Raw genomic sequence first — 57671 nt, 5'->3', positions numbered from 1 at the left:
AGGTCGCGGGCAACGCCGGCCACCAGCGGCTTGTCGTCGTCGCGCACGCTGATGAAAGCAGTACCGCCAGTCGGCAGCACTTCGCTTGCACCCATCTGGGCCTTGGCAAACGCTTCGCCGAAGGTATCGCCCACGCCCATCACTTCACCGGTGGACTTCATCTCAGGGCCGAGAATCGGGTCAACACCCGGGAATTTGGCGAACGGGAAGACCGCCTCTTTCACGCTGTAGAAGTTAGGAATGATTTCTTTGGTGAAACCGATTTCCTTCAGGGTTTTACCGGCCATTACGCGAGCTGCGATCATCGCCAGGGAAATACCGATGCACTTGGAGACGAAAGGAACGGTACGCGATGCACGCGGGTTCACTTCGATCACGTAGATATCTTCGCCCTGCAGAGCCAATTGCACGTTCATCAGGCCGACAACGCCCAACTCCAGAGCCATTTTCTTGACCTGCTCGCGCATCTCGTCCTGGATGTGCAGCGGCAGCGAGTACGGCGGCAGCGAGCAAGCGGAGTCACCGGAGTGAACGCCAGCCTGTTCGATGTGCTGCATGATTGCGCCGATCACTACATCAGTACCGTCGCAGACAGCATCCACGTCCATTTCGATGGCGCAGTTGAGGAAGTGGTCCAGCAGCACGGGGCTGTCGTTGGACACTTTCACTGCGTCACGCAGGTAGCGCTTGAGCTCGTCTTCTTCGTAAACGATTTCCATCGCACGGCCGCCCAACACGTAGGAAGGACGAACAACCAGCGGGTAACCGATCTTGCCAGCGGCACGAATGGCTTCGTCTTCGCTGCGCACAGTAGCGTTAGGCGGCTGACGCAGGTTCAGGCGCTCAACCATCTGCTGGAAGCGCTCACGGTCTTCTGCACGGTCGATCGCGTCAGGGCTGGTACCGATGATCGGCACGCCGGCTTCTTCCAGGGCACGCGCCAGTTTCAGCGGGGTTTGGCCGCCGTACTGGACAATCACGCCTTTTGGCTTCTCGACACGCACGATTTCCAGCACGTCTTCCAGGGTTACGGATTCGAAGTACAGACGATCCGAGGTGTCGTAGTCGGTGGAAACGGTTTCCGGGTTGCAGTTGACCATGATGGTCTCGTAACCGTCGGCACGCAGCGCCAGAGCGGCGTGAACGCAGCAATAGTCAAACTCGATACCCTGGCCGATACGGTTCGGGCCACCACCCAGAATCATGATCTTGTCACGATCCGAAGGGTTGGCTTCGCACTCTTCCTCATAGGTGGAGTACATGTAGGCGGTGTCGGTTGCGAACTCGGCTGCGCAGGTGTCAACGCGCTTGTAGACCGGGAACACTTCCAGCTTGTGGCGGTGGCGACGCAGGTTCTTCTCGGTCACACCCAGCAGAACGGCCAGACGCGCGTCGGAGAAGCCCTTGCGCTTGAAGCGGTACATGGCATCGCGATCGATCGACGACAGAGCCATGGTTTTGATTTTTTCTTCGTCCTTGATCAGATCTTCGATCTGTACCAGGAACCAAGGGTCAATCATGTTCATGCCGAAGATATCTTCAACAGTCATACCGGCGCGGAACGCGTCAGCCACGTACCAGATACGCTCGGCGCCCGGCACGGTCAGCTCGCGCTTGAGCACGGCCATGCTTTCCGGGTTGCTCAGGTCCAGCTTTGGATCAAGACCGCTGACACCTACTTCCAGACCGCGAAGGGCCTTTTGCAGGGATTCCTGGAAAGTCCGGCCGATGGCCATGACTTCGCCCACAGATTTCATCTGTGTGGTCAAACGGGCGTCAGCCTTGGCGAACTTCTCGAAAGCGAAGCGCGGCAGCTTGGTCACAACGTAGTCGATGGACGGCTCGAAGGACGCAGGCGTAGCGCCGCCGGTGATTTCGTTTTGCAGCTCGTCCAGGGTGTAACCGATCGCCAATTTGGCAGCGATACGAGCGATCGGGAAGCCGGTGGCTTTCGATGCCAGCGCCGACGAACGCGATACACGCGGGTTCATTTCGATCACGACCATACGGCCGGTGTCCGGGCAGATACCGAACTGAACGTTGGAACCGCCGGTTTCAACGCCGATCTCACGCAGTACCGCCAACGAGGCGTTACGCATGATCTGGTATTCCTTGTCCGTCAGGGTCTGTGCCGGAGCAACGGTGATCGAGTCACCGGTGTGCACGCCCATCGGGTCGAAGTTTTCGATCGAGCAAACGATGATGCAGTTGTCTTTTTTGTCGCGGACAACCTCCATCTCGTACTCTTTCCAGCCGATCAGGGATTCGTCGATCAGCAGCTCTTTGGTTGGCGACAGGTCCAGACCACGGGTGCAGATCTCTTCGAACTCTTCACGGTTGTAAGCAATACCGCCACCGGTGCCGCCCATGGTGAAGGACGGACGAATGATGCACGGGAAGCCCAGTCGCTCGAGGACCGCATTGGCCTCTTCCATGGTGTGGGCGATACCGGAGCGCGGGCAATCCAGGCCGATGGACTTCATGGCCTTGTCGAAACGCGAACGGTCTTCAGCTTTGTCGATGGTGTCAGCGTTGGCGCCGATCATTTCTACGCCGAACTTCTCGAGCACGCCTTCGCGCTCCAGGTCCAACGCGCAGTTCAGAGCTGTCTGGCCGCCCATGGTTGGCAGCAGTGCATCCGGACGCTCTTTTTCGATGATCTTGGCAACGGTCTGCCACTTGATCGGCTCGATGTACGTGGCGTCAGCCATGTCCGGGTCGGTCATGATAGTGGCAGGGTTGGAGTTCACCAGGATGACGCGGTAACCCTCCTCGCGCAGGGCTTTGCAGGCCTGGGCGCCGGAGTAGTCGAATTCACACGCCTGGCCGATAACAATCGGGCCAGCGCCGAGAATCAGGATGCTTTTTATGTCTGTACGTTTTGGCATGGGTTTGTCACTCAAATCCGCAGGTCAGTCGGCAAGCTGTCAATCAGGTTCCTGAAGCCCCCTGGGGGCCACCGAAATTCGGGGCCGCCACAGGGCGCTGCAAAAGGAGGCTGATTAACGGCGCTTGGCCATCTCATTGATGAAGCGATCGAACAGCGGTGCAACGTCGTTCGGGCCAGGGCTTGCTTCAGGGTGACCCTGGAAGCTGAAAGCGCTTTTGTCGGTCAGCTCGATACCTTGCAGGGTGCCGTCGAACAGCGACTTGTGGATGGCGCGCACATTGGCTGGCAAGCTCGCTTCGTCTACCGCAAAACCGTGGTTCTGGCTGGTGATCATTACAACACCGGTGTCCAGATCCTGAACCGGGTGGTTTGCACCGTGATGGCCATGACCCATTTTCACGGTCTTGGCGCCGGAGGCCAGGGCCAGCAGCTGGTGACCCAGGCAGATACCGAAAACCGGAATCTCGGTGGTCAGCACTTGCTTGATTGCTGTGATCGCGTAGTCACAAGGCTCAGGGTCACCCGGGCCGTTGGACAGGAACACGCCATCCGGGTTGAGTGCCAGAACGTCACTGGCCGGAGTCTGTGCCGGAACCACGGTCACGCGGCAGCCGCGCTCAACCAGCATGCGCAGGATGTTCCACTTTACGCCGTAGTCATAAGCGACCACGTGGTAAGGCAGCTCGCTGGCTTCGATGGTCGGGTGACTGTCGGTAGCCAGGTTCCAGACGCTGGAGCGCCACTCGTAGGCTTTTTCGGTGCTGACGACTTTCGCCAGATCCATGCCCTTCAGGCCCGGGAAGCCGCGGGCCGCTGCGATGGCAGCTTCTTCAGAAATGTTGTCGCCCGCCATGATGCAACCGTTCTGCGCGCCTTTCTCACGCAGGATGCGCGTCAGGCGGCGAGTGTCGATACCGGCGATAGCCACAACATTGTTGGTTTTCAGGTAGTCGGCCAGCGACATGGTGTTGCGCCAGTTGCTTGCAACCAGCGGCAGATCACGAATTACCAGACCTGCGGACCAGACACGATCAGACTCGGCGTCTTCCGGGGTAGTACCGGTGTTGCCAACATGCGGGTAAGTCAGGGTCACGATTTGCTGAGCGTAGGAAGGATCCGTCAGGATCTCCTGGTAGCCAGTCATTGCGGTGTTAAACACCACCTCACCAACGGTTTGACCGTCGGCCCCAATGGCTTCGCCGCGAAAAATGCTGCCATCAGCGAGGGCGAGTATGGCTTGCTTAGTCAAGAAGACCTCCCGTAAATAAAGCCTGAAAGGGCGATCGCAGGTTGTAAAAAAGCGGAGTGACGTATGGACACGTCACCCCGCTTCTTCATCGAATTATCTGCGCGCTTTTAGTGGACACACTAAAGCTGTAGCTTACAGAAAAAGGCTTTTTTGGTCTACCGCTAAAGAGTCTAAAAGACAGGGGAATGCGACAGAACATCGCTTAGCGGTTAAAAATCGGGCTACTGGCGCGCCAACAGCCCGATTTTACAGAGGTTACTCAGCGCAGGTCGAGCACATCCTGCATGTCATACAGGCCAGGCTCGCGCCCTTGCAGCCAGAGAGCAGCACGAACAGCACCCTTGGCAAAGGTCATGCGGCTGGATGCCTTGTGGGTAATTTCCAGGCGCTCGCCTTCAGTGGCGAACAAGACCGTGTGATCACCCACCACATCACCGCCGCGCACCGTGGCAAAACCGATGGTTTCGCGCTCACGGGCACCGGTATGGCCTTCACGACCATAGACCGCAACCTTTTGCAGGTCACGACCCAACGCATCGGCGATCACCTCACCCATGCGCATCGCGGTACCCGAAGGCGCGTCGACTTTGTGCCGATGATGAGCTTCGATGATTTCGATATCGGCATCCTCACCCATCACCCGCGCCGCCATATCCAGCAACTTGAACGACAGGTTGACGCCGACACTGAAGTTGGAAGCAAAGACAATCGCAATATCCTGGCCAGCCTCGACCAGCAACTGCTTCTGCTCGGCATTCAGCCCCGTCGTACCAATGACCATGGCCTTGCCCAATTTGCGACACACCGCCAGGTTGGCGAGCATCACTTCAGGCAAGGTGAAGTCGATCAGCACGTCGAAATCAGCCGCGACCGCTTGCAGGCTTTCGGACAACGGCACGCCGATGCGCCCGATAGAAGCCAGCTCACCGGCATCAGCCCCCACCAGGGAGCTGCCAGGACGCACGATGGCCGCCGTCAGCCCGCACAGCGGCGAACGCTGCTGCACCGCATCGATCAAGGTCTTGCCCATGCGCCCGGCAGCGCCCATCACAGCTATACGTCGCATCTACCGCTCCTTACAGGTCGCCGAAAAAACGCTTTACGCCTTCGAACCAGCCAGTGGCGTTCGGCGAGTGACTGCTGTCACCTTCCAGCGTGGTGCGGAACTCTTCCATCAGCTCACGCTGGCGGCGGCTCAGCTTGACCGGGGTTTCGATCACCACACGGCACATCAAGTCGCCAGCACCGCCACCCCGTACAGGGGCCACACCCTTGCCACGCAAACGGAACTGCTTGCCGCTTTGTGTGCCTTCCGGGATTTTCAGCTTGACCCGACCATCCAGCGTCGGCACTTCAATTTCAGCACCCAGCGCAGCGTCGGCAAAGTTGATTGGTACTTCACAGAACAGATGCTTGCCGTCGCGCTGGAAAATCGCGTGCTCGCGCACATCGATCACCACATACAGGTCACCCGTAGGCCCACCCTGCACGCCCGCCTCGCCTTCGCCCGACAGACGAATGCGGTCACCGGTATCAACACCAGCCGGCACTTTCACAGAAAGGGTTTTGTATTCTTCTACGCGGCCTTCACCACGGCAGCTCTCGCACGGATCAGAAATCACCTTGCCTTGACCGTGGCAGCGCGGGCAAGTCTGCTGAACCGCGAAGAAACCCTGCTGCATGCGCACCTGACCAATACCGCCACAGGTGGTACAGGTCACAGGCGAAGAACCTTTCTTGGCGCCCGAACCGTCACATGGTTTGCAATTGACCAGTGTAGGAACGCGGATATTGACCGTAGTACCGCGTACGGCTTCTTCCAGATCCAGCTCCAGCGTGTAGCGCAAATCGCTACCGCGCTGAGCGCCACCCCGGGAGCCGCCACGACCACCGCCAAAGAAGTCGCTGAACACATCACCGAAAATATCGGAGAAGTTCTGACCGCCGAAACCTGCACCGCCGCCGCCCATTTGTGGATCAACACCGGCATGACCGTATTGATCGTAAGCAGCACGTTTGCTGGAGTCCGACAGAACCTCGTAAGCCTCGTTGGCCTCTTTGAACAATTCTTCCGAAGCCTTGTCATCCGGATTACGGTCCGGGTGATGCTTCATCGCCAGGCGACGATAAGCCTTTTTCAGCTCTATCTCGGTAGAGGTGCGTTCAACACCCAAAATTTCGTAATAGTCGCGCTTTGCCATAATTCTTTGCACTCTCAAGGACGTTCGACAAAACCCTCCCGAGCCTCGCCAAACCCGCCAAGCCCGAAAAGGATCAGACCCGACTCACGTCTTTTCAACGATATAGGTTTGTGTTTAACAGCCAATGCATTGGCCGCCAGGAGCGGTTACTTCAGGCCGGAAAACAGAAAAGATCCAGACCAAACCGCCAGCATTCGACTTTGTCGCATGCTGTAAAAATTTCGGTACTCCAGACACGCCAACGCGGGAGCAAGCTCCCGCGCGGCGACATCCTACCAGTCACCGCGCAAGCGCGGTCAACCGGGCGACAAACAAGCTGATTACTTGTTGTCTTTTACTTCTTCGAACTCAGCGTCGACAACGTCGTCCGCTTTTTCAGCCGAATCAGCTGGCTTGGCCGCTGCGTCTGCCGGGTTCGCCTGCTCGGCGTACATTTTCTGTGCAACCGGAGCCGATACCTTGGACAGCTCTTCAACCTTGGCTTCGATAGCCGCCTTGTCGTCGCCTTTAACAGCGGTTTCAAGTGCAACTACAGCAGCTTCGATTGCAGCTTTCTCTTCCTCGGTCACTTTATCGCCAGCATCGACGATCATTTTGCGAGTCGAGTGAACCAGTGCATCGCCCTGGTTACGTGCAGCTGCCAGCTCTTCGAACTTGCGGTCTTCCTCAGCGTTGATCTCGGCATCGCGAACCATCTGAGCGATTTCTTCCTCGGACAGACCCGAGTTAGCCTTGATCACGATCGACTGAGACTTGCCAGTCGCCTTGTCTTTTGCACTTACGTGCAGGATGCCGTTGGCATCGATGTCGAAGGTCACTTCGATCTGAGGCACGCCACGTGGAGCAGGTGGAATGTCAGCCAGGTCGAACTTGCCCAACGACTTGTTCTGTGCAGCTTGCTTACGCTCGCCTTGCAGCACGTGAATGGTCACAGCGCCCTGGTTATCGTCTGCAGTCGAGAACACTTGCGATTTCTTGGTAGGAATCGTGGTGTTTTTCTCGATCAGGGCAGTCATTACGCCACCCATGGTTTCGATACCCAGAGTCAGCGGGCTCACGTCCAGCAACAGAACGTCTTTAACATCACCGGCCAATACCGCGCCCTGGATAGCAGCACCCATTGCAACAGCTTCGTCCGGGTTCACGTCTTTACGTGCTTCCTTGCCGAAGAACTCGGTTACCAGCTTCTGTACCAGCGGCATACGAGTCTGGCCACCGACCAGGATCACGTCGTTGATTGCGCCAACGTCGATACCGGCGTCTTTCAGCGCGATGCGGCAAGGCTCGATGGTGCGTTGAACCAGGTCTTCAACCAGCGATTCCAGCTTGGCGCGCGAAATTTTCACGTTCAAGTGCTTAGGACCGGTGGCATCTGCAGTGATGTAAGGCAGATTCACGTCAGTCGACTGGCTCGAAGACAGTTCGATCTTGGCTTTTTCCGCAGCTTCTTTCAGACGCTGCATCGCCAGCGGGTCACCTTTAAGGTTCATGCCGCTTTCTTTCTTGAACTCGTCAACCAGGTAGTCGATCAGACGGATGTCAAAGTCTTCACCACCCAGGAACGTGTCACCGTTGGTTGCCAGCACTTCAAACTGGTGCTCGCCATCCACTTCGGCAATTTCAATGACCGACACGTCGAAAGTACCGCCACCCAGGTCATAAACGATGACAGTGTGGTCGCCTTTCGCTTTATCCATACCGTAAGCCAGAGCAGCTGCGGTTGGTTCGTTGATGATGCGTTTTACGTCCAGACCCGCGATACGGCCGGCGTCTTTGGTCGCCTGACGCTGGCTGTCGTTGAAGTAGGCCGGAACGGTGATTACCGCTTCAGTCACTGGCTCGCCGAGGTAGTCTTCGGCGGTTTTCTTCATTTTCTTCAGAATTTCAGCCGAGATTTGTGGCGGAGCCATTTTCTGGCCGTTCACTTCAACCCAGGCGTCGCCGTTGTCAGCCTTGGCGATCTTGTACGGAACCATCTGAATGTCTTTCTGTACAACTTCTTCGTCAAAACGACGACCGATCAGACGCTTCACCGCGTACAGGGTGTTATGCGGATTGGTCACTGCCTGACGCTTGGCCGACTGGCCAACCAGAATTTCGCCATCATTGGCGTACGCAACGATCGACGGCGTAGTACGCGCGCCTTCTGCGTTTTCGATAACTTTTGCTTTACCGTTTTCCAGAACCGACACACACGAGTTGGTGGTCCCGAGGTCAATACCGATAATTCTGCCCATGTTTACTCTCCCTAAATTTGAATTTTGTTGCCGCAGCAGTAATGACCAACTGCGGCACTGCTTAACGCTTGACTTCTAAATGGGGGCCTTGTGGCCGATTTCAAGCCTGCTCGTCAATCGATGGCGAAACCGGCGCTGGCGCCTTGCTGACTACGACCATAGCCGGGCGCAGCAAGCGACCATTGAGCTGATAACCTTTTTGAAACACCTTGAGCACACTGTTTGGCTCCAGGTCTGCGCTTTCCTGCATTGCCATCGCCTGGTGATGCTCGGCATTGAAGGGTTCGCCGTGCGGGTCGATGGCTTCCAGCTGATAGCGCTTCAGGGTGTCCTGGAACATTTTCAGGGTCAGCTCGATCCCTTCACGCATCGGACGGATGTTTTCATCGTCCGGGCTGGACAGCTCAAGACCGCGCTCCAGGCTGTCGATCACCGGCAACAGGTCGCCAGCGAATTTTTCCAGTGCAAACTTGTGAGCCTTCTCAACGTCCTGCTCGGCGCGGCGGCGAACGTTCTGCAGATCGGCAGCTACGCGCAGAGCCTGATCGTTAGCGGCTGCCAGCTGCTCTTCAAGCACCTGCACGCGGGTTGCCAGATCTTCGCCAGCTACTTCGGCTTCCTGGTTCTGCGTATCCATAGTCTGTTCGTCTGCCATAGATTTCTCCTTTCAAACTTCGTCCGCGAGCTCGACTCGCGCTTGTGCCAAGGTATATGGGGTCGCAATTCTCAGGTTCAAGAGCCAAAAACCCATAAAAGGCATGTTTGGCGCACCACCCTCCCACTACCGAAAAAACCAAACGAGCTAAGAACCCGAATAAAACAAGCAAATCGAACTAAACACAGCCATTGTCAGCACGAAACAAAACACTGTATAAATAACCAGACATTACGTTTTGGAGCAGCTCCCATGCTGGTGCACCTGTCCGTACACAACTACGCCATCGTTGAACATCTCGATCTGGAACTGGATCGCGGGATGAGTGTAATCACTGGCGAGACCGGTGCCGGCAAATCGATCATGCTCGATGCATTGGGCCTCACCCTTGGCGACCGCGCCGACAGCGGCGTCGTGCGCCCCGGGGCCGACAAGGCCGATATCCTGGCCACGTTCGACCTGCAGGATATCCCCGAAGCCCGTGCCTGGCTGGCCGAGCGCGACCTTGAAGGCGACGGCCCGTGCATCCTGCGCCGGGTCATCACCGCCGAAGGCCGCTCGCGCAGCTATATCAACGGCACGCCCTGCCCCCAGGGCGACCTCAAGGTCCTGGGCGAGCTGCTGATCGATATCCACAGCCAGCACGAACACCAGTCGCTGCTCAAGCCCGATACCCATCGTCGCCTGCTCGACGAGTTCGCCGGTGCCACCGACCTGGCCCGCCAGGTCCAACTGGCGGCACAACGCTGGCGCCAGACCAAACAAGAGCTTGAACACCTGTCCAACTCCGGCGACGAACAGCGCGCGCGCCATCAGTTGCTCAGCTATCAGCTTGAAGAGCTGGAGACACTCTCGCTGGGAGAAAACGAACTGGAAGAGCTGGAGCAGGAACATAAAAACCTGACCAACGCCGAAACCCTGCTGACCATCTGCCGCCAGGTAGTCGAGCAATGCAGCGAAAGCGATTCCGGCAACGTGCTCAATGCGTTGACGGCCAGCCTCAACCGGCTTTCGAGCATCAACAGCAACTCCGGCTCACTGGGCGAAGCCACCGACCTGCTGGCCAGCGCACAGATCCAGGTCGAAGAGGCCGTCGGCGAGCTCAACCGCTTTATTGACCACTTCGACGCCGACCCGGGCCGCCTGCAGTATCTCGAGGAGCGCCTCGACACCATTTATACCCTGGCACGCAAACATCGGGTTCAACCCACCGAAGTGGCCGCCTTGCAGCAAAAACTGCTGGATGAGCTCGAAACACTCAACGCCAATGATGAAAATATCGAGCGTCTGGCCAATGAGCTGACCTCCTATGCCCGCCACTATCAAGAGTGTGCCCGCGAACTCAGCAACCTGCGCAACCTGGCCGCGACACGCCTGAGCAGTGCCGTCGAAGAAGAGATCCAGCGCCTGGGCATGCCTGGCGGGCGCTTTGTGATCGAACTGCGCCCGCAAGCCAGCAGCGACCCGGTGCCCTTCGGCCTCGAACACGTTGAACTGCTGGTGAGCGCCAACCCCGGCCAACCGCTCAAAGCCCTGGCCAAAGTGGCCTCGGGCGGCGAACTGTCGCGTATCAGCCTGGCCATTCAGGTCATCACCGCACAAACCTCCCGCGTACCGACCCTGGTGTTCGACGAAGTGGACGTGGGCATTGGCGGCCCCACTGCCGAGATCGTCGGGCAACTGCTGCGCCGCCTGGGCGAACGCGGCCAGGTGCTGACGGTCACTCACTTGCCGCAAGTGGCAGCGCAATGCCATCAACATCTGTTTGTCCATAAGGTTCGCGAGAGCGATACCACCCGCACGGCCGTGGCTAAACTGAGCAAAAAAGAGCGCGTAGAAGAAGTCGCCCGCATGCTTGGCGGTATCGACCTGACCAAGGAATCCCTGGCCCACGCCAAAAAGATGGTGATCACTGCAAAAAATCTTGCAGCTTAACGACGAACGGTCATGAAATAACCGATATCAGAAAGCACGAAGGCGGCCCTTGGGCCGCCTTCGATCGTTTCGCGAACCGTAATTCGCGTGACATGCTCTTACTTGGCCTTCTTGCGCACGTACAGCACCAAGTTGTGATCCACCAACTCAACACCGTGCTTGGCTGCAATGGCGTGCTGCAGTTTTTCGATGTCTTCGTCGAAAAACTCGATCACTTCACCGCTGTCCACGTTGACCATATGGTCGTGGTGGCCGCCGTCAGCATCAGCCAATTCAAAGACAGCATGACCGCCATCAAAATTATGGCGAATCACCAGCCCAGCTGACTCAAACTGGGTCAGAACACGGTAAACCGTGGCCAGACCTACGTCCTCGCCTGCTTGCATAAGTGCCTTGTAAACATCCTCGGCGCTCATGTGACGCTGCTCTGCAGAGTCAAGCATCTGTAGAATTTTGACTCGTGGCAGAGTCACCTTAAGTCCGGCCTTACGTAGTTCGCTATTTTCAACCATGGTTAGCTTTCTCGCGGAAGCCGCTTCGCAGCTTCTCTTAATACGGGTATGATCGGCGTTTACGTTGTCCCAGCCAAGATAGTGGAAGTCGCCCACCGATGCAAAACACCAAGCTCTTGCTAACCAGTTTCACCTTTGTGGGACTGCTCGCACTCGCCGGTTGTTCATTCCCCGGGGTTTACAAAATCGACATCCAACAGGGCAATGTCGTCACGCAGGACATGATAAACCAGTTACGCCCGGGAATGACCCGCCGGCAAGTGCGGTTTATCATGGGTAATGCCCTGCTGACCGATACATTCCACCCTGATCGCTGGGATTATCTGTATAGCCTGCAGCCCGGCGGCGGAGAACGCCAACAGGAACGCATCAGTGTGTTCTTCAACCAGAACGACCAGCTCGTGAGCCTGTCAGGTGACTTCAAGCCTGGCGTCAGCCGCGACGAAGCCATTCTCGGCAAAACCGGCGGCACAGACGTGACCGAACCGGCTGCTCAAGCTCCAGCCGAGAAGAGCGAAGTTCCAGCCAAGCCTGGTTCATTGCTTGATCAGATCCAGAAGGACGTAGACGGTGTTGAAACCGTACCGGTTCCTACGCCAGAACCTCTGGATACCACCGAGCAATAAGCGCCCGGTACAAAAAAGCCCGGCATGCCGGGCTTTTTGTTGCCTGCAAGAAAGCCGTCAGGGCTGACTGAGGCGCTTGGCCTCGGCAGCCTTGGCCGCACGTTGACGGCGAATCTCTTTGGGGTCGGCCAGCAGCGCTCGATACATCTCGATACGATCCCCTGCCTGCAGCACCCGGGTATCAGGATCAGCCACCTGCTTGCCGAAAATCCCCACCGGGCAATTAGCCAGGTCAACCTCGGGAAATTCGCGCCCCATGCCCGACACCAATACCGCTGCCCGCACCGTGGTGCCTTGCGGCACAACCACGGTCAGCAGGCACTGGCGATCGACCGCGGCATAAACCACCTCAACTTCAATCACCGGCTCAGCCATACAACTGCTTGGCGCGCTGGCAAAAAGCATCCACCAGCGTATTGGCCGCCTGATTGAACAAAGGCCCCAGGGTGGCCTTGACGATGGCCCCGGCGTAATCAAAGGTCATGTCCAGGCTGATTTTGCACGCTTTGTCACCCAAAGGTTTGAACACCCACAGGCCGTGCAGCTTGGTAAAAGGACCTTCTTCCAGGTTCATCTCGATGGACTGCCCGGGCACCAGGGTATTGCGGGTGACAAAGTGCTGGCTCAGGCCACCCTTGGCCACTCCCAGGCTGGCGCGCATCAGCACTTCAGTGCTTTCCAGGATTTCGGCAGACGAACACCACGGCAAAAACTGCGGGTAGCTCGCCACATCGTTTACCAGGTCATAAAGCGCCTGGGCTGGATAGGGCAACAAGGCAGAGCGTTGGATATGGGTAGTCATGTCAGCGTTACTTCCACAGCTGGGCGGCAAACACAATCAGAATGCCGAGTGGCGCCACATAGCGCATCAAAAAAAGAGTCAGGGCGAACATCACCGGGCTGCGCATCGACAATTCGTCACGAACCGCGCCGCGCCCCATGATCCAGCCTGCAAAGACCACAAAACACAGGCCGCCCAAGGGCAACATGATACGCGAGGTGAAGAAATCGACGACACCAAAGAAGTCCAGACCGCTGGCCGCGCCCCATTGATAGAGATGAAAACCGGAATCTTCGTTCACGAAAAACTTCGCCTGTTTCCAGATATTGAACGAAAACACCGTGCCCAGGCCAACAAACCAGCAACTGAAAGCCAGCCAGAAAGTGACCCACAAGCGCCGCACCCTGGTGCGCTCCACCAGGTACGCCACCATTGGCTCAAGCAACGAAATGGCCGAACTCCAGGCAGCGACTGCCACCAGCACAAAAAACACCACGCCCATCAACTGACCAAAGGCCACGTTACCGAAGGCAAACGGCAAGGTGACGAAGATCAGGCCCGGGCCTTCGCCAGGGTTGAGCCCCGACGCAAATACAATTGGAAACAATGCCAGCCCAGCGAGCAATGAGACAAAAGTGTCGATCAGCGCCACCCCGACTACGGTGCCCGAGATCGATGCATTCTTGGGCATGTATGCGCCATAAATCATGATCGACCCCACACCCACGCTCAGGGAAAAGAACGCATGGCCCATCGCGGCCAGCAACCCGTCGAGTACGCGATCGGGGTTGAAGTCGAACATGAAATGTACGCCCTGCATAAAGTGCCCGGTGGTCATGCTGTAACCCAGCAGTACCAGCAGCAGCACAAACAGCAGCGGCATCATGATCCGCAAACTGCGCTCAAGCCCCGCCACCACCCCCTTGGCGATCACATACGCAGACAGCAACATAAACCCGGTATGCCAAAAAGTGAGGCGCCAGGGATTGGAAATCACATCACCAAAGTACTGGCCGACCTGATCGGCCGTCGCCCCCTGAAAATCGCCCTTGCCCATATTGATGATGTAATCCAGCGACCAGCCGCCCACCACACTATAAAAAGACAAAATCAGCAGCGCCGTGATCATCCCGGCAAAAGCCCCCCACGACCAACGCCCCGAGTGCCCCGCCTCGACCGCCAACACCTTCAAGGCATTCGCCGGACTCAGCCGGGCACGCCGCCCGATCAGGGTTTCAGCCAGCATCACCGGCACACCGATCAGCGCGATACAGGCCAAAAACACCAACACAAACGCGCCGCCGCCATAGACGCCAACCATGTAAGGGAATTTCCAGATACTGCCCAAACCCACGGCAGAACCGGTCGCAGCGAAAATAAAGACCCAACGGCTTGCCCAACTGCCGTGGACAGAAACCTTGTCTGTCGACATCGTTACTACGCCCAACCACTAAAAAAAGAGGGCGCATTGTCCGGGAATCACCCTACGTGCTCAAGCACGCAGGTGCCCGTAGCCGACACGCTCGCAACTGCCTATAATGCTGCCCCTATGGCTAAACAGAAGAAACACCCAACAGGGACCATCGCGCAGAATAAAAAAGCGCGACACGATTACTTCATCGAACATCGGTTCGAGGCTGGTCTGGTCCTGGCCGGCTGGGAAGTAAAAAGTCTGCGTGCAGGCAAGGCACAGCTGGTCGACAGCTACGTGCTACTCAAGGATGGTGAAGCATGGTTGCTCGGCAGCCATATCGCGCCTCTGACGACAGCCAGCACGCACGTTATTGCCGACCCAACGCGCAGCCGCAAACTGCTGCTTAACCAGCGCGAGCTGGAAAAGCTGTTTGCCTCGGTGCAGCAGAAGGGTTACGCCTGCGTCTGCCTCTCGCTTTACTGGAGCAAGCACTTGATCAAGTGCGAAATTGCCCTGGGTAAAGGCAAGAAGGAATACGACAAGCGTCATACCGAGCGTGAGCGCGATTCCGATCGCGAGCTGCAACGTGCGGTGCGCAACAAGGGCAAGGAAGACTAGTTCTTCAGCCCTTGTACTCGTGGGAGCAACTGTCTTGATGCTGCCTCAGCTCTTGTGGGAGCGGGCTTGCTCGCGATGGAATCGACTTGGTATACCTGAATACCGAGTTGCATGAATCGCGAGCAAGCCCGCTCCCACAGGGTTTGCATCAACAATTACAAGCCATTGCGCCGCTCGGCCCGCCCCATGCGCTGAACTTCCTGACGCACTTCTTCCAGCACTTCCTGCACATACACCAGGTGACGGCTCGCCACTTCCCGGGCGTCTTCCGCCCTGCCCTCGATAATCGCCAGATATAACTCGCGATGCTGACTGATCAGCATGTCGCGCGTTTCACTGCGCTGCTTGTACATGCCACCAATATTGGTCACCACGTTGCGCTTGAGCAGGTCGAATAACCCGCGAATCGTATGCAGCAACACCGCGTTATGGCTCGCTTCGGCAATGGCCAGGTGGAAGTTGGCATCGGCCTCCCCCTCTTCTGCGCGACTGACTTCATCCACCCGTGCATAACAGTCCTGCAACCGTTCAAAAGCCAGCCGCAGCCGCTCACGGTCCATCTCGGTGGCACGCGATGCCGCGTAAAAAGCGCACGAAGCCTCAAGCGTGTGACGAAACTCAAGCAGATCGCGCTGCGCTTCAGGGTTGCTTTCCAACAGTTGCAACAAAGGATCACTAAAGGTCGAGCCCAGGGATGTTGCCACATAATTGCCGCCACCCTGGCGACTGACCAGCAGCCCCTTGGCCGACAATTTCTGGATCGCCTCCCGCAACGAAGGGCGCGACACCCCAAACTGCTCCGCCAGCGCACGTTCGGCAGGCAAGCGCTCACCTGACTTCAACGTGCCCTCGAGGATCATGCCCTCGAGCTGCTCGACAATATCGTCCGACAAACGGCGCTGCCGGATCTGATCAAACCCCATAACTGCTCTCCACCCTCCCGACCACGCGCCGGGGGCCGCTATTCTCGCCGATTGGCGCCACGCATACACCCATCAGAAACACCGCTAAAAACCCCATCAGATGCCCGGACAACGAACACCCCGACGAAAGTTTGTGAGGCGGCAAATTGACACATGCCTCATAAGGCTTTTAACCTAGCCAACAGTGATTGTAAATTGGTAATACCAATATACCAAACACAGTCTGCAGCATCGACCAATAACAATTAGGGGCCACCCCATATGCAAACCTGGCAACAGCTCTACAACCCGCTCGGCAGCCTCGGCCTGTCCGCTCTCGCGGCCGTCGTCCCGATCGTATTCTTCTTCCTCGCCTTGGCCGTGTTCCGTCTCAAAGGCCACGTCGCCGGCAGCATCACCCTTGCCCTGTCGATTCTGGTGGCCATCTTTGCCTTCCAGATGCCTGTCGATATGGCCTTCGCAGCAGCGGGCTACGGATTTGCCTATGGCCTGTGGCCAATTGCCTGGATCATCGTTGCCGCGGTGTTCCTCTACAAACTGACCGTCAAAAGCGGCCAGTTCGAAATCATCCGCAGCTCCGTGCTGTCGATCACCGACGACCAGCGCCTGCAAGTACTGCTGATTGGCTTCTGCTTCGGTGCTTTCCTTGAGGGTGCAGCCGGTTTCGGTGCGCCGGTAGCGATTACAGCAGCACTGCTTGTAGGCCTGGGTTTTAACCCGCTGTACGCCGCTGGCCTGTGCCTGATCGCCAACACGGCCCCGGTCGCGTTTGGCGCCCTGGGCATCCCGATCATCGTGGCGGGTCAGGTCACCGGAATCGACGCGTTCAAGATCGGCGCCATGGCCGGTCGCCAGCTACCACTGCTGTCGCTGTTCGTGCCGTTCTGGCTGGTATTCATGATGGACGGCCTGCGCGGCGTGCGTGAAACCTGGCCCGCAGCCCTGGTGGCCGGTTTGAGCTTCGCCATCACCCAGTACTACACCTCCAACTACATTGGCCCGGAACTGCCGGACATCACCTCGGCCTTGGCCAGCCTGGTCAGCCTGACCCTGTTTCTGAAAGTCTGGCAGCCAAAACGTAGCGCAGGTGCACGAATTGCTGGCGTTAGCTCTGACGTAATTGTTACCGCGAGCGCAGGTGGTTTCGGTAAACCGACCAATCTGATGGCTTCGCCTTACAGCCTGATGCAGATTCTGAAAGCCTGGTCACCGTTCCTGATCCTTACCGTGCTGGTCACCATCTGGACCCTCAAACCGTTCAAGGCGATGTTCTCTGCCGGTGGCTCGATGTACGGCTGGGTGTTCAACTTCGCGATCCCGCACCTTGATCAACTGGTGATCAAGACCGCCCCTATCGTCAACGCGCCGACCGCGATTGCCGCCGTGTTCAAACTTGATCCGATTTCGGCCACCGGCACGGCGATTTTCTTCTCGGCACTGATCTCGATGCTGATCCTGAAGATCGACATCAAGACTGGTCTGACCACTTTAAAAGAAACCTTCTACGAACTGCGCTGGCCGATTCTTTCCATCGGTATGGTGCTGGCCTTTGCCTTTGTCACCAACTACTCGGGCATGTCCTCGACCATGGCCCTGGTACTGGCAGGTACTGGCGCCGCGTTCCCGTTCTTCTCGCCGTTCCTCGGTTGGCTGGGCGTGTTCCTGACCGGTTCCGACACCTCGTCCAACGCCCTGTTCAGCTCGTTGCAGGCCACCACCGCGCACCAGATCGGCGTGAGCGACACCCTGATGGTGGCTGCCAATACCAGTGGCGGCGTGACCGGCAAGATGATTTCCCCGCAATCGATCGCTGTCGCCTGTGCGGCGACCGGCCTGGTGGGCAAAGAATCGGACCTGTTCCGCTTCACCCTCAAGCACAGTCTGTTTTTCGCCACCATCGTCGGCCTGATCACCCTGGCCCAGGCCTACTGGTTCACCGGCATGCTGGTTCACTGATAAGCGCTATGGTTACTGCACGTTAATGTCGCCGGGGCACAGCCCCGGCGTCAGTAATTCACGACCCGGTCCACCTCGGTGGACACATAACCGGGACCACCCGGAGACGCCTGATGAGCGAGCTTTTTTACAACGCCGTGCCGAATGCGACCCGTGTCGCCCCGCCCTTGCCTGTACCCCGCCAATACCCCGCGCAAAAACCGCGCAAGGTCTACCTGTTCGGCACCTGCGTGGTCGATCTGTTCTTCCCCGAAGCCGGGATGGATGCCATCCACCTGATCGAGCGCGAAGGTATCGACGTCGATTATCCCCAAGGCCAGAGCTGCTGTGGTCAACCGGCCTACACCTCGGGTTACACCGAGCAGGCCCGGGAAGTGGCCCGTGCGCAACTGGCCCTGTTCGCCGAAGACTACCCGGTCGTCGTGCCTTCCGGCTCCTGCGCCGGCATGCTGCGCGAACACTATGAAGACCTGTTCAAGGACGAGCCCGACACCCTGAAAAAGGTTCACGCCCTGGCTGAACGCACCTTTGAACTCACCGAATTTTTGCTGTTTGTGTGCAAGGTCCGCTTCAAGGACCACGGCGCCCCGGTCAAGGTCGCACTGCACACCTCCTGCTCGGCCCGCCGCGAAATGAACACCCACCTGCACGGCCGCGAAATGCTCGCGCAACTGGGCAATGTGGAGCGCATCGACCACAGCCACGAAAGTGAATGCTGCGGTTTTGGCGGGACCTTCAGCGTACGCATGCCGGATATTTCCGGCGCCATGGTCGCTGACAAAACCCGCTCCCTGATTGATACCGGCGCCCATCAAGTGCTCACCGCCGATTGCGGCTGCCTGATGAACATCAACGGCTCGCTGGAAAAACAGAAAGAATCACTGCGCGGCCAGCATCTGGCCAGTTTCCTGTGGCAGCGCACCGGAGGTGGCCAATGAGCGCCAGCACCCTGATCCCTACCGTCGCGGTCGAAGAAGACTTCCGCGAGCGCGCCCACGAAGCCCTGGGTGACAAGCAACTGCGAAACAACTTCCGCAGTGCAATGGATTCTCTGATGACCAAGCGCGCTGTTGCCTTCAGCGACGCCCATGAGCGCGAGCACTTGCGCGCTCTGGGTAACGCCATCCGCGCCCGCGCCCTGTCCAAGTTGCCTGACCTGCTGGAACGACTGGAAGCCAACCTGACCCGTAATGGCGTGCAGGTTCATTGGGCTGAAACCGTCGACGAAGCCAATCAAATCGTCATGTCCATCGCCCGCCGGCGCGCCGCCAAACAGGTGATCAAAGGCAAGTCGATGGTCAGCGAAGAGATGGAGATGAACCATGTACTCGGCGCCCAGGGCATTGAATGCCTTGAGTCCGACATGGGCGAATATATTGTTCAACTCGACAACGAAAAACCCTCCCACATCATCATGCCCGCGATCCATAAGAACGCCGGGCAAGTGGCCGACCTGTTTCACGAAAAACTCGGCGTGGAATACACCAAGGACGTGGATCAACTGATCCAGATCGGCCGCCGCGTACTGCGCCAGAAATTCTTTGAAGCGGACATCGGCGTGTCTGGCGTCAACTTTGCCGTTGCTGAAACCGGCACCCTGCTGCTGGTGGAAAACGAAGGCAACGGCCGCATGTCCACCACGGTGCCGCCGGTGCATATTGCCGTTACCGGCATCGAGAAAGTGGTCGAGAACCTGCGCGACGTTGTACCGCTGGTGTCCCTGCTGACCCGCTCGGCCCTTGGCCAGCCCATCACCACCTACGTCAATATGATTTCCGGCCCACGCAAACCCGGCGAGCTGGACGGCCCTGAAGAAGTGCACCTGGTGCTGCTCGATAACGGTCGCAGCCAGGCGTTTGCCGACAGCGAATTGCGCCAGACACTCAACTGCATTCGCTGCGGTGCCTGCATGAATCACTGCCCGGTTTACACCCGCATTGGCGGTCATGCCTACGGTGAGGTGTATCCCGGCCCGATTGGTGCAATCATCACGCCACATATGGTGGGCTTGAACAAAGTCCCGGATCACCCGAGCGCCTCGTCGCTGTGCGGTGCCTGTGGCGAAGTGTGCCCGGTAAAAATCCCGATCCCGGCCCTGCTGCGGCGCCTGCGTGAAGAAAACGTCAAAGCCCCCGATACCGTACCGCGCATCATGCGTGGTCAGGGCAGCAAGTATTCGCGTAAAGAGCGCCTGATCTGGAATATGTGGGCCAAGCTCAACAGCTCACCCGCGCTTTACCGCACCTTCCTGAAAGCCGCTACCCGTCTGCGCGCCCTGACGCCGAGCAAGGTAGGCCCGTGGACGCAAAACCACAGCGCGCCCAAACCCGCCGCCCGTTCGCTGCACGATATGGCCCGCGAGCATCTGGCGAAAAAGTCGGGAGAAACACGATGAGCGCCAAGCAAAACATCCTCAATAAACTGCGTAAAAGCCTGACGGGCACCACACCGGTGCCTGACAATTTTGACGAAGTGCTGGTCACAGAGCCCTGGACCTACACCCCGGAGCAACGTATCCCGCAACTGCGCAAGCTGATGGAAGCGGTCCACACTGAAATCCACCTCAGTACCGAGCAAGGCTGGCCTGCATTGCTCGCGCAATTGGTCACCGACCGTCAGTTGCCAAGCCTGCTAATCGCACCGACTACAGCGCACGGGCAAAAGGTCAGCGAACACTGGGCACAAAACCCCGGGTTGCCAGCACTTAAAGCCTACGACCGGCCGGTAGAAGCGTGGAAAGCCGAACTGTTCAACGATACACCGGCCAGCCTCACCACCACCTTGGGGGCAATTGCTGCCACCGGCAGCCTGATCATGTGGCCAACCCCGGAAGAACCACGGCTGATGAGCCTGGTGCCGCCGGTGCATTTCGCCCTGCTTAAGGCCAGCGAAATCCGCGACAACTTTTATCAGGTGCAGCGTGAAATGAACTGGACCGCCGGCATGCCGACCAATGCGTTACTGGTGTCCGGCCCGTCGAAAACCGCCGATATCGAGCAAGTACTGGCCTACGGCGCCCACGGCCCCAAAGACCTGATCGTGCTGATTCTGGAGGATGCATGAGCCTGCCCGCCGCCTTTGTGCGTGATGCCGAGCGACTGATCCCCCAGGACCGCCGTTTTACCGATGCGCTGTCGACCCTGGCGTTCGGCACCGATGCGAGCTTTTACCGACTGATCCCCAAGCTGGTGATTCGCGTCGAGTCCGAAGATGAAGTGGTGGAGCTGCTGCGCCTGGCCCGTCGCGACCAGGTATCGGTGACCTTTCGCGCAGCGGGCACCAGCCTCTCTGGCCAGGCCATCAGCGACTCGGTGCTGATCGTGCTCGGCGACAACTGGAACGGCAAGGAAATCCGCGGCCAGGGCAGGCAAATCCGCCTGCAACCGGGAGTGATCGGCGCCCAGGCCAACGCCTGGCTGGCCCCGTTCGGACGCAAGATCGGCCCAGACCCGGCATCGATCAACGCCTGCAAAATTGGCGGCATCGTCGCCAATAATGCCAGCGGCATGTGTTGCGGCACCGCGCAAAACACCTACCACACCCTGGCGGGCCTGCGCGTAGTGCTGGCCGACGGTACCCGGGTCGACACCGAAGATGCCGCCAACATCGCCGCCTTTCGCCAAAGCCACGGGCCATTGCTCGAGCAGTTGGGGACGTTGGCTCGCGAAACCCGCGCCAACGCTGAACTGGCTGCAAAAATCCGCCACAAATACCGTCTGAAAAACACCACAGGCCTGTCCCTTAATGCCCTGGTGGATTTCGACGACCCGCTGGATATCCTCAGCCACCTGCTGGTGGGCAGCGAAGGTACCCTGGGCTTTATCAGCGCGGTGACCTACGACACCGTGATCGACCACCCGAACAAGGCTTCGGCGCTGATCGTGTTCCCGGATGTCGAGACCTGCTGCAACGCCGTCACCGTGCTTAAAAGCCAGCCCGTGTCTGCCGTGGAACTGCTCGACCGTCGCAGCCTGCGTTCGGTGCAGGACAAACCCGGCATGCCGGCTTTCGTACAACAATTGTCGGCCAATGCCTGCGCGCTATTGATCGAGTCCCGCGCAGCATCCCAGACCTTGCTGCACGAACAACTGGCGCAAATCATGGCCTCGCTGGTCGACTTCCCGGTTGAAAAACAGGTCGACTTCACCGAAGACCCTAAAGAAAACGCCAAGCTGTGGGCGATCCGCAAAGACACCTTCCCGGCCGTCGGGGCGGTGCGCAAAACCGGCACCACGGTGATCATCGAAGACGTGACCTTCCCCGTTGAACAACTGGCCATCGGCGTCAACCGCCTGATCGAGCTGTTCGACAAGCACCACTACGACGAAGCGATCCTGTTTGGCCATGCGCTGGAGGGCAACCTGCACTTCGTCTTTACCCAGGGTTTCAACAACCCCGAGGAAGTGGCGCGCTACCAGGCCTTTATGGATGACGTGGCGCAACTGGTGGCCGTGGAGTTTGGCGGTTCGCTCAAGGCAGAACACGGCACCGGGCGCAATATGGCGCCCTTTGTCGAGCTGGAATGGGGCAGCGACGCCTACCAGTTGATGTGGACGCTCAAGCGTTTGCTCGACCCGCAGGGCATTCTCAACCCCGACGTGGTGCTCAGCGAAGACCCGCATATCCACCTCAAGCACCTCAAGCCAATGCCTGCGGCGGACGAAATTGTGGATAAGTGCATCGAGTGCGGTTTTTGCGAACCGGTGTGCCCGTCCAAGGGACTGACCCTGAGTCCACGCCAGCGGATTGTGATCTGGCGCGATATCCAGGCCAGGAAACGCGCCGGCATCGACACCACAGAGCTGGAAAAAGCCTACACCTATCAAGGCATTGATACCTGCGCAGCTACCGGTTTGTGCGCGCAACGCTGCCCGGTGGGCATCAATACCGGCGAACTGGTGAAAAAACTCCGGGCACGCAGCGCTGACAGTGTGAAAACGGCTGACTGGCTGGCCAGTCACTTCACCACAGCACTGCAGGGGGCACGTTTTACCCTGCACGTGGCCAATGGTGCGCGCATGCTGCTGGGGGCGCCGCGACTGGCAAAACTCTCATCGGCCCTGAGCAAGGCGAGTAAAGGCCGCGTGCCCTTGTGGACCAACGCCATGCCCCAGCCGGAGCGGGCGATTCGTTTTACCCCGCCGGTCAAGGATGCCCGCCCGCGGGTGGTGTACCTGGCGGCTTGCGTGTCGCGGGTCATGGGCCCGGCGGCAGGAGACAAAGAACAAATGTCGTTGCTGGACAAAACCCGCGGCCTGCTGGAAAAAGCCGGTTACCAGGTGGTGTTCCCCGACAATATGGACAGCCTGTGCTGCGGCCAGCCGTTTGCGTCGAAAGGTTACAACGAACAGGCCGAACACAAGCGCCAGGAACTGATCGGCGCACTGCTGCATGCCAGCCGTGGCGGGCTTGACCCGATCTACTGCGACACCAGCCCCTGCACCCTGCGCCTGGTGCAGGACCTGGGGGAAAGTCGCCTCGACCTGTACGACCCGGTACGCTTTATCCGCACCCACCTTGTGGACAAGTTGACCTTTACCCCGCAAACCGCACCGATTGCCGTGCATGTCACCTGCAGCACCCAGCACCTGGGCGAAAGCCAGGCCCTGATCGACATTGCGCGGCTGTGCAGCACCGACGTGGTGATCCCCGAGGGTATCCATTGCTGCGGCTTTGCCGGTGACAAAGGCTTTACCACCCCGGAGCTGAACGCCCACTCACTGCGCACCTTGAAAGACGCGGTGCAATATTGCAGCGAAGGGATCTCCACCAGCCGAACCTGTGAAATTGGCTTGAGCCAGCATGGCGGGATCGACTATCACGGCCTGGTGTACCTGGTAGACCGCGTCACCAGCGCCCAGGCCTGAAAATGTGGGAGCGGGCTTGCTCGCGACAGGATCGCTGCGGTGTGACCCATACACCGCGTCGATGCCATCGCGAGCAAGCCCGCTCCCACCAAATCAAATATTCGCTCTACTTTCGGGCACAAAAAAAACCAGAAATTAATGGCCTGACCCAGGCAGAACTCCCGAGCGTGGCTATAGTCAATTGGCTTAAGGCCCCAATGTTTGGGGCATAAAACCGAGCCTGGAAACACCGGGCCTACCCTGTGCACAAGGAGTTTTCCCCATGAAGCGTACCGCTCTTGCTGGTCTGTTTATATCCGCAGTGATGTTGGCCTCCCCGGTGTTTGCGGCAGACGACCTTTGCCAGATCAACCTGCAAAAGATCAACGACGCCGTAGCCAGCTCTGGCGAAATCAGCTCCGACTTACAAGACAACATCGACAGCACCGTCGCCCAGGCCAAGGAAGAACAATCCAAAGGCACCAAAGAAGGCACCCAGGCCTGCGTTTCACTGACCACCCAGGTGCTCCAGGACATTGCCAACAACAACAAAGGTGGTGAGTAACCCCTTTGGGTTGGCCTTCTGCGTCAGAAAGGCGTAGACTCCGCTAGCTTGCTGGTTATACACAGCAGGCATCGGGGCCGTTTAGGATTCGACGCCGGTTGCGAAACTCTAGGTGCATGCCGAGTTGGTAACAGAACTCGTAAATCCACTGTTGCAACTACTTATAGTTGCCAATGACGAAACCTACGAGGGTCAAGCTCTCGCAGCGTAAGCTGCCTTAGCCATCCTCCTGGTACCTTCGGGTCCAGCAATCACTAGGGGATGCCTGTAAACCTGAAGTGATTGTCATATAGAACAGGATCGCCGTGCAGTACGTTGTGGACGAATCGGCTAAAACTTACACAACTCGCCCAAAGCACCCTGCCCTTCGGGTCGCTGAGGGTTAACTTAATAGAAACGGCTAAGCATGTAGTACCGACAGCGGAGTACTGGCGGACGGGGGTTCAAATCCCCCCGGCTCCACCAAATGCTAGTTTCCACATGTTCCCACATGACTCGGAAACACCCCAAGAAGCCCGCCCCGTGCGGGCTTTCTTGTGTCTGGACATTCCCGAATGAACCCACACAGCATTGCACCCCGTGTATGCCTGCTTGTATGCTCGCCTTAAATTTGAAACTGGGGCATACACGCATGAAGCGTTCGGAGATTAAGCGCCGTCCGATGGCAGACACCACGCTGGCCAGCCTTGAGCCTGAAGCCAGCACCTACCGTGAACTGGATGGCGCCGGGCTCTATCTGCGAGTGAAGCCCACCGGCCAGAAATCCTGGGAGCTGCGTTACAAAAAAGCCGATGGCAAATGGTCCTGGCTAGGCTTGGGCGGCTACGGCAAAGGCAGCCACCAGTTGACCGGCGAACAAGCGCGTCAAAAGGCGGCAGAGCTACGCGACAGCACAACGAAAGATGGCAGCATGCTCGCCACCCAGCGCGCCCAAAAGGCAGCGGAGCGCGAAGCCGCCAATAACACTTTCGAACATCTGGCACGCGAGTGGTACGCCAACAAGCGCAAAGGCTGGAGTGCGGGTACTGCAACCCGAACCATCGGCGCCCTGGAACTGCATGTGTTTCCGGTCTTCGGCAAGCGGCCCTATCAGGGTGTTCTGCCAATGGAATGGATGGAATTCCTGCGCGGTATGGAACAAACCGGGATCGTCGAGCAGACCAGTCGAGTACGTGGCATGTGCCGGGAAATTTACGACCTGGCTCGCGTCACCGGCCGCGCCACTCACAATCCGCTGGAAGGACTGCACAAGTTCCTGCTGACCAAGCCAGCCGAGAACTATGCCCACGTTTCAATCGACGAATTGCCGCCTCTATTACGAGCTATCAGAGCCTACCCAAGCGCGATGGACGTTCGTATCGGCCTGCACCTACTGTCTATGCTCGCCTGTCGACCGTCTGAGCTGCGAGAGGCCCGGTGGTCTGAGTTCGATCTAGATGGTGGCCTGTGGACTGTTCCCGCCGAACGAATGAAGCGCCGTCGTGAGCACGTGGTTCCCTTGCCACGCCAAGCCGTCGAACTGCTGCGCAATCTGTACGACCTCACTGGAGCTTATTTGCTGCTGTTCCCTGGTCGTAGCGATACCACCAAGCCGCGCTCCAATACCGTTTTCCTGATGGCTCTGCGCCGCCTTGGCTACGAAGGTCGGCAGACCGGCCACGGATTCCGCCATATCGCCAGCACCATCCTCAATGAAAACGGCTTCGACGAAAACCACATTGAGGCCCAGCTATCGCACGTCAAAGACGGGATTGCCGGTGTCTACAACAAAGCCCAGTACCTGGCCCAGCGCACGACCATGATGCAGTGGTATGCCGATCACCTGGACATACTCGCCGCCAGTAACGTCGTGACTCTCAAGCGAGCTTGATGCCGAACTTATGGCGCCAACACCTCCTATAAAAAAGCAATAGGGAAACACATGGCAATCAAGCCTCTAAAGCTCAAGCGCTATATCACTGAGGACGAGGCTGCACAGCTTCTTTCAGCTTTGATAGATGAAAAAGCCACCCCCCAGGACATGCACGATTACGCGCTTACAGGGGTGGTGCCTGCTTATATAAAATTCTCCCCGAAAGATAGGGAGAAATATCCGACCGGAAATTTTGGGCTTGTGTCGATTGAGTACTTCCAGCCCCTAATTTGGAATCACTTTAGAGGAATTGATGATGGGGTAACTACTTCGATTGATATGGATCTAATTGGGGGACTAACCAATAGTGATTTAGAGCCATGTTTTCAGTTGCTACCGTATCCATTACTTGGTGGAAGCTATGTATCGGAAGCCAATGGCCGTTGGCGCGTATTCGTTGGTCGTGCGGATGGAGGTGTAGAAGTTGTTTCGGATGAGCACTATGTTCGGATGTATTCGCCACCAGAAATTTGCAATGTCGCCGCGATAATGAATGACCCGCTGTCATGCCCTGAGTGGCCAGCAGTATTGCACAGCCATGGAATGGTTGACGCGGATGAGTTTGATGAATATCGGCCTTTCGTTTGGGAGAGCCCGTTCGATCCGGGCCTGCATTTTTGGGTGCCGAGAACCAGTGAGCATCTACGTATGTCAGGTGATGATGGTCCGATTAATTGGCGCCTGATAGTCGCAGCGCTTCACCAGCTACTAGAGCCTCATTTGCCAAAGCAGCACCTTATTTCAGATGCAATCGCAGAATTTAAATGGCCAGGTGCAGGAAAACGCAATGTTGACGATGCGTTGAGTCAAGCCAACAAAGCAGTGCCAGGTGCTGGCGGTAACAAGCGTCAGCGAAAAGCTACGAACTGAATTTCTTTGCAATGCAAACGAATCTGTCCAAGTTGCAATGACTCCGCTAGACCGGGTGCATAACGTGGTAAGCCTCAACCACACAGAGGCCCATATGCATCCGAATAATCCCCCACTAAGTAAAGGGCTGATCCGTCAGCCCGCCCTCTGCCAATGGCTGGACGTGACCCGATCCGGCCTCGCCAAGCTCAGAATAAAAGACCGTTCGTTCCCTAAACCCATCAAAGACGGTGACTCCCGCCAAGCTGCCGCTTATTACGTAGTGGCTGAGGTGGAAGCATGGCTGCAATCCAGGATTGCAGCCCGAGACAAAGCCCAAGTCGACCACCCTGGGGATGCGAAACGGTGAGCGGTCCGAATTTTAAATGCTTCAGTCGTGCCCTTTTAATGCAGTCGTGCCCATGCCCAAGGGTGGGCACTACTGAGGGCACAAGGGCACGACTGCCGAAATCGGTTGCCAGTGACAAGAATCACGGTTATCGTTTTGCGGTCGCTGCAAATTCAGCGACCGGGCGTCGCGGCCCGATGAATCCAAGGCGCCACAGCGCCCACATTACGATTGCAGGCGCTTTTTTTGTGCCTGTATCTTCGCTTTATGGTGGCTGTGCGTGGGACACCTTCGGGTGTGCCGGTTTCCTTGATTCCCGGTCCGCGAACCCGCGCACAGCCGCCACCCTTCATTGCTTCGCGGCAATAGGTGGCGGCTCCTCAAATCAAGGAGCGTCACCCATGCTTAACCTTCTTTTTAGCCTCACTCCGCCCGAAATCCAAAACAAAATCGAGCGTCACCGTGCCCGCGCTGTCGCCCAGCTCAAGAGTGAATCAAGCCTCAAAGTCCGCCACCAGCGTTACAACGCCGAAATGGCTCGCGCCCGCTTCTTTGAAGCCATGTTGGCCGGGGGCGCACAATGAAACGCCTGACAACAACTACTGTTCACTTTTCCTCATTAGGCCAGCTTTCCAAAAAACAGGACCTATTTAGTGTTAATCCAGAAGTTGACGCCCAAGATGCTCTTAATAGTGCCTCAGAGCTGATTTTGGGTGTAACAGGACTACTTGAGGACGCAGCAATGGGGGAAAAACCCATTGAGGGGAGTAACGCCTTTATGTTGGCCCATGCACTTGAAAGTGCGAGAGCATCAGTCGTTGCGGTCCTGGGAAGACTTGAAAAGCTTAACGACCTGACCCCAGGGGCCTAACCATGAAACTTTCAAATCAGCGCCAAGTTGCGCTAGCGGGATCGGCTTGCCTGGATAATGTGCTTAGTTGCCTCGACAAAGTTAAAGCTGCTGGCGCTAACAAGTGGAAAGCGTGCTGCCCTGCACATGACGATAAGTCCCCAAGCTTGGCAATAACTGAAACATCAGACGGCACTGTTTTACTCAAGTGCTGGGCCGGATGTACGGCCCAGGACATTGTTTCTGCTATCGGACTGGAGTTGCGCGATCTATTCCCAGGTCAAAAGCGCGAACGCCGCGGCCCCAGTGCTGCCGCAATTAAGCATGAGCGCGCCGTATACCTAATCGGAAAGTCGCTGCTCGATGCCGGCAAGTTGTCCGGCGACGATCTACAGCGCTTCAACCTCGCCAAGCAACGCCTGGGGGTCAAATGAGCGCTCAAGATCGTTTTGCGGAACAGTGGGCGAAGGCGGACAGCCCCGCCGTATGGAAGGTAAACGCCGTGAGTGCCGCGAGCATCAAGCCGGTGGCCATTCGCTGGCTGTGGCCTGGTTGGCTGGCCAAAGGAAAGTTGCACATTTTGGCGGGCGCTGGCGGCACTGGGAAAACTACGCTGCTGCTTAGCCTGATCGCAACCATCACCACGGGCGGGCGTTGGCCGGACGGCAGTCGTTGCAGTGAACCCGGTAACGCCCTGATCTGGTCGAGTGAGGATGACCTAGGCGACACGTTGGTGCCTCGCCTGACCGCTGCTGGCGCTGACCTGAGTCGCGTTCACTTTATTAAGTGCCGTGTTAATGCCCAGGGAGACGCTGACCCGTTCGACCCCGCCAACGACATTGCCTTGTTGAGGGCCACCGTAAACGAAATCGGCGGTGTGTCGCTGCTGATGCTCGACCCCATCGTCAGCGCGGTGAAGGGCGATATGCACAAGGCCAATGACGTGCGCCGAGCCCTGCAAGGCGTGGTGGACTTTGCCGAACAGAATCTTTGTGCCGTGGTGGGAATATCGCACTTTGCCAAGGGCGGCGCGGGATCGTCACCGGCAGATCGAGTGATCGGCTCACAGGCCTTCTCGGCGCTGGCCAGGACGGTGCTCGTGGCCGCCAAGCAGGAAAGATCCGACATGCGCGTGCTGGCGCGGGCGAAGTCCAACATCGGCACCGATGAGGGCGGCGTTTCTTACACCATCGAGCCTTGTGACATCGAGGACGGAATCGAGACCACCCGCGTGCAATGGGGGGATGTTATCGAAGGGAGTGCCCGCGAGATTCTCGGCGATGTCGAAGCGTGCGACGAAGAACGCCTGGATGACAGCGACAATCCAGCGGAGGGCTTGCGGCGAATCCTGAGTAGCGGGCCGCTGCCGTCACGGGAGGCCCAGCGATTGATGGCCGTCAACGGGTATACACCAAAGCAGACCAGGAAGGCCCGGGAGAATCTGTCGATCACTACTGCCAGGACTGGATATGGTGCAGAGATGGTAAGCACCTGGTCACTGCCGCAAGCGACTGGTGAATACGCCGCCTTTCCTCACAAGGAAAAAATGTCGCCCATACATGGCGATGAAGAAGCCGAGGTGGGCGCGGATGAGGTGGCGATATGAGCACCGCCATCGACTATTTAGCGCAACACGGCTTGTCGGCACGCCAGAAGGGAAACCGGGTGGTGGTGTCACCCAGGTCGCTGGTCACAGATGACCTGCAAAAGTACATCCGCGCTCACCGTCTTGAGTTGCTGGCCGAGCTGGCCGCGAATGACGGGATTGAGCGCCGCTGTCACTGGAGAGTAATTCGGGGTGAACGACCAATTTGCACGATGGTGGGTGTACCCGTTACGCGTAACGAAGCGCTGGCCGAAGTTCGCTGGCGCTGGCCAGATGCGGAGGTGGCGCCATGAGTATTGACGACGAAATCCTAATCCACTTGCAGCGGCTGAACGTGGTCCCTTTGCTGGGCGGCCTGGTACCGGAAAACGCCACCGCCGAAATGCTGGGCTATGCACCGTCCTACTTTCGTCGTCTCGCTGCAGCCGGGAATCCCCCGCTCCCCTATGTGCGGCGGGGTAACCGAAGGTTCTACAAAATCGTTGATATCAGCCGCTTCGCGACGGAAACCGTCCAATAACGGCGAACTACTACGCTGACAAGGAAGCATCGCGCATCCAGTGTAAGGGTTCTTAGAAAGCTGATCTTTATTAGATCGGTTAGAGAACCCAAACACTCGGACGAACCATGAAAAAGATCGCACGCCCAAAACGCCCAAAACTTAAAAATCCGTTAGCAGCTGGAAAAGCAGGAATGAGCATCCACCTGGACGAGGATTGTGTCCGCGACCTGAAATTGCTCAAGCTCCGGCTCGACCTCGAAGCCGGGGACTACGCCCCGATGTTTTCCCTTCCAGCACTCGCCCGCCATGCGATCCGCAAATGGTGCAACCACGTAGCAGCCCCGCTCCCGCGCCCATGGGAAGATCAGACCGACACCGAGGTCTGATCATGGACATTCAAATCTATGACGTGATCGATGAGGTCACCGCTCAGAAAGTCAAGGCTATGGTGGTCGGTCAACTACCGATAACCGTCCATATCAATAGCCCCGGCGGCAGCGTAACCGACGCACTGGCGATCTATAGCATCCTGCGTAAACACAAGGGGCATATCACTGCCATCGTCGATGGTTTGTGCGCCAGCGCGGCCACCATCGTGGCGCTTGCGGCCAATGAAATTGTGATGGCCGAGCACAGCTTGATGATGGTTCACAACCCCTGGACCGTCGCCTCTGGCGATGCCGCCCAGATGCGAAAGACCGCAGACACTCTCGATGTGGCAAGCCGCGAAATGGTGGCGCTCTATACAGAGCGAACGGGCCTCAGTGGTGAGAGGGTGGCGGCAATCATGGGCGCTGAAACGTGGTTCAACGCTTATGAAGCCGTAGAGGCTGGATTCGCGCACCGTATCGACGATGCAGAGCGCAGTAAGCCGCGCTTGGCCGCTACAGCCATGTCATTCCTGGCAACTGTTGTTCAAACCCCTCAAGCCGCCACGCAATGCTTGCTGCGGCTTACTGGCAGCCGCGAATCCCATCATAAACGCCGTTTAGATATGTTCAGCGCTCTCACGGTGGGCTTTGAGAATTTCGAAGGCGTTCAGCGCATTAAAGCGAGTAAAGAATTTATGAAGTACACCTCTGAGCAAGTTAACGAAAAAATACTCGCCGCCCTGGGCGAAGGCACCACTCCAACCGGTAGCACGCTGATTTGCGCACATGGCCATATCGGTAACGGCAACATTGTGCGTGACGGCATGGTCGATGCATTGACCGCACGTCTCGGAATTGCTAAAGCGCAAGACAACAACAACCCCTTCCGCACCATGTCCCTGGCAGAGATGGCGCGCGCCGCACTGACTGAGCGCGGCGTAGGCGTCGCCAGTTACAGCTCAAAAATGCAGTTGGTGGGGGCAGCCTTTACACATACCACTAGCGATTTCGGCAATGTGCTGATGGACGTTTCGGAAAAGGCGATGTTGCGTGGCTGGGAGTCAAGCGGTGAGACGTTCCAGCGCTGGACCAAAAAAGGCTCATTGAGTAACTTCCACACGGCGCGCCGAGTCGGCATGTCCGGCTTCCCAACGCTGCCTAAAGTCCTCGAGGGGGCCGAGTACAAATATGTTACCTGTAACGACCGGGGCGCCCCGATCGCTCTCGCGACCTATGGCGGACTGTTTAGCATCACCCGCCAGGCGATCATCAACGATGACCTGAGCGCGTTCAGCTCGCTCCCCGCTCAACTGGGCCGCTCGGCCAGCCGCACCATTGGCGACTTGGTCTATTCGGTACTGACCACGAACGCGAAATTTGTCGATGGCAACCCGCTGTTCAGCGAGGCGCACGGCAACATCGACGAAACAGCCGCCTCAATGTCCCCGGCGATCCTGGGCGAACTGCGCCGCAAGATGCGCCTGCAGAAAGACGACTTCGACACGGCGCTGAACATCTCGCCCGCCTTCGTTATCGTTCCTGCTGGCCTCGAATCGGCCGCCATGCAGGTGCTCAATAGCACCTCGTTGCCTGGAGTAGAGATGAACAGCGGGATTGCCAACCCTGTGAGCAAGATGGGGCAGCTTATCGTCGAAAGCCGCCTCGACCGGTTGCCGACACCGTACTGGTTCGTAGCGGCAGAGCAAGGCTCGGACACTATTGAAGTGGCGTACCTGGATGGCCTCGATACGCCTTACCTGGAGGAGCAGGAGGGCTGGTCGGTGGACGGCATCAGCCTCAAAGTGCGAATTGATGCCGGGGTAGCACCGCTGGATTATCGCGGCTTGGCCCGCGCTAAAGTGAACGTCGGCTGATCGCCAGTAGCCTTGCGGCATGACGCAGCTAAAGTCAAAGACCCTAACTGTCGCTATTAGCGATGCCGAGATTCGCCGCCATGCTGGCGGCGAAGTTCGTCAGCTGCGCGACATCCGTCACCCAGAACTCAGATTCCGCTACTCCACCACCGACCGCAACAAGGGCGCCTGGCATGTCGTAGTGCGCGGCAAGTGGGGCAAAGCGGGTAATTATCCCAGCATCAATGCCAAACTGATGATTAGCACTCTGCCGACGATCCTGGCACGACGCGTGGTCGACCCCAAAGCAGCCTCCACCACCACCGCCTGGCACACAGTAGGCGAAGTGCTGAACTGGTACGCTGATCGTATGGGCCGTGACCGGGGGTTGTCGGCCAAACGCAAAGCCAGTGCGCAATCAGCGTTGCGTTGTCACCTGACTCCACGTCTTCAGGATGTACCGTTGGCCAGCCTTGATCGTGCCAGCCTCGACCGCCTGCTGATGTGGCCTATGCAAGAGCGTTACGCGCTGTCATTCGTGCGTTCGGTGTATGGCGTGCTGGCTGTCGCCTTCCGACAAGCCATGCGCCTTGGCCTTATCACCCTCAATCCCATGGCCGACCTCAAGTACACCGACTTCGTACAAACCCGAATCAAGCCCAAGCCCGCCCGGTTACGCGGTGATGACCTACCAACGCTACTGCATGACCTGACCGAGCGGATCGAGCATGCGCCGTTGGAATCCATGCTCGCGCTGATGATGCTTTGTCATGGCACCCGTCTGGGCGAAACGCGGCTAGCTCGCTGGAAGAACCTCAACCTCACCACCCGCCAGTGGTTTATCCCCGCACCGGACACCAAGACCAAAGCCGAACACACGCTGCCACTGACCGAGCAAGTCTGCGCCCTGATCGAGCGTTACCGGACCATGCAGCAAACAGCAGGGTATCAAGGTCCGCTCCTGTTCCCTGGACGCTCTGGTACGGCGATCAGTGCCACCAACGCCAGTACCCTGTTTGCCGGCTTGGCCAAGGGGGCATGGTCGAGCCATGACCTGCGCAAAGTGGCACGTACTGCCTGGGCTGATCTGGGCGTGGATTACATGGTGGGCGAAATGCTGCTGAACCACGCCATGAAAGACCTGGACGCGACCTACATTCACACCACCGCCGAGGGCATGAAACGCCACGCCCTGGAGACCTGGCACCAGCACCTCGACCACCACGGCTTCACCGCCGTGCACGGTGGGACATATGCGAGACACGCGGTAAAGGCATCACCTGCGCAAACCAATAACGGCGGGGGCTCCAGCGATTCTCAGTATCCATCCCAAGGGAGGATGCAAAACGATGAAGTCCGCGACTCCTCAAGACCTGATGCAGGCCCAGCAAATCGGGGACGGCACACCTGTTGGATGTAGAGTTGAGCAGGCCATTTTTCCCAGTCGTGCCCTTGTGCCCTCAGTTGTGCCCACCCTTTTACATGGGCACGACTGCATAAAAAGGGCACGACTGGAGGAATAAGGGCAAAACAGGTGCCGCTCGATCAAGCCCAATTCTGCGCAAAATGGCAGAGCGAGCCATGCGCGCAGCCGGACAAAAAATCAAAAGGTACTCCCGGCCATACCGCCCCCTAGGGGGTAATTCGAGGCCCGCTCGTTTCCTACATATGACCCATTTTCAAACGTTGGTTGTTGTTTAGTTGAAGCAACCAAAGCCCCAGCCAATAAGGGTCTCACCCCAGATTCGATGAAACGGAGACTGAATCCGCCCTGCTGACACCACAACCGACAGGTTGGTCTGAGTTGGTGGGAACGTTACGCAAGGCACTTTCGGAATGTTGGACGCGGGTTCAGATGCTCAACGAGGATTCCATCCGCCAGCGTTACGCGTAACGATCAGATGCAGGAATGTGATTACTGGTCATTTTCTTGCCTGACACGGCACAGCAACCAGCAGCGTGTATGCCACTGTGTATGCCTTAATTCACACGCCCACACCAAACCCAATGTTTACAGGGATATTACAGGCCAGTTCAAACGTCCCCGGCCCACCACTTCAACAAAAAAAGACGCCCTCGGACGTCTTTTTTTGTGCCTGGGATTCAGTGACATATAGCTCTTAAGAACGCCCCGAAATTCATAACGCCACCCAGGTCGCAAGCGGCCGCAAAAATCAGCTACAGGCTATGCATTTCGTTGGTTAAAGCCTTTCAATCACAGTCCTTCGCTTGTTAATGCGCTAGGTGCGTGTGATAACTTTTTCAAGTCAATGTTTTCCACCCTTGTGGGTACTTTTGCCATGATCAGCGGCCACCAGCATTCAAAAAACCTTAGCTTTGCGCAAATGATGAGCCTTAAAAGCAGCTCGCGTGAACGCCAGGTTGATGCAGTCTATGCAGCTGCCCCTGAGATGCTTGAAATGGCAGCTGCCCGTGCCAAAGTCGCCCTTCGTGGCAGCTCTGCTTCAATCGCTCGCCCACAACGATTCTCTGCGCTTAGCAACTGATGCCCGATGCACCCCGCCCTGCCTGGACGTTCAGGACTCTTTGTTGAGACCTGAGATACCCGGCCCACACAACCCACAAATAGTCCAAACGAACGATGAGCCCCTCCCCCAGTCAGGCCGAGCATCAGCTCAGCGCCAACCCAACCGGCAGACTGAAATAAAGGGGACAAGATGGACATCAAACAATTGCTGCTTGAGCGCGAGCTCAATGCAGTCCTTTCTCGCTATGCACGGGCTTGTGATCAGCGCGACTGGGCTGCCATGGATGATGTGTTCCTCCAGGAAGCGACTGCCGACTATGGCGGTTTGCATCAGCTTCAAGGTCGCGGGCCGATTGTGGCCATGATCCGCGTGCACCTTGAGGGCTGCGGGCCTTCCCAGCACTTGCTCGGCAATCTGTTGGTCGAGTCCAGCGATTCAACGATCGTGAGCCGCATCTATGTCCGCGCAGCCCATCGCGGCGCCGGCAATATGCAAGGCTTGACCTATGAATCGCTGGCCGAATATCAGGATCGCTGGGTTTCAACATCAGACGGCTGGCGTATTGCCCATCGGCGCATGGATATCAGCCACGAGCTGGGATGCCGCGATATCCTGCGCCCGGCCACCGAAAGCGCGCAGGGTTAAGCACCCTGATATTTCAGGCAATCGGTATCAATGGGTCCGCTGCCGCCCAGGCTACATCGCGGTCGGCAGCCGGCGGGTAGATCCACACCGTATTGATCTGTGTCTTCAGCGCTTTGCCTTCCTGGCGGGTCAACTTGACCTGGCGATCCCAGCCTTCGGTGTAGACCGCTCCCCAGCCACCCAGGTCCAGGCAGGTAACGTACTTGGGCTGGCTGTAGGCAACCGGGGCTACGCCCAGTATCTGCGCAGCAACGTTATTGCCCGCGTGGCGCCCCAGGACGATGGCGTGCTGGCAGGTCATCAGGGCATGGTTGCCCAGGTCATCCGTGGCGGCATAAGCCACGTCGCCGGTGGCGAAGATGTCTTGCTGGCCTATGACTTGAAGGTGCGCGTCCACATGCAGACGCCCAAGCCCATCACGCTCCCCCGGGATTTGCGCCGTCAGCGAGCTGGCCCGTACACCGGTGGTCCAGATCACTGTTTTCGCTTCGATTCGTTGACCATCACCCAGGGTTACGCCTTGCTCGTCGACGGCTACCACAGACGATTTCAAGCGCCAGGTTACCCCCAGCTCATCGCTGGCTTCGGCGATCGACTGGCTGATTTCGGCGCCCAGTGAAGCCCCGACTTTTTCACCCCGATCCACGATGATCACTTCCATATCTGCATGCTCGCCCAGTATGGCGCGCAGACGGGCCGGCATTTCGGTTGCCGTTTCAATGCCGGTGAAGCCTCCGCCCGCCACAACCACCGTGTTGCGACCACGGCTTGGTGGTAGTTCTGCCAGGGATTTGAGGTGGTTTTCCAGGCGTATGGCTTGCTCGATCTGGTCCACGTCGAAGGCGTATTGCGGCACACCTTGGGTGTCAGGCAGCGCAAGGCCGCTGCCAGTAGCCAGGACCAGTTTGTCGTAGGGACGAATTTGTCTGGCGCCTGCGGCATCGGTGTAAACCACATGTTTTTGCTGCACGTCGATGGTCTCTGCAGCGCCCTTGATAAAGGTGACACCTACCGCGTCGAGCAGTTCGCCAATGGGCGCGACCAGCCGGTGCGCTTCAGGCTCGTAAAAACGCGGGCGTATGCGCAGCTCGGCCTGGGGGGCCAGCACGGTCACTTCGACTTGGTTGTGGCAGTGAATATCCAACAGCCGCGTTGCACTCAAAGCGGTCCACATGCCACCGAAGCCTGCGCCAATAATCAGAATCTGCTGTTTCATTTTTTATCCCCTGATGAGAAGCCCGAGCAAAGCAACCCCGAATGACGATCACCACCGAACCTCAATAACGGCGACTATATTAGTCGTAGTTACAGAGAGCAATCTTTATTTGTGGTCCATGCCACTGCTGTCACGCCCAAGGAGCGTTGCTCGCCTGACTGATCACTGCTAAAATATGCGACTAATTCAGTCGGAGATTTTGATGTCTCTTTACAGCGCGGGCGTTGAGTACGGCATTCACTGCCTGCTCTTTTTGGTAGGCGATGGCGGCGAAAGCCGTGAGGCGAGCGTGCGTGATCTTGCAGAGTTGCAAGGCGTACCTCAGGACTATCTGGCGAAGATCTTCACCAAGCTGGCCAAGGCCAAACTGGTCGTGGCCACCGAAGGCGTGCGCGGCGGATTCAAACTGGCCAGGCCTGCTGACGAAATCAGCATTCTCGATATCGTCAACGCTATCGACGGCCAAAAGCTTATTTTCGATTGCCGGGAAATTCGTGGCCGCTGCGCACTCTTCGAAGGCTCGCCGCCTGCCTGGGCGCTGGACGGCCACTGTTCGGTTCACGCGGCGATGATGACGGCACAAAAGCGCATGGAAGAGGCCCTGGCCCAACAAACCATTCTTGATCTTGCCCGAAAGGTCGGCCGAAAATCCCCCGCCGAGTTCCCGGCACAGGTCGGCAAATGGATCAACGATCGTCGAGAGAAGAAAAGCGCCGCGCAGACTTCTGACGACCAGGCCATCCCGGTAACTGAAATCTCGGACTAAGCCCCGGCCCTTTTACAAACCCCACCGCCAGCGCCGCCAATATCAGCACAATCGCAAGCCCTTCATTGAACCCAACCTTGTGCCCCAGCATCAGCATCGAACCTGCGATCCCGAAAACCGGAATCAGCAGGGACAGCGGCGCCACCCTGGATACCGGGTACTCGCGCAGCAACAGATTCCAGCCCCAGTAACAGAAATGCGTCGCCGCGTAGACCTGAAACAACAGGGAAAACAACGCCACCCACTCAAAGTGGGTGACCAAAGAGGTAAAAGGCGCAGATCCGTGGGCAAACCAGGTAAGTGCCAACAGCGGCAGCGGCGCAAACACACTGGCCCACACCACAAAGGCGAACATCTCCCGCACTTTCGACTGTTTGATAATGACGTTGCCGATACTCCAGCTCAGAGCACTGATCAGCAACAGGCCATAACCCAGGGTCGTGCCCCGGCCGGGGCTGGCCACAATGATGCTGATCAACCCCAACAGTGCCAGCCCCATCCCCAGTATCTGGCCGAAGCCCAGACGCTCGCGAAACAGCAATACCCCCCAGCCCAGGGTGAAAAAAGCACTGAACTGGATCAGCAACGCAGCGGTTCCTGGGGGCACGCCCCATTCAATACCCAGATTGATCAGGGCCCACATGGCCACTCCAAAAATCAAGCCATAAGCAGCCAGCCACTTGATGGCAATCGGCGGCCGTTTGACGAAAAATACCCACGGCAACGCCGCAAGGGTAAAACGCAGCGCTGTTAGCAACAGCGGATCGATAGCTGCCAGGCCCAGTTTAGTGATGGGGAAGTTCAGCCCCCAAACGGCCGTCACCAGCACGGCCAGGATCAGATGTTTCTTTTGCATAGGGGGGCTTCCAGTGGCAAGGAGGGCGGCGTCATGCGCCACCCAAAATGCCACTATGCACACTTGCCGCATCGGCCCGCTTGCACTATCAGGTCAAAGATCATTAAATTCGGGCCATGGGCGAATTTGAATCCGACACCTGCGAAAATATCCCCCGCGACGCTGTGGTCACGGCCATTGACTATGCCGACGGGCAGCGCTTTGCCCTGCACAGGCATAACCGCGGGCAGTTTGCCTATGCCGCCTGCGGTGTCATCACGGTGTTTACCGACCAGGGCAACTGGGTGGTACCGCCGCAACGGGCCATTTGGGTACCGGCGGGGGTGCCCCACGAAATGAGCATGAACGGCCCGGTGACCCTGCTGAACACCTATATCCGCGAGCCCGCGTCTGTGCGCCTTGGGCTGCCGGCGCATTGTCAGGTTTTCGGCATATCGCCGCTGCTGCACCAGTTATTGATCCAGGCCACGGATATTCCGGCGCTCTATGACGAAACCCGCAGAGAGGGGCTGCTGATGAATCTGCTGCTCCACGAAATAGCCGAGATGCCACCCCTTTCGCTCAATGCGCCGCTACCGGGTGAGCCCAGGCTGGCGCGGGCCTGCCGCACACTGCTGGAGCAGCCGTCGCTGGATATCGGGATTGATGATATGGCCCGGCAGGTTGGCATGAGCCGCCGTACCTTTACCCGCCTGTTTCGCCAGCAAACCGGCATCAGTTTTGTCGAGTGGCGCCAGCAAGCCTGCCTGTTGGCAGCAGTGGTGCGCCTGGGCCATGGCGAGGCCGTTACGCAAGTGGCGACCGATCTGGGCTATAGCAGCCCGAGCGCTTTCACCAGCGTCTTTCGCCGGGTGCTGGGCGAGGTGCCAAGCCGGTATTGCCTGAAGGAACCGAGTTGAACCAACTGCCCAACCCGCTGCCGGCAAACACAGCACCCGGCTCAAAAGGGTATGTGCCTCAGTGCGGATTTCGTATCCCCACAACGCGGTAGGCAGCGCTCCCCGTGCGCTCGAACATCAGGCGCCAGGCGCCTCGCCTGCGGCTGTTGTTATAGCCAATAAGGTCAGCGGACATTAATCGATCGCTATGGGGGTGCCAGTTAATCGACCGCAAACGCCCCTCGCGCAAATGGCTTAAGGTCAGGGCAATACTGATACCCGCAGAGCCCGCTGGCAAAGGTGTCACCGCTGAATCATCGATCGTCAGGGCGGCAGGCGAACGGGGGGGCGGGAGCGCAGCGGCGACCGGCCTCGCGCTTTGCAGGGGCTGTTTTTTTGCGGCCGCGCTTTTACCGGGCAATCGGGTCATGGCCGTTGCCTCGGGTGTCCCCGTGGCGCTCGACGGGCCTGCGGCCTGTGGTTCCCGGTGTGCACGAAGCAACAGACTGCGAACGCCAAGATGCCTCAGCTCACGGGTGGGTGGCCGCCCTGATGCCACTACAGCGCGCAAACGCTCCCGATACTCGACGCCCACGACATATCCGTATAGGTCACCACGCACGGTGGGGTAAACCGCCAACGCCACACCTGTGCTCTGCAGAACCTGACTGTGCTGGCTGTAAAAAAAGTTGACCAGCTTGACTGTTTCTTCAGGGCTCAGCGCCATGTCCCGGGCAAACTCCAGGGCTTTTTCCGTGACGCTTTGCGCCAGCTCATACTCCTGCGCATCCGTGAGGCCTGGTGCTGGCTGTTGCGCCTCGGCCAAATCCAGATACCGGTTCAATGCAAAGAGTGCCGAGCCTGCCACTGCCCCCAGTCCTGCAACGGCTTGAGCAGCATTAAACAGCCAGCCCAAGGCATAGCCAAGGGCGGTAAAAATGACGATCAGGCTCAGACCGGCAACGACCCGATAGCGTTGGGGTAGATCTTCTTCCCGCCCATCAGGATCTATCCGATTTATCGGGTTGTTACCGACCATGGCATAAACATTCAAGCCGTCGATGGTCCCTGCCGGGTCTGCACTGACCCAACGCTGGAGCCAGGCCGCGTAATAACGCAAACCGTAGTAGTAAAGCCCGGATGCATCGCGTTCCTTGCCCGAGTAACGCAGGGTCTTGAATGTGGCTTCAAGCGCGCTTTTCGCCGCCCACCATGCCGTCGCCCCGAACGGGTAAAAACCCTCCTGGCTGAGCAGTGCCGCGCGCTCATCAAGCTCCAGTACGCCGCTGCCCAGGTGATCGCAAAGGCTGAAGCGCACATGCTCATTCTCGACCCCATCGGGCAACCCCTGCTCCCAGGCAAGTAAACGCACCCCGGTGCGGCCTGCTTGCAGCGTCAAGGCACTTGAGCGCTCTCCCGTGGCCCGGTTGAGGCGCAGCTCCAGCCCCGGCAAATAACGCACTTCATCCACATGGGTGAGGTTTGCGGCCCGGGTCGTTCTACGCTTGAAAACCCGCTGCCCCTGACCGTCGTAGACGTAGGCTTCTTCATCATTCTCACCATTGGTGCGCTGCACGCTGGTGACACGGCACAGTTGATTGCGCACATTCCACTCCAGGGCCTGACCACGCACCAAGACCCGTTGATTACCACAGGCATCAAACGCCTCGCCTGAAGCCAGCAGAGAACCAGGCTCAATCATCTGGCTGCGGTTACTGGTTTGTGACACGGACATACGCCGGGTGTAGCCCTGGCCGGCAGAAGGTACATGCTGCATCTGTACCAGGTTGGCGCCGGCATCGTACTGATAGTGCCGCGTGTAGTTGCGCCATTGCTGCGTGTCCGTTGTGTCGAAGAGCACCGCCGCAGGGGTACTGGCGCCACCGGGGTGGCGCGCATTTTCTCGTCCGCTGGCTTTGACCAGTTGGTAGAGGGTGTCGTAGGTAAAAGTGCTCGAAGCCTGGATCATCGCGTTGCTGGCCCAGGTGGTCGGTTGAGCGCCATCCACCACATGGGTCACATTGCCTACCCGGTCGTAGGTGTAGGTCAGATCCTGCAAGATGCCACCCTGTGCCCCCCCGCGACTGGCCTGCAACCGTCGCAAACTGCCATCATCGTCAGCGTAAGTAGCCCGGGTGACAACACCGTTGCCTGCCCGCTCGCTGGTCACTTGTCCGGCGGCGTTGTAGACCAGCTCATCCACCAACAGTTTTGACTTGCCACCTGCCGTAAGCAGGCCAACACGTACCTGTTCCCCTGCAACGTTATATTCCAGGCGCTGCCGGTTACCCCTGGCATCACTCAGCCCGAGCAGTTCACCCAGCGCATTGCGATGCCAGGCCGTCAGGTAATGCCGAGCCTCCAATTGTCGATCGCGCCACGCTTGCGGCTCAGGCCAGTCGAGCGCTTCAGGGGCCTGGCAGAAACGCCGCGACTGGCTGTTTGCCTCGCCGGTCAAATCGTAATGTTCGTTGATGACGCTGCCAGCCGGGTCATCATGGCGGATCAGACGGCCGCATCGGTTCCGCGCCCTGTGCGCTGAATCGGCCGGCCCGTAGGTAAAACGCTCAAGACATCGGGCGTGGGGCTCATCACTGCGCTGTTCATGAACGGCCACAAGCCTGGACTGGGCATCGTAGTCAAAACACTGCTGATGCCCGCGCCCGTTCCAGGTTTTGCGCATCTGCTGCGCGACGCCAAACAGAGTGATGTGCCATCCGCTATCGACACTGTCAGTGCGCAACGCCAGCCCTGAAAGGCTGGAAATCTGGCGTTGATTGGCCGCGACTGTGGCCCCATGACGACGCAACGCCCCCAATCGCGGGTCCCACTGCCCGAGTACAAAACCGGTGGCGCCAAAGACAGTTTCGTGAATCCGCGCCCGGGGGCTCTGCTGTGCACTCAGACGGTGGTATTGCACCCTGCGTACACTCAAGCCCCTGGGGTCAACCGCCGTCAGTGACGGCGTGTGGTGATGCACATGGGTCATGGCGCCTGGCCTGTTTAACGAAATGGAGCAAAAAGGCTATGGCTCAAGTCGAGGGCAAAGGTGGTAAATAATTAGTTTTATTTAAAATCCGCAGCCCCAAGGGTCTGGGCTGAGGGCGGCTTTATCGCGCTCACAAAAAAACGCCCGAAGGCGTTTTTATATCTGACAGCCGGGGTTTCACACCCGCGACTTGCGTCCGAAAAACGGATGGCTCGGGTCGTTGTAGCCCGGTGTCGTCGAGTGCCCGGTGACCACCAGATCATTGATAAAGGCTTCGTCCTGCGCGGTGAACCTGTAGTTCAACGCCGGCACATAGTCTTCCCATTGCTGCTCAGTTCGCGGCCCGGCAATGGCCGAGGTGATCAGTTGGTTATTCAGCACCCAGGCCAAAGCGAACTGGCCTGCGGTAATGCCTTGCCCTTCGGCATAGTCACGAATGCGCTGGGCCAGGTTGAGGGACTCGGGGCGCCATTCGGTCTGCTGCAGGCGCGGGTCGTTGCGCCCGGCGCGGGTGTCCTGGCCAGGGGCCTGATCGGGGTCGTATTTTCCGGTGAGCACACCGCGCGCCAGCGGACTGTAAGAGATCACGCCAATGCCGTAATGCTCCGCCGCCGGCAGGTGCTCGACTTCGATCTGGCGGTTGGCCAGGTTGTACAGCGGCTGACTCACGCTCGGACGCTGGATGCCCAGCAGGTCGGCGCTGCGGCTGAATTCGGCAAGTTTCCAGCCGCGGTGATTGGACAAACCGTAGCCACGGATCTTGCCCGCCCGGATCACGTCATCCAGCGCGCGCAGGGTTTCGTCCACCGGGGTGTCGTGGTCTTCGCGGTGCAGGTAGAACAGGTCGATATAGTCGGTGTTGAGGCGCTTGAGGCTGGCGTCCACCGAGGCAATCACGTTCTGGCGCGAGGCTCCGCTGTTGTTCGGCCCGCTGCCGCCCGGGTTGGGATTGACGAACTTGGTGGCCAGTACCCAGTGCTGACGACGATCACCGATCAAACGGCCCACCACGGCTTCCGAGGCACCGTCGTTGTAGCCGTTGGCGGTGTCGATGGAGTTGATGCCCTGCTCGAAAGCGCGGTCGGTGATGCGCCGGGCGACGTCGTCCGGGGTCTGCCCGCCGAACATCATGGTGCCCAGAGTAATGGGTGAAACCTTCACGCCGTTGCGGCCCAGGTTGCGGTATTGAATGTCGCTCATGCTGACTCCCTGCGTGGTGATCGTGAAATCAAGTGGCGCAAACAGTAGTCAGCCGTGTTCTGGCGGTCAACGCCCAACGGGGCATAACCATAGAGCGGTTTTGTCAGGGTATCTCTTATTCAAAACGGGTCTTTAAACGTCGGAATTAATTATTTATGGATCTAAAAAACCCTCGGTAATCTCATGACTTTTCGGACCGCATGAAAAGGAATCATCATGAGCCGTCGCCCCCATGGCCCTGACAATTCACCTGCATTCACCTCACTTGCAGGTTCACGCCCATGAATATCCCTACCGGTTTTCTCGACAGCAGCGGCAGCGTTCCCTTCAGCTTGCCCGAGCGTGATCCACAGGGCGACGATCCTGTCGCCAAACGTATCAGCCACAACCTGCAGCGCTTGCGCGACAAGCGCCAGTTGTCCCTGGAAGCACTGGCCCATGCCAGTGGTGTGCGCCGCGCGATGATTGCGCAGATCGAAGCGGGCCGCAGCTTTCCCTCGGTCAAGGTGCTGAGCAAAGTCGCCGCCGCACTGAAAGTGTCCATCGCCGAGTTCCTCGACCCCGACGGCGCCGGCATGGTTATACGCCGCGCCCTGCCCCCTGAGCACGCCGCCCCCCTGGTGACGTTCAACGAGCTGCGCCTGGGGCCCCAGGCCGAGGAAAGAGTACCCGGCACCCCCCATGGCGTGCAAAACCACCTGCTGGTGGCCGAGGGCACTCTGGAGCTGAAAATCAATGACGAACTGGTTGTGCTGCACGCTGGCGACTCGATCCTGTATCGCGCCGAACGACCCCACCGGTACCGCAACCCGCACAACAGCGAAGCCGTCGCCTACCTGCTGACCAGCCCTGCGCAAGTGCAGGAATAGCCCGCGTTTTCCTATCCCCTGCCTGGAGCCTTCGCCTTGTCACGTCAGCCCTCCCCTCTGGATTTTCCTCAAAGCCCGCTGTCCCGTGCCTTTGAACAACCGTTGTTTCTGGGCTTGTTCCTGCCGGTGCAGTCCGGTGGCTGGAGCCCTTCGGCACTGCCACGCAGTACCACCTGGACCTTTGACTACAACCGCCAGTTGACCCTGCGCGCCGAAGAGTTGGGATTTGACCTGGTGTTTGCCCTCGCTGAATGGTTGGGCAAGGGCGGCTACGGGGGCGATATCCGCTACCACGACGAATCACTGGATGCCTTTATCACTCAGGCAGCGCTGGCGTCGGTAACCTCGCGCATCCTGCTGATCTCTACCCTGCATGTGCTCTATGGCCCCTGGCATCCACTGCACCTGGCCAAGTTCGGCGCCACCCTGGACCATATCAGCAAGGGCCGCTGGGGCCTGAACCTGGTGACCGGGCATCGTCATCGCGAACACCGGCGCTTCGGTCAGGCCCCCATCGAGCACGACCAGCGCTACCGCCAGGCCGACGAATTTATCCGCGTGGTGCAGGAACTGTGGCATAGCCCGGACAACGTCGATTTCAGCGGCGATCATTACAAGCTCGAAGAGGCCTATGTCAGCGTCAAACCGTCCTTTGGCCGTCCCGTGCTGGTCAACGCCACCGGCTCACCCGCCGGTATCGACTTCGCGGCACGGCATTCCGACATTGTGTTTACCACCAGCCCCGGCAGTGCCGAGATCGAAAACGCGCTGGAGAAACTGCCCGAGCATTTGCAGCGCATCAAACACGCCGCCCGTGGCTATGGCCGTCAGGTGCGCACCCTGATCAACCCGCTGGTGATTTGCCGCGACAGCGATGCCGAAGCCTGGGAAGTCCACGCCGCGATCACGGCCGCAGGTGACCCCGGTGCACTGGAGGGCCATGCCCGTGAAGCCAGTGATGCCCATGCCTGGCGCGGCCATCAACCGGCCGAGCGTTATGTGGGCGGCAATATCCAGCTGGTCGGCAGCCCCGAGACCGTGGTGCGCGACATCATCCGCCTCAAAGAGGCCGGTATCGACGGCTTGCAACTGAGCTTCTTCGACTTTGCCCCCGACCTTGAACAGTTTGGCGAGCGCGTGTTGCCCCTTTTGCGCCAGGCCGGCCTGCGCCGCTAACCCACCCCAGGAAGACCGCCATGCCCTTTACCCGTCGTCAATTTGTTGTTGGCCTGTCTGCCCTGTCCGCGCTCGGCGCCAGCGTGCCGTTCCTGCCCACTGCCCTGGCCGATGCCACGGGGCAGGTCGTCAGCGGACGCCGGGTGTTCAACTTGCTGATCAATCCCGAGCCGCCTTCGCTGAGCTCTTTCAACACCACCGCCGGTACCAGCGTCACCGCCAGCAGCAAGGTGCTGGAGGGGCTGCTGACTTACGATGAAGCCCTCAATGCCCGCCCTGCACTGGCCACCGCCTGGGAGGCCGCCCCTGATGGCTTGAGCTACCGCTTCACCCTGCGCGAAGGCGTCAAATGGCATGACGGCGAGCCGTTCACCTCGGCCGACGTGGCGTTCTCCCTGGACCTGATCAAGCGTTTTCACCCCCGGGGGTCCAGTACCTTTGCCAACCTGGAGCGGGTCGACACCCCCAACGACCACACTGCCATCGTTCATTTGAGCAAGCCGGCGCCGTACTTGATTCGCGGTTTTGCCGGCGGTGAAACGCCGATCCTGCCCAAGCACCTGTATGCCTCGGGCGACCCGCTGAGCAATCTGCACAACAACGCCCCGGTGGGCACCGGCCCCTTCCGTTTCAAGCGCTGGGAGCGCGGCAGTTTTATCGAGTACGAACGCAACCCGAACTACTGGGACCCGGCGGCAACGGTGGTCGATACGCTGATCCTCAAAGTCATCCCCGACGGTGCCGCGCGCCTGGCCGCGTTTGAAAACGGCACGCTGGATGCAGGCGGGCAAAGCCCGGTGCCGCTAAGCGAGCTGGAGCGCCTGACTAAATCCGGCCGATTAAAAGCCACCACCCGCGGCTATCGCTACACCATTACCCCGACCATGCTCGAGTTCAACCTCGATAACCCGCTGTTGTCTCGCCTCGAGGTGCGCCAGGCAATTGCCCATGCCCTGGACCGCGAAGTGATCCGCAAGGTGGTGTACTACGGCTACGCCGAAGCCAGCTATTCACCGATCCCGAAAAGCTTCGCCAACTACGTCTACGAGGGCCCCAATCCGTATCCCTTCGACACCGAGGCAGCCAATGCATTGCTGGACAAGGCCGGGTTGGTAAAAAAAGGCACCTGGCGTTTCAGCCTGACCCTCGACCCGCTGCCCTACGGCGACAGCTACAGCCGCACTGCCACCTATGTGCGCAGTGCCCTGGCACGCATTGGCATCGAAGTGAAACTGCGCGCCCAGGATTTTCCCACCTATATCAAACGTATCTACACCGACCGCGACTTTGACTTTGCCGTGGTCGGCATGGGCACCCTGTATGACCCCACGGTAGGTGTGCAACGCCTGTTCTGGTCGAAGAATTTTCGCCAGGGCGTGCCGTTTTCCAATGGCACCCACTACAACAATCCCGAAGTCGACCGCCTGCTGGAAAGCGCCGCGGTAGAGACCGACGAACAAAAACGCGGCGAGCTGTTCAAGGCGTTCCAGAAGATCGTGATTGAAGAAGTGCCTTCCATCACCCTGGTCATGCAGCAACAGGTCTCGGTGTACAACGCCCGGGTCAGCGGTTTCGAAGATGACGCCAACGGCCTGGACAGCAGCCTGGCCAATATCAGCCTGGCTGACACCGGAGGCGCCCATGCTTGAACGGCGCAGAATGTGGCGCCTGTCACGGCGCACCTTGTGGCAAGCCATCCCCACCGTAGTCGGCATCCTGTTGCTGAATTTTTTGCTGCTGCGGCTGATCCCCGGTGACGCCGTGGATGTGCTGGCCGGTGAGTCCGGCGGCGCCAGTGCCGAAACCCTGCTGCAGTGGCGCAGCCATTTTGGCCTGGACTTGAGCCTGCTGGAGCAATTGCAACGCTACCTCGGCCAACTGGCCCATCTGGACCTGGGCCTGTCGCCACGCTTCAACCTGCCAGTCAGCCACCTGGTACTCGATCGCCTGCCCAATACCCTGGTGCTGATGGTCGGCGCATTGGGGCTGGCGCTGGCCATCGGCATCGCCACCGGTACGGCAATGGCCACCTGGGTCGGTCGCTGGCCTGACCGCGTGTTGTCACTGGCGGTGTTGCTGCTGTATTCCACGCCGGGGTTCTGGATCGGCTTGATGGCGGTGCTGCTGTTTTCGGTCAAGCTCGGCTGGTTGCCCAGCAACGGTTTTCAGACCCTGGGCCTCGATCTGCACGGCACGGCCTGGCTGCTCGACCGCCTGCAGCACGCCGTGCTGCCAGTGCTGGCGCTGGCCACGTTCTATATCGCCCTGTATGCCCGCCTGACCCGTGCCGCGATGCTCGAAGTGCAACGTCAGGACTACGTGCGCACCGCCCGGGCCAAGGGCCTGGCGCCATGGCGAGTGGTGTCACGGCATGTGCTGCGCAATGCCCTGCTGCCGGTTTCGACCCTGGCCGGGCTGCATTTCGCCGCCCTGCTCGGTGGCGCCGCCGTGACCGAAACCCTGTTCGGCTGGCCCGGCCTGGGCCGTCTTACCCTCGAGGCGGTGATGTCCCGTGACTACAACCTGCTGCTGGGCATCCTGCTGCTGTCATCGATGCTGGTGGTGGTGATCAATATCGCCGTCGACCTGCTGCAAGCCTGGCTCGACCCGCGCATCCAGGCCGACTGAAAAGGAGCTGCCCCATGACCACTGCCGTACTGCCAAACGCTCCGACCGGCTACAGCGAAAGCGTCTGGACGGCCCTGTTGCGCAATCCCTCGGCGCTGATTGGCGCGACCATGCTGGCACTGGTGCTGACCCTGGCACTGCTGGCGGGCACGCTCTACCCCGGTGACCCGCTGGATATGGTCGCCATGCCGATGCTGTGGCCCGGCGACGATCCGGGCTACTTTCTGGGCAGCGACTCACTGGGCCGCGACGTAGCTGCCGGGATCGCCCACGGGGCCCGCGGGTCTTTACTGATTGCCGCCAGCGCCACCCTGATCAGCGTACTGATCGGCGGGCTGGTCGGGGCTCTGGCCGGCTACCACGGCGGCAAGCTGGGGGATGTGCTGATGCGCCTCTGCGAAGTGTTCCAGACCGTGCCGTCTTTTTTGCTGGTGATCGTGATCGTGGCCATCGGCAACCCGACGCTGGGGGTTATCGCGCTGGCGATCGGTATCTCCTCATGGCCCACGGTGGCACGCCTGGTACGCGCCGAGTTCCGTAACCTGCGTGAAGCCGACTTTGTCACTGCCGCGCGCAGCCTGGGCTTCGGCAACAGCGCGATTATCCTGCGCGAAATCCTGCCCAACGCCCTCGCGCCGCTGGTGGTCACCACCTCGATCCTGATCGCCCAGGCGATTCTGGTGGAAGCCGGGCTCGCCTTTCTGGGGATGAGCGACCCGAATCAGGCCAGTTGGGGCGCCATGCTCGGCAGTGGCCGCGAGCAGATCGCCAGCGGCTGGTACCTCACCGCCCTGCCGGGGCTGGCAATCATCTTCGTGGTGCTGGCCCTCAACCTTCTGGGCGACGGTCTCAATGACGCCCTCAACCCTCGCCTGCGACGGTATATCCCATGAGCCTGCTGGACGTACGCGGTTTGCGCGTGAGCTACGACAACGCCGATGCCGTCAAAGACCTGAGTTTCACCCTGCAAGCCGGCGAGACACTGGCGCTGGTGGGTGAGTCCGGCTGCGGTAAATCCACCACGGCCCTGGCCCTGATGGGCCTGCTGCCGGACAACGCCCGGCTGGGCGGTCAGGTCTTGTTCGAAGGCCGCGATCTGCTGGCCATGCCCCCCCGCCAACGGCGCCAATTGCAGGGCAGTGCACAGGGCATGATCTTTCAGGACCCGCTGTCGAGCCTCAACCCCGTACTCACCCTGGGTGAGCAAGTCAGCGAAATCCTGCTGACCCACACTGACCTGACCCGGCGCCAGGCCTGGCAGCGGGCCGAAGAACTGTTCGCCCTGGTGCAATTGCCGCGCCCGGCAGCGCATTTACGTGAGTACCCACAGCACTTGTCGGGCGGCCAGCGCCAGCGGGTAGTGATCGCCATGGCGATTGCATGCCAGCCCCGACTGTTGATCGCCGACGAGCCGACCACGGCGCTGGATGTCAGCGTGCAGGCGCAGATCCTTGAGTTGCTGGCTCGTTTGCGGGGCGAGCTGGGCATGGGTCTGCTGCTGATTACCCATGATCTGGGCGTGGTCGGCCAGCACGCCGACCGGGTCATCGTGATGCACGATGGCCACGCCCTGGAAAGCCGGTCGACCCGCGACCTGATCGAGCACCCGCAACACCCCTACAGTCGCGGCCTGCTGCAGGCGTCGCTGGGGGCTGAACATAAGCAGCATTACTTGAGTAACCGTCTGGCTGAAATCAATGTCGAGCGCCAGCCGGAGCAGGCCACCCGCTATGGCGTCAAGTCCACCCTCTACGCGCCGGGCCGCCAGCCTCGGGCACCCACGGGCAACCCGGCGCTGCTCAAGGTCAGCGACCTGACCACCGGCTATGGCAACAGCACCGTACTTGACCGCATCAGCCTTGAAGTGGGCGAGCGCGAGAGCGTGGGCCTGATGGGCGAGTCGGGTTGCGGCAAGTCGACCCTCAGTCGCACCCTGCTGCGTTTACTGCCCGCACGCAGTGGCACAATCGAATTCGACGGACGCGATATCGCCAGCCTCAAGGACGAGTCGCTGCTGGGCTGGCGCCGTCAGGTGCAAATGATTTTTCAGGATCCCTACGCGGCGCTTAACCCGCGCCACAGCGTGGAGAGCATTCTCGATCGGGTGCAGCGCCTGCACGGGCAGACCGACCCGGGCCAACGCCAGCAGGCCCGCTTCGCAATGCTCGATGCCGTGGGGTTGGCGCGCAGCAGCCTGGCGCGCTTGCCCCATCAGTTTTCCGGTGGCCAGCGCCAGCGCATCGGCATTGCCCGGGCGTTGATCCTCAAGCCGCGGCTGGTGATCTGCGACGAACCGGTATCGGCGCTGGATGTTTCGATCCAGGCGCAGATCCTCAACCTGCTGGTGGAGCTGCGCGAAGAGCTGGGCCTGTCCTATCTGTTTATCTCCCACGACCTGTCGGTAGTGCGCTATTTCGCCGACCGGATTCTGGTGATGGAGCAAGGGCAAATCGTCGAACAGGCCACCCCGCAAACCCTCTGGCATTCACCCCGGCACCCCTACACCCGTCGCCTGCTGGCGGCGATACCCGGCGCCGCTGCGCCGGAACCGGCCCCTCAACCTGTATCCGGCCTGCGCTTTGCCGTCGGCTGGTAATCCGCTCAACGCCAAGGAGCACGACATGTCGCAAATTGACTCTGCCTGGGGCGCCGTCCCGTCGGCGCGATACGAAGCATTGGCGGCCCGTTATCGGCCGGTCTTTGCGCAGATTCGTCAAGGAGCCGTAGATCGCGAACTGGAGCGGCGCTTGCCGCTCCAGGAGTTGCAATGGCTCAAGGAGGCAGGCTTCACCACCCTGCGCGTGCCCAAGGAATATGGTGGTGCCGGCGCCAGCCTGCCGGTACTGTTCAACCTGCTGATCGAACTGGCCGAGGCCGATTCAAACCTGGTGCAATCATTGCGCGGGCACTTCGGTTTTTGTGAAAACCTGCTCAATAGTCGCGACCCTGAGTATCAGGGCGTGTGGCTGGAGCGCCTGGGTCGTGGCGAAACCGTCAGCCCGGCGTCCGGCGAAGTGGGCAATGCCAAACAGCTTGAATTCGGCACCCGCCTGAGCCTTCACGGCGGCCACTGGCAATTGAGTGGCAGCAAGTTCTACACCACCGGTGCGCTGTATGCCGACTGGGTCGATGTCAGCGCCAACAACCCGGATGAACAGCGCGTATCGGTGACGGTGCGCACCAATGATCCGGGGGTGGAAATCATCGACGACTGGAACGGTTTCGGCCAGACGTTGACCGCCAGCGGCACCGCGCATTTTCGCGAAGTGCCGGTGGATCCGCTCAATGTGATTCTGGCTGAAAACCGCTTTCGCTATTCACCGGCTTTTTTCCAGTCTGTGCACACGGCAACCCTGACCGGGATTGGCCGCGCGCTGGCCGACGAAACTGCCGGGCATGTGGCCAGGCGCACCCGCAGCTTCAGCAGCGGCAATGCACCGCGCGTGGCCCACGACCCGCAAGTGCTGCAAGTGGTGGGCAACCTGCGCAGCGCGGCCTATGCCGCCGGCGCTATTGCAGCGCAGAACTTCCAGGCGCTGGAGCGAGTCCATCAGGCCCATTTGAGCAATGATGAACACGCCCTGAGCCACGCCGTGAATATTGCCGAACTGGAAGTGGCGCAGTCGCAAACCATAGTCTCGGACTTGATCATCAAGGCCAGTGGCGATCTGTTTGATGCACTGAGTGCATCGGCCACCCTCAAGCCCTTGGGACTGGACCGTTTCTGGCGCAATGCGCGCACGCTGTCGTCGCATAACCCGCGTATCTACAAGAGTCGCATCGTGGGGGATTTTGCGGTGAACGGCACACCGCCACCGGCGCAATGGCGCATTGGTGTGGCGGAGTAAACCCTGTGGGAGCGGGCTTGCTCGCGATGGCATCGACGCGGTTTGCCTGACAGACCTCACCGTTTGCATCGCGAGCAAGCCCGCTCCCACCGTGGCGTGGTATCGCTCAGTGACACACCAACCCGTCGCCTATTTTCAGGCTGTCTACCAGCAACGCATTGCTGCGCAGCTCCCATGCACGGGTCTGGCCGCCACGGGCCTGCCAGTCGCGCAGTGCCGCATTGATCAACGCGCGGCTCTGCTTGTCGACTACGGGCAGGTAAACCCGCAGGTCGCTGCTTGCCTTCAAGGTCTGCGGTAACAGCGCATAGAAGCGCCAGTCCGGCGCCTGTGCCAGCGCCTGCAAGCTATTGCGTTCTTCCGCCAGCAGGTTGCACTCGCCCGCCATAAACGCCACCGCGGCACGGATCGACGACACATAAGTGCGCAGCTCGGCGCCCTGTTGCTGCAGGGTTTGCGCCCACGGGCTACCCATCGCCAGGCATACGCTTTGCCCGCGCACAGGACGGGCGGGAGCATTGCGCAAGCCAATCAACGCTCCCGCACGGTACTGCACCGGCAAATCCCGCAAGCTCGCCACCCGGTCTGCTTCGACCGGCAGTTTCAGACTGCCGGCAATGACCAGGTCGACGTGGTCGTCACTCAACGGGCCACTCTGCGGCAATGCCTGCAACTGCACCTTCAGTCCAAGGTAAGCCCCCAGGGCCTCGGCCAACTGACTGTCCAGTTCATCCGGCTCAGCCACCAGCGCCTCTTGCCCCAGGCTCGGCCGTGGGTAACTGCGTACGCCCACACGCAAGACCTGGCGCTGTTCGGCCGCCTGCAACAGCGGCCCACGAGGCATCTCACCCGGTGCCAATGGCCATTGCCAGGCGCCCAGCGACACAGCGCCAACCACCACTGCTGCCAGCCACCTAACCACCGTGGCGCAAGCCCCGGCGCCAGTAGGTAAAGCGCCGTTCCAGCAAGGCCAGCAAAAAGTTGAGCAGCAAACCCACCACCGCCAGCAGCAAAATGCCTGCGTACATGCTGGGAATCTGGAACACCTCCTGGGAGTTCAGCGTGAGGAAGCCCAGCCCCGAATGAGCACCAATCATCTCGGCGGCCACCAGTGCCGTGATGCAATACGCACCCGCCAGACGAATCCCGGTAAAGATCGACGGCGACGCCGCCGGCAGCACTATTTTGGTAAACAGAAACCAGCGGTTCGCGCCCATCGACAGCGCCGAGTTGATCAGCAACCCGTCGACCTGCTTAACGCCGCTGATGGTACTCAACAGGATCGGCCAGAACGACGCCCAGAAAATGATCGCGATTTTCGACAGTTCACCGATACCCAGAAACAGAATAAACACCGGAAACAATGCCAGCGCCGAGGTCTGGCGGAAGAACTGCAACAACGGATCAAGCACATGTTCGACCCGTGCAAACCAGCCCATTATCAACCCCAGGCTGACACCGCAGGCAATCGCCAGCAGCAGTCCGGCAAAGGAACGAAACAGGCTGGCCTGCAAGTGCTTGATCAGATCGCCACTGCTGGCCAGGTCGAGCACCGCACCCAGCACCGCCGATGGCGGGCTCAGGTAGCCGGGGTTGACCACGCCCAATTGCGGCAAGGCCTCCCAGAGGGCGAGGAACAGGACAATACCCACCGAGCTGTCGATCACCCGCCGTGAAGTCAATTTAAAGCCCATGTTTACACTCCAATCCGATAACCACCCAGGGTCGCGATGCTCTGCCAGTTCTGAGGCACTGGCGCCGCAACGGGCTCACGGGCCACGTCTGTGACCTCGTCGCGCAGGGCTTCCCAGGCACGCTGGCGGTAATGCACAAAGGCCTGGGTATTACGCAATTCCGGCTGGCGCGGGCGCGGCAGGTCGATGTCGAAGATCTCCTTGATCCGCCCCGGGCGCTGGGTCATCACCGCCACCCGGTCCGACAGGAAAATCGCCTCGTCCAGGCTGTGGGTAATAAACACGATGGTTTTTTTGTGCGTATCCCAAATGCGCAGCAACTCACTCTGCAGGGTCTCGCGGGTTTGCGCGTCGAGGGCGGCGAAAGGTTCGTCCATCAGCAGCACATCCGGGTTGTAGGCCAGCGAGCGGGCAATCGCTACGCGCTGGCGCATGCCGCCGGACAACTCGTGAGGGTAGCGCGAGGCGAAGCCATTGAGGCCCACCAGCTCCAGGTATTCGCGGGCTGTTTCCAGCCGCCGGGCCTTGGCCACCCCGCGGATCTCCAGGCCCACGGCAATGTTGTCGACCACCGTGCGCCAGGGCAGCAATGCATAGCCCTGGAACACAACACCCTGGTTACGGTTGATGCCCTGCAGGGGCCGGCCATCGACCAGAAGGTCGCCGCCGGTCTTGTGCGCAAGCCCTGCAAGGATATTCATAAAGGTCGACTTGCCGCAGCCCGAAGGCCCGAGGATGGACAGGAACTCGCCCTCGCGTACCTGCAGGTCAAACCCCTCCAGCACGGGCACCCGCTCCTCTCGCCCCGCTTCATTCAAGGCCCGGTACTCCATGCTCAGGTCACGGGCGACGATCTTGTGTTCCGGCATCAGGCATGCCCCCGGGCGAACGGGTTGAAGTCGTTGGTGTAGACATCCTTGACCCCTATCGAACCTTTTTTGATCTTGCCTTCGTTTTCGAGAATGTCGATGTAGTACTGAATCGGCGGCTCGGTCACTACCAGGTCATCGACATAGGCAAAGCGCTCCACCAGCTCGAGCTTCATGCCGACGCGCTCGGAGGTAATTTTGCGCGCGTCGTCGGGGTTGGCATTGACCCAGTTGGCCGCGCGGGCGATCGCGTTTACAACGTCGCGGGTAGCCTCCGGGTTCTCGCGGCTGAACTTGCCATACACACTGTAGGGCGCCATGCCGCCCAATCCGCCATCCAGATCGTAGTCGCTCCACAGCTTGCGTAATGCCGGGTTGTGCTCGGCACCGCCGGACGATGGCGGATGAATGATTGCAATGTCGATATTGCCGGTGGCCAGGGTCTGCTCGGCCTGGTTGTCCGGCACCACCACCCAGTTGATCTTGTCGACATTGACGCCCTGCTCGCGCAGGTATTTTTTGGTGACAAATTCGGCGCAGGCGCCAAAGCTGTTGAAGCCTACGGTCTTGCCTTCCAGGTCTTTGGGCTTGACGATGCCGGAGTCGTCGCGCACGAAGTATTTCATGTGCGGAGCCTCTTGCAGGGTCTTGCCGCCGGCGGCCACCACCTTGAGGTCAAGACCACTGGCGATGGCTGAAATCACCAGCGGTACCATGCGCGCGCCGAAGTCTATTTCGCCGGTGCCGGTCAATGGAATGATCTGGGGCGCGGCAATACGGCCGATGTACTTGGGCCGTGCCCGCGAGCCTTCGAAATAGCCGAGGGAGTCGGCGACATAGACCAGATCGAATGAGGGGTTGTCGGGGTATTTGAAGTCCACCACCTGATCGGCGCGGCTCTTGATCACGGCGGCGCTTTTAGCGCCGCTGTCCTTTTTTTCGCAACCGGGCAGCAGAATGCCCGCAGCGCCGACCGCACCCAATACCGCGCAACTACGCAGGAATGCTCTTCTGTTGTTGATCGGGTTCATGCCCGCTCCTTGTGGGTTTTGAATTGTGGGAGCGAGCCTGCTCGCGAAGGCATCAAGGCCAGCTTCGCGAGCAGGCTCGCTCCCACTAGGGTGGGGGGAGTCAGGCGGTTTTCAGGGTGTAGCGCGACTCCGGGCGAGTCAGGCCGTAGTGTTCGCGCAAGGTGCTGCCCGCATACTCACTGCGGAACAAGCCGCGCTGGCGCAAGATCGGCAGCACTTCGTCGAGGAAGACTTCAAAACCATCGGGGAATGCCGGCGGCATCACGTTGAAACCATCCGCCGCACCGCTGCGGAACCACTGCTCAATCAAGTCGGCAATCTGCACCGGGGTACCCACCGGCACCCAATGCCCGCGCGCCCCCGCCAGGCGGTTGATCAGCTGGCGCAAGGTGACGTTTTCGCGGTCGACAATATCGATGATCAGCTTGAAGCGGCTGGACTGGCTTTCGACGCCTTCGAAGTTGATCAGATGGCGCGGAAACGGGGCGTCCAGATCCTGACCCGACAAGTCCACACCCAACATGCGCCGCAATTGGCCCAGGGACACGTGGGGCAATACCAGCTCATTGAGTTCATCAAACTTGCGCTGCGCTTCGGCTTCGGTGCTGGCGATATACGGGCTGATGCCCGGAAGAATTTTCAGCTGGCGCGGGTCGCGGCCCACGGCTTTCGCCCGGGCGCGGATGTCATTGGCAAATTCCGTGGCGCTTTGCAGCGTCTGGTGCGCGGTAAAGATGGCTTCAGCATGCCTGGCGGCAAAATCACGACCATCCTCGGATGAGCCGGCCTGCACCTGCACCGGTCGCCCCTGGGGCGAACGCGGCGAGTTCAGCGGGCCCTTGACCTTATAGTAAGCGCCGACGTGGTTGATCGAGTGCACCTTGCCGCTGTCGGCAAATACCCCGGCGGTTTTATCCAGCACCAGCGCATCGTCTTCCCAGCTGTCCCACAGGTCACCGACCACCTGCACGAACTCTTCGGCCTGGGCGTAGCGATCATGGGCCGAAGGGTGTTCATCAAGCCCAAAGTTGGCCGCTGCGGCAGCCATTGACGTGGTGACAATGTTCCAGCCCGCACGGCCCTTGCTCAGGTGATCCAGCGCGCTGAACGAACGCGCCAGGTTGTAAGGTTCGCTGTAGGTGGTGCTGGCCGTGGCAATCAGGCCGATGCGCTGGGTAACCGCCGCAATGGCTGCCAGCCAGGTCACCGGCTCGAAGCGGATGCGCAGGCCTTCGCGGCCGCTTTCGGCCAGTGACGGCGAGTCGGCAAAGAAAATCGCATCGAGCTTTTCGCGCTCGGCGCGTAACGCCAGCTGCTGGTAGTAGCCAATGTCCATGGACGACTCCGGCACTGACTGCGGGTGGCGCCAGGCGGCTTCGTGATGGCCGTTGGGGTAGATAAACAGGTTGAGGCTGAGCTGACGTTCGGACATGTTCTGTTCTCTGAATTCAGGTGGCAGGGGTTCAATGCAATTCGGCGAAGTCACTCAGCACGTCGTCGCGCAGGGCGATAAAGCGGCTGTCACTGCGGTTGCGCGGGCGCGGCAGGTCGATATCGAGGATGCGCCGGATACGCCCGGGGTTGGGCTGCATGACCACCACGCGATCACCGAGAAACACAGCCTCATCCACATCGTGTGGTCACCAGGATCATGGTGATTTTTTCCTTGGCCCAGATGTTTTGCAGCTCGCCCTGCAAGCGCGCCCGGGTCAGAGCATCGAGGGCGCCAAGGGGTTCGTCGAGCAACAGCACGCTGGGGCGGTTGACCAGCCCCCGGGCAATCGCCACACGCTGGGCCATGCCGCCGGAAATCTGGT

General features: G+C 59.3%; 51 protein-coding genes, 1 other RNA gene and 1 pseudogene (2 of these 53 cut by a window edge). 32 read left to right on the top strand and 21 right to left on the bottom strand.

Going from position 1 to position 57671, the window contains the following annotated elements; all coding sequences use genetic code 11:
• The 6 genes from carB to grpE all read right to left on the bottom strand — a co-directional run.
• A protein-coding gene (carB, locus tag GHN92_RS03615) for a carbamoyl-phosphate synthase large subunit (protein WP_153379402.1) crosses the window boundary here: on the bottom strand, nucleotides 1-2888 show its 5' portion. Its footprint begins 334 nt before the window's first position; 2888 of the gene's 3222 nt are visible here — the first part of the coding sequence; its start codon is at nucleotides 2886-2888; its stop codon lies beyond the left edge, outside the window.
• A 114-nt stretch (nucleotides 2889-3002) separates the two neighbouring features.
• Nucleotides 3003-4139, bottom strand: coding sequence for a glutamine-hydrolyzing carbamoyl-phosphate synthase small subunit (gene carA, locus GHN92_RS03610; RefSeq protein ID WP_016783446.1), 1137 nt, complete (start codon nucleotides 4137-4139; stop codon nucleotides 3003-3005).
• A 259-nt stretch (nucleotides 4140-4398) separates the two neighbouring features.
• Nucleotides 4399-5205 carry a 4-hydroxy-tetrahydrodipicolinate reductase gene (gene dapB / locus GHN92_RS03605; protein WP_095002548.1) on the bottom strand — a complete coding sequence of 269 codons (807 nt, stop codon included), beginning with the start codon at nucleotides 5203-5205 and terminating at the stop codon, nucleotides 4399-4401.
• Between the two features lie 10 nt (nucleotides 5206-5215).
• Nucleotides 5216-6340 (bottom strand): molecular chaperone DnaJ, encoded by a 1125-nt coding sequence (gene dnaJ, locus GHN92_RS03600; protein ID WP_095002547.1) that lies wholly within the window; start codon nucleotides 6338-6340, stop codon nucleotides 5216-5218.
• A gap of 320 nt (nucleotides 6341-6660) precedes the next feature.
• Nucleotides 6661-8577: a molecular chaperone DnaK gene (gene dnaK / locus GHN92_RS03595; RefSeq protein WP_095002546.1), complete on the bottom strand. Its 1917-nt coding sequence runs from the start codon at nucleotides 8575-8577 to the stop codon at nucleotides 6661-6663.
• Between the two features lie 100 nt (nucleotides 8578-8677).
• Entirely contained in the window at nucleotides 8678-9232 is a 555-nt protein-coding gene (grpE, locus tag GHN92_RS03590; RefSeq protein WP_095002545.1) for a nucleotide exchange factor GrpE, read from the bottom strand.
• Between the two features lie 252 nt (nucleotides 9233-9484).
• On the opposite strand from grpE, the gene recN reads away from it, so the two are divergent.
• Nucleotides 9485-11167 (top strand): DNA repair protein RecN, encoded by a 1683-nt coding sequence (gene recN, locus GHN92_RS03585; RefSeq protein ID WP_153379400.1) that lies wholly within the window; start codon nucleotides 9485-9487, stop codon nucleotides 11165-11167.
• A gap of 98 nt (nucleotides 11168-11265) precedes the next feature.
• On the opposite strand, the gene fur is transcribed toward recN, so the two are convergent.
• A complete protein-coding gene (gene fur, locus GHN92_RS03580) occupies nucleotides 11266-11679 on the bottom strand; it encodes a ferric iron uptake transcriptional regulator (protein WP_029611724.1) in 414 nt (137 codons plus the stop codon).
• 98 nt (nucleotides 11680-11777) lie between these two features.
• Between fur and GHN92_RS03575 the strand changes: the two genes are divergently transcribed.
• Nucleotides 11778-12305, top strand: coding sequence for an outer membrane protein assembly factor BamE (locus tag GHN92_RS03575; protein ID WP_095020681.1), 528 nt, complete (start codon nucleotides 11778-11780; stop codon nucleotides 12303-12305).
• A 57-nt stretch (nucleotides 12306-12362) separates the two neighbouring features.
• On the opposite strand, the gene GHN92_RS03570 is transcribed toward GHN92_RS03575, so the two are convergent.
• From GHN92_RS03570 to GHN92_RS03560, 3 genes are read right to left on the bottom strand one after another with little or no spacing between them, the layout of a single operon-like run.
• Nucleotides 12363-12680 carry an RnfH family protein gene (locus GHN92_RS03570; protein WP_153379398.1) on the bottom strand — a complete coding sequence of 106 codons (318 nt, stop codon included), beginning with the start codon at nucleotides 12678-12680 and terminating at the stop codon, nucleotides 12363-12365.
• Complete coding sequence (locus tag GHN92_RS03565) at nucleotides 12673-13107, bottom strand: type II toxin-antitoxin system RatA family toxin (protein ID WP_095002542.1); 435 nt, start codon at nucleotides 13105-13107, stop codon at nucleotides 12673-12675. The genes GHN92_RS03570 and GHN92_RS03565 overlap by 8 nt, the downstream gene beginning before the upstream one ends.
• Nucleotides 13108-13114: 7 nt before the next feature.
• Nucleotides 13115-14518 (bottom strand): sodium-dependent transporter, encoded by a 1404-nt coding sequence (locus GHN92_RS03560; protein WP_133144024.1) that lies wholly within the window; start codon nucleotides 14516-14518, stop codon nucleotides 13115-13117.
• A 117-nt stretch (nucleotides 14519-14635) separates the two neighbouring features.
• Here GHN92_RS03560 and smpB point away from each other — a divergent pair, with 117 nt between their 5' ends.
• Complete coding sequence (gene smpB, locus GHN92_RS03555; RefSeq protein ID WP_048383611.1) at nucleotides 14636-15118, top strand: SsrA-binding protein SmpB; 483 nt, start codon at nucleotides 14636-14638, stop codon at nucleotides 15116-15118.
• 155 nt (nucleotides 15119-15273) lie between these two features.
• Here smpB and GHN92_RS03550 read toward each other — a convergent pair whose 3' ends face one another.
• Nucleotides 15274-16041: a GntR family transcriptional regulator gene (locus GHN92_RS03550; protein ID WP_153379396.1), complete on the bottom strand. Its 768-nt coding sequence runs from the start codon at nucleotides 16039-16041 to the stop codon at nucleotides 15274-15276.
• 261 nt (nucleotides 16042-16302) lie between these two features.
• Between GHN92_RS03550 and GHN92_RS03545 the strand changes: the two genes are divergently transcribed.
• From GHN92_RS03545 to GHN92_RS03450, 20 genes are all read left to right on the top strand, one after another.
• The gene (locus tag GHN92_RS03545) at nucleotides 16303-17997 is read left to right on the top strand and encodes a lactate permease LctP family transporter (RefSeq protein WP_133144022.1); all 1695 of its coding nucleotides are present in this window, start codon (nucleotides 16303-16305) and stop codon (nucleotides 17995-17997) included.
• A gap of 113 nt (nucleotides 17998-18110) precedes the next feature.
• Complete coding sequence (locus GHN92_RS03540) at nucleotides 18111-18935, top strand: (Fe-S)-binding protein (RefSeq protein WP_095020678.1); 825 nt, start codon at nucleotides 18111-18113, stop codon at nucleotides 18933-18935.
• Nucleotides 18932-20392 carry a LutB/LldF family L-lactate oxidation iron-sulfur protein gene (locus GHN92_RS03535; RefSeq protein ID WP_095002538.1) on the top strand — a complete coding sequence of 487 codons (1461 nt, stop codon included), beginning with the start codon at nucleotides 18932-18934 and terminating at the stop codon, nucleotides 20390-20392. Before GHN92_RS03540 ends, GHN92_RS03535 begins: the two co-directional genes overlap by 4 nt.
• Nucleotides 20389-21060: an LUD domain-containing protein gene (locus GHN92_RS03530; protein ID WP_095002537.1), complete on the top strand. Its 672-nt coding sequence runs from the start codon at nucleotides 20389-20391 to the stop codon at nucleotides 21058-21060. The genes GHN92_RS03535 and GHN92_RS03530 overlap by 4 nt, the downstream gene beginning before the upstream one ends.
• Nucleotides 21057-23864 carry an FAD-binding and (Fe-S)-binding domain-containing protein gene (locus GHN92_RS03525; protein WP_133144021.1) on the top strand — a complete coding sequence of 936 codons (2808 nt, stop codon included), beginning with the start codon at nucleotides 21057-21059 and terminating at the stop codon, nucleotides 23862-23864. The genes GHN92_RS03530 and GHN92_RS03525 overlap by 4 nt, the downstream gene beginning before the upstream one ends.
• Nucleotides 23865-24126: 262 nt before the next feature.
• A complete protein-coding gene (locus GHN92_RS03520; protein ID WP_095002535.1) occupies nucleotides 24127-24408 on the top strand; it encodes a hypothetical protein in 282 nt (93 codons plus the stop codon).
• Between the two features lie 73 nt (nucleotides 24409-24481).
• Nucleotides 24482-24873: a transfer-messenger RNA gene (gene ssrA, locus GHN92_RS03515) on the top strand.
• Nucleotides 24874-25039: 166 nt separating this feature from the next.
• On the top strand, nucleotides 25040-26278 hold the full coding sequence (locus GHN92_RS03510; RefSeq protein ID WP_153379394.1) for a tyrosine-type recombinase/integrase: 1239 nt from the start codon (nucleotides 25040-25042) through the stop codon (nucleotides 26276-26278).
• Between the two features lie 51 nt (nucleotides 26279-26329).
• Nucleotides 26330-27190 (top strand): hypothetical protein, encoded by an 861-nt coding sequence (locus GHN92_RS03505; protein WP_153379392.1) that lies wholly within the window; start codon nucleotides 26330-26332, stop codon nucleotides 27188-27190.
• Between the two features lie 94 nt (nucleotides 27191-27284).
• Entirely contained in the window at nucleotides 27285-27539 is a 255-nt protein-coding gene (locus tag GHN92_RS24110; protein WP_256666395.1) for an AlpA family transcriptional regulator, read from the top strand.
• Nucleotides 27540-27919: 380 nt separating this feature from the next.
• Entirely contained in the window at nucleotides 27920-28102 is a 183-nt protein-coding gene (locus tag GHN92_RS03495; protein WP_153379388.1) for a hypothetical protein, read from the top strand.
• Nucleotides 28099-28389, top strand: coding sequence for a DUF3077 domain-containing protein (locus GHN92_RS03490; RefSeq protein WP_153379386.1), 291 nt, complete (start codon nucleotides 28099-28101; stop codon nucleotides 28387-28389). Before GHN92_RS03495 ends, GHN92_RS03490 begins: the two co-directional genes overlap by 4 nt.
• 2 nt (nucleotides 28390-28391) lie before the next feature.
• Nucleotides 28392-28802 carry a virulence-associated protein E gene (locus GHN92_RS03485; RefSeq protein WP_153379384.1) on the top strand — a complete coding sequence of 137 codons (411 nt, stop codon included), beginning with the start codon at nucleotides 28392-28394 and terminating at the stop codon, nucleotides 28800-28802.
• Complete coding sequence (locus GHN92_RS03480; protein WP_153379383.1) at nucleotides 28799-29974, top strand: AAA family ATPase; 1176 nt, start codon at nucleotides 28799-28801, stop codon at nucleotides 29972-29974. The genes GHN92_RS03485 and GHN92_RS03480 overlap by 4 nt, the downstream gene beginning before the upstream one ends.
• Nucleotides 29971-30267, top strand: a complete 297-nt coding sequence (locus tag GHN92_RS03475) for a hypothetical protein (protein ID WP_153379381.1) — start codon at nucleotides 29971-29973, stop codon at nucleotides 30265-30267. The genes GHN92_RS03480 and GHN92_RS03475 overlap by 4 nt, the downstream gene beginning before the upstream one ends.
• On the top strand, nucleotides 30264-30494 hold the full coding sequence (locus GHN92_RS03470; protein ID WP_153379379.1) for a DNA-binding protein: 231 nt from the start codon (nucleotides 30264-30266) through the stop codon (nucleotides 30492-30494). The genes GHN92_RS03475 and GHN92_RS03470 overlap by 4 nt, the downstream gene beginning before the upstream one ends.
• A 107-nt stretch (nucleotides 30495-30601) precedes the next feature.
• Nucleotides 30602-30862 carry a hypothetical protein gene (locus tag GHN92_RS03465; protein WP_256666394.1) on the top strand — a complete coding sequence of 87 codons (261 nt, stop codon included), beginning with the start codon at nucleotides 30602-30604 and terminating at the stop codon, nucleotides 30860-30862.
• Between the two features lie 2 nt (nucleotides 30863-30864).
• Nucleotides 30865-32721 (top strand): ClpP-like prohead protease/major capsid protein fusion protein, encoded by a 1857-nt coding sequence (locus GHN92_RS03460; protein WP_153379377.1) that lies wholly within the window; start codon nucleotides 30865-30867, stop codon nucleotides 32719-32721.
• Nucleotides 32722-32740: 19 nt separating this feature from the next.
• The gene (locus tag GHN92_RS03455) at nucleotides 32741-34120 is read left to right on the top strand and encodes a site-specific integrase (RefSeq protein ID WP_153379376.1); all 1380 of its coding nucleotides are present in this window, start codon (nucleotides 32741-32743) and stop codon (nucleotides 34118-34120) included.
• Nucleotides 34121-35378: 1258 nt separating this feature from the next.
• Nucleotides 35379-35834, top strand: a complete 456-nt coding sequence (locus GHN92_RS03450; RefSeq protein WP_133144005.1) for a nuclear transport factor 2 family protein — start codon at nucleotides 35379-35381, stop codon at nucleotides 35832-35834.
• 13 nt (nucleotides 35835-35847) lie between these two features.
• Here GHN92_RS03450 and GHN92_RS03445 read toward each other — a convergent pair whose 3' ends face one another.
• Nucleotides 35848-37050 carry an NAD(P)/FAD-dependent oxidoreductase gene (locus GHN92_RS03445; protein WP_153379374.1) on the bottom strand — a complete coding sequence of 401 codons (1203 nt, stop codon included), beginning with the start codon at nucleotides 37048-37050 and terminating at the stop codon, nucleotides 35848-35850.
• A gap of 202 nt (nucleotides 37051-37252) precedes the next feature.
• Here GHN92_RS03445 and GHN92_RS03440 point away from each other — a divergent pair, with 202 nt between their 5' ends.
• Nucleotides 37253-37816: an Rrf2 family transcriptional regulator gene (locus GHN92_RS03440; protein ID WP_095002523.1), complete on the top strand. Its 564-nt coding sequence runs from the start codon at nucleotides 37253-37255 to the stop codon at nucleotides 37814-37816.
• Here the strand turns inward: GHN92_RS03440 and GHN92_RS03435 are convergent.
• Entirely contained in the window at nucleotides 37737-38672 is a 936-nt protein-coding gene (locus GHN92_RS03435) for an EamA family transporter (RefSeq protein WP_133144003.1), read from the bottom strand. The genes GHN92_RS03440 and GHN92_RS03435 overlap by 80 nt on opposite strands.
• Before the next feature lie 116 nt (nucleotides 38673-38788).
• Here GHN92_RS03435 and GHN92_RS03430 point away from each other — a divergent pair, with 116 nt between their 5' ends.
• Nucleotides 38789-39571, top strand: a complete 783-nt coding sequence (locus tag GHN92_RS03430; protein WP_095025623.1) for a helix-turn-helix domain-containing protein — start codon at nucleotides 38789-38791, stop codon at nucleotides 39569-39571.
• Between the two features lie 58 nt (nucleotides 39572-39629).
• Here GHN92_RS03430 and GHN92_RS03425 read toward each other — a convergent pair whose 3' ends face one another.
• Nucleotides 39630-42539 (bottom strand): RHS repeat domain-containing protein, encoded by a 2910-nt coding sequence (locus GHN92_RS03425; protein ID WP_153379372.1) that lies wholly within the window; start codon nucleotides 42537-42539, stop codon nucleotides 39630-39632.
• A gap of 177 nt (nucleotides 42540-42716) precedes the next feature.
• On the bottom strand, nucleotides 42717-43739 hold the full coding sequence (locus GHN92_RS03420) for an aldo/keto reductase (protein ID WP_153328213.1): 1023 nt from the start codon (nucleotides 43737-43739) through the stop codon (nucleotides 42717-42719).
• Between the two features lie 281 nt (nucleotides 43740-44020).
• On the opposite strand from GHN92_RS03420, the gene GHN92_RS03415 reads away from it, so the two are divergent.
• Genes GHN92_RS03415 through GHN92_RS03385 form a run of 7 tightly spaced genes read left to right on the top strand, consistent with a single transcriptional unit; the run spans nucleotide 44021 to nucleotide 52260 of the window.
• Nucleotides 44021-44608, top strand: a complete 588-nt coding sequence (locus GHN92_RS03415) for a helix-turn-helix domain-containing protein (RefSeq protein ID WP_133144000.1) — start codon at nucleotides 44021-44023, stop codon at nucleotides 44606-44608.
• A gap of 36 nt (nucleotides 44609-44644) precedes the next feature.
• Nucleotides 44645-45784: an LLM class flavin-dependent oxidoreductase gene (locus GHN92_RS03410; RefSeq protein WP_095002518.1), complete on the top strand. Its 1140-nt coding sequence runs from the start codon at nucleotides 44645-44647 to the stop codon at nucleotides 45782-45784.
• A 20-nt stretch (nucleotides 45785-45804) separates the two neighbouring features.
• Nucleotides 45805-47433, top strand: coding sequence for an ABC transporter substrate-binding protein (locus tag GHN92_RS03405; RefSeq protein ID WP_153379370.1), 1629 nt, complete (start codon nucleotides 45805-45807; stop codon nucleotides 47431-47433).
• Nucleotides 47426-48412 (top strand): ABC transporter permease, encoded by a 987-nt coding sequence (locus tag GHN92_RS03400; protein ID WP_133143998.1) that lies wholly within the window; start codon nucleotides 47426-47428, stop codon nucleotides 48410-48412. Before GHN92_RS03405 ends, GHN92_RS03400 begins: the two co-directional genes overlap by 8 nt.
• 14 nt (nucleotides 48413-48426) lie before the next feature.
• Nucleotides 48427-49305, top strand: a complete 879-nt coding sequence (locus GHN92_RS03395; RefSeq protein WP_133143997.1) for an ABC transporter permease — start codon at nucleotides 48427-48429, stop codon at nucleotides 49303-49305.
• Nucleotides 49302-51008, top strand: a complete 1707-nt coding sequence (locus GHN92_RS03390) for an ABC transporter ATP-binding protein (protein ID WP_153379368.1) — start codon at nucleotides 49302-49304, stop codon at nucleotides 51006-51008. Before GHN92_RS03395 ends, GHN92_RS03390 begins: the two co-directional genes overlap by 4 nt.
• Nucleotides 51009-51033: 25 nt before the next feature.
• Nucleotides 51034-52260 (top strand): acyl-CoA dehydrogenase family protein, encoded by a 1227-nt coding sequence (locus tag GHN92_RS03385; RefSeq protein ID WP_133143996.1) that lies wholly within the window; start codon nucleotides 51034-51036, stop codon nucleotides 52258-52260.
• A 106-nt stretch (nucleotides 52261-52366) separates the two neighbouring features.
• Here GHN92_RS03385 and GHN92_RS03380 read toward each other — a convergent pair whose 3' ends face one another.
• The 6 genes and pseudogenes from GHN92_RS03380 to GHN92_RS03355 form a co-directional block, all read right to left on the bottom strand.
• Nucleotides 52367-53161 carry an ABC transporter substrate-binding protein gene (locus GHN92_RS03380; protein ID WP_133143995.1) on the bottom strand — a complete coding sequence of 265 codons (795 nt, stop codon included), beginning with the start codon at nucleotides 53159-53161 and terminating at the stop codon, nucleotides 52367-52369.
• Between the two features lie 13 nt (nucleotides 53162-53174).
• Nucleotides 53175-53954, bottom strand: a complete 780-nt coding sequence (locus tag GHN92_RS03375; protein WP_095020661.1) for an ABC transporter permease — start codon at nucleotides 53952-53954, stop codon at nucleotides 53175-53177.
• 2 nt (nucleotides 53955-53956) lie between these two features.
• Nucleotides 53957-54823 (bottom strand): ABC transporter ATP-binding protein, encoded by an 867-nt coding sequence (locus GHN92_RS03370; protein ID WP_133143993.1) that lies wholly within the window; start codon nucleotides 54821-54823, stop codon nucleotides 53957-53959.
• Nucleotides 54823-55854 carry an ABC transporter substrate-binding protein gene (locus tag GHN92_RS03365; protein ID WP_133143992.1) on the bottom strand — a complete coding sequence of 344 codons (1032 nt, stop codon included), beginning with the start codon at nucleotides 55852-55854 and terminating at the stop codon, nucleotides 54823-54825. Before GHN92_RS03365 ends, GHN92_RS03370 begins: the two co-directional genes overlap by 1 nt.
• 100 nt (nucleotides 55855-55954) lie before the next feature.
• The gene (locus tag GHN92_RS03360; protein WP_130872484.1) at nucleotides 55955-57286 is read right to left on the bottom strand and encodes an LLM class flavin-dependent oxidoreductase; all 1332 of its coding nucleotides are present in this window, start codon (nucleotides 57284-57286) and stop codon (nucleotides 55955-55957) included.
• A gap of 31 nt (nucleotides 57287-57317) precedes the next feature.
• Nucleotides 57318-57671 (bottom strand): annotated as a pseudogene (locus GHN92_RS03355) (ABC transporter ATP-binding protein) (it continues 412 nt past the right edge of the window).

Origin of the sequence: Pseudomonas sp. FSL R10-2964 (assembly GCF_009600035.1) — a bacterium.
In the GTDB taxonomy this organism is placed as follows: Bacteria; Pseudomonadota; Gammaproteobacteria; order Pseudomonadales; family Pseudomonadaceae; genus Aquipseudomonas; species Aquipseudomonas bubulae.
Note: the sequence above shows the minus strand (reverse complement) of the source record. Positions and strands in the feature narration are given on the sequence as shown.

Bases quoted from the DNA above. Each gene is read 5' to 3' on its own strand.
- dapB (WP_095002548.1), bottom strand. From the start codon at position 5,205: ATGCGACGTATAGCTGTGATGGGCGCTGCCGGGCGCATGGGCAAGACC.
- dnaJ (WP_095002547.1), bottom strand. From the start codon at position 6,340: ATGGCAAAGCGCGACTATTACGAAATTTTGGGTGTTGAACGCACCTCT.
- dnaK (WP_095002546.1), bottom strand. From the start codon at position 8,577: ATGGGCAGAATTATCGGTATTGACCTCGGGACCACCAACTCGTGTGTG.
- grpE (WP_095002545.1), bottom strand. From the start codon at position 9,232: ATGGCAGACGAACAGACTATGGATACGCAGAACCAGGAAGCCGAAGTA.
- recN (WP_153379400.1), top strand. From the start codon at position 9,485: ATGCTGGTGCACCTGTCCGTACACAACTACGCCATCGTTGAACATCTC.
- fur (WP_029611724.1), bottom strand. From the start codon at position 11,679: ATGGTTGAAAATAGCGAACTACGTAAGGCCGGACTTAAGGTGACTCTG.
- GHN92_RS03575 (WP_095020681.1), top strand. From the start codon at position 11,778: ATGCAAAACACCAAGCTCTTGCTAACCAGTTTCACCTTTGTGGGACTG.
- GHN92_RS03570 (WP_153379398.1), bottom strand. From the start codon at position 12,680: ATGGCTGAGCCGGTGATTGAAGTTGAGGTGGTTTATGCCGCGGTCGAT.
- GHN92_RS03565 (WP_095002542.1), bottom strand. From the start codon at position 13,107: ATGACTACCCATATCCAACGCTCTGCCTTGTTGCCCTATCCAGCCCAG.
- GHN92_RS03560 (WP_133144024.1), bottom strand. From the start codon at position 14,518: ATGTCGACAGACAAGGTTTCTGTCCACGGCAGTTGGGCAAGCCGTTGG.
- smpB (WP_048383611.1), top strand. From the start codon at position 14,636: ATGGCTAAACAGAAGAAACACCCAACAGGGACCATCGCGCAGAATAAA.
- GHN92_RS03550 (WP_153379396.1), bottom strand. From the start codon at position 16,041: ATGGGGTTTGATCAGATCCGGCAGCGCCGTTTGTCGGACGATATTGTC.
- GHN92_RS03545 (WP_133144022.1), top strand. From the start codon at position 16,303: ATGCAAACCTGGCAACAGCTCTACAACCCGCTCGGCAGCCTCGGCCTG.
- GHN92_RS03540 (WP_095020678.1), top strand. From the start codon at position 18,111: ATGAGCGAGCTTTTTTACAACGCCGTGCCGAATGCGACCCGTGTCGCC.
- GHN92_RS03535 (WP_095002538.1), top strand. From the start codon at position 18,932: ATGAGCGCCAGCACCCTGATCCCTACCGTCGCGGTCGAAGAAGACTTC.
- GHN92_RS03530 (WP_095002537.1), top strand. From the start codon at position 20,389: ATGAGCGCCAAGCAAAACATCCTCAATAAACTGCGTAAAAGCCTGACG.
- GHN92_RS03525 (WP_133144021.1), top strand. From the start codon at position 21,057: ATGAGCCTGCCCGCCGCCTTTGTGCGTGATGCCGAGCGACTGATCCCC.
- GHN92_RS03520 (WP_095002535.1), top strand. From the start codon at position 24,127: ATGAAGCGTACCGCTCTTGCTGGTCTGTTTATATCCGCAGTGATGTTG.
- GHN92_RS03510 (WP_153379394.1), top strand. From the start codon at position 25,040: ATGAAGCGTTCGGAGATTAAGCGCCGTCCGATGGCAGACACCACGCTG.
- GHN92_RS03505 (WP_153379392.1), top strand. From the start codon at position 26,330: ATGGCAATCAAGCCTCTAAAGCTCAAGCGCTATATCACTGAGGACGAG.
- GHN92_RS24110 (WP_256666395.1), top strand. From the start codon at position 27,285: ATGCATCCGAATAATCCCCCACTAAGTAAAGGGCTGATCCGTCAGCCC.
- GHN92_RS03495 (WP_153379388.1), top strand. From the start codon at position 27,920: ATGCTTAACCTTCTTTTTAGCCTCACTCCGCCCGAAATCCAAAACAAA.
- GHN92_RS03490 (WP_153379386.1), top strand. From the start codon at position 28,099: ATGAAACGCCTGACAACAACTACTGTTCACTTTTCCTCATTAGGCCAG.
- GHN92_RS03485 (WP_153379384.1), top strand. From the start codon at position 28,392: ATGAAACTTTCAAATCAGCGCCAAGTTGCGCTAGCGGGATCGGCTTGC.
- GHN92_RS03480 (WP_153379383.1), top strand. From the start codon at position 28,799: ATGAGCGCTCAAGATCGTTTTGCGGAACAGTGGGCGAAGGCGGACAGC.
- GHN92_RS03475 (WP_153379381.1), top strand. From the start codon at position 29,971: ATGAGCACCGCCATCGACTATTTAGCGCAACACGGCTTGTCGGCACGC.
- GHN92_RS03470 (WP_153379379.1), top strand. From the start codon at position 30,264: ATGAGTATTGACGACGAAATCCTAATCCACTTGCAGCGGCTGAACGTG.
- GHN92_RS03465 (WP_256666394.1), top strand. From the start codon at position 30,602: ATGAAAAAGATCGCACGCCCAAAACGCCCAAAACTTAAAAATCCGTTA.
- GHN92_RS03460 (WP_153379377.1), top strand. From the start codon at position 30,865: ATGGACATTCAAATCTATGACGTGATCGATGAGGTCACCGCTCAGAAA.
- GHN92_RS03455 (WP_153379376.1), top strand. From the start codon at position 32,741: ATGACGCAGCTAAAGTCAAAGACCCTAACTGTCGCTATTAGCGATGCC.
- GHN92_RS03450 (WP_133144005.1), top strand. From the start codon at position 35,379: ATGGACATCAAACAATTGCTGCTTGAGCGCGAGCTCAATGCAGTCCTT.
- GHN92_RS03445 (WP_153379374.1), bottom strand. From the start codon at position 37,050: ATGAAACAGCAGATTCTGATTATTGGCGCAGGCTTCGGTGGCATGTGG.
- GHN92_RS03440 (WP_095002523.1), top strand. From the start codon at position 37,253: ATGTCTCTTTACAGCGCGGGCGTTGAGTACGGCATTCACTGCCTGCTC.
- GHN92_RS03435 (WP_133144003.1), bottom strand. From the start codon at position 38,672: ATGCAAAAGAAACATCTGATCCTGGCCGTGCTGGTGACGGCCGTTTGG.
- GHN92_RS03430 (WP_095025623.1), top strand. From the start codon at position 38,789: ATGGGCGAATTTGAATCCGACACCTGCGAAAATATCCCCCGCGACGCT.
- GHN92_RS03425 (WP_153379372.1), bottom strand. From the start codon at position 42,539: ATGACCCATGTGCATCACCACACGCCGTCACTGACGGCGGTTGACCCC.
- GHN92_RS03420 (WP_153328213.1), bottom strand. From the start codon at position 43,739: ATGAGCGACATTCAATACCGCAACCTGGGCCGCAACGGCGTGAAGGTT.
- GHN92_RS03415 (WP_133144000.1), top strand. From the start codon at position 44,021: ATGAATATCCCTACCGGTTTTCTCGACAGCAGCGGCAGCGTTCCCTTC.
- GHN92_RS03405 (WP_153379370.1), top strand. From the start codon at position 45,805: ATGCCCTTTACCCGTCGTCAATTTGTTGTTGGCCTGTCTGCCCTGTCC.
- GHN92_RS03400 (WP_133143998.1), top strand. From the start codon at position 47,426: ATGCTTGAACGGCGCAGAATGTGGCGCCTGTCACGGCGCACCTTGTGG.
- GHN92_RS03395 (WP_133143997.1), top strand. From the start codon at position 48,427: ATGACCACTGCCGTACTGCCAAACGCTCCGACCGGCTACAGCGAAAGC.
- GHN92_RS03390 (WP_153379368.1), top strand. From the start codon at position 49,302: ATGAGCCTGCTGGACGTACGCGGTTTGCGCGTGAGCTACGACAACGCC.
- GHN92_RS03385 (WP_133143996.1), top strand. From the start codon at position 51,034: ATGTCGCAAATTGACTCTGCCTGGGGCGCCGTCCCGTCGGCGCGATAC.
- GHN92_RS03375 (WP_095020661.1), bottom strand. From the start codon at position 53,954: ATGGGCTTTAAATTGACTTCACGGCGGGTGATCGACAGCTCGGTGGGT.
- GHN92_RS03370 (WP_133143993.1), bottom strand. From the start codon at position 54,823: ATGCCGGAACACAAGATCGTCGCCCGTGACCTGAGCATGGAGTACCGG.
- GHN92_RS03365 (WP_133143992.1), bottom strand. From the start codon at position 55,854: ATGAACCCGATCAACAACAGAAGAGCATTCCTGCGTAGTTGCGCGGTA.
- GHN92_RS03360 (WP_130872484.1), bottom strand. From the start codon at position 57,286: ATGTCCGAACGTCAGCTCAGCCTCAACCTGTTTATCTACCCCAACGGC.